Here is a 43,088-nt window from a genome sequence, read left to right as displayed (position 1 = left end):
AACTGTTCACTATTCACTGTTAACTGCCTATCACTCCTGCATCGCCACCAATCTCGCCTCTTCCAACGCGGCTGTACGGTGCCGGGTGGCTTCGCGGTATTCGGGGTCGGCCAGCATCGAGGCGAAGGCCTGCTTGGAGGGATAGCGAACCAGCAGGACGCTGTGCCAAGTTTCCCCTTCCGGCGCAATGACACCCGCCAGGGCGCGCCCTTTCCAGACCATCTCGCCGCCTACCCCCTTGACCTTGCCAAAGGCCACTTCGGAATACTTCTGGTAGGCCTCGCGGCCGCTGTAATCGGCTTCGCCATCTTTGTACTGCGCTTTGTCGCGAAAGCGCAGCAGGTTGAGCATAACGATAGGAGTGTCATCCGGTAGCGAGGCCAGGATGTCGGGCAGGGTCTTCGGATTGGGGTCGATAACGGGACGGTCAGCCATGAACGCTCCAGAGTCTCAGTTGTCGTTATTGTCCTATCAGATCACCATGGGCCAGATGCAAAGGCAAGAGAAGAGCCAATTACGACATCGAGCCAGACAAACGGGCCGCTCATGGCAGAGTAATCTGAATCTGTTCGGCCGCGCAGAGCTGCTCCAGCTCCCCCATCCAATCACGGGGAAAACGCAATGTCATGACCACGGATTGGCCATAGCTAACCTCTTCCACCTGCCCATCATGACATGCAGCCCAATGCCTGAGCCGCTGTTCCTGCGCAAAGCCCATCTCAAGCCGACACAGTACTTGCGGCACACTCTCTACCTTTTCGGCCTCCGCCAGCACCGACTCCGCCGCTGCCGCGTAGGCGCGTACCAGCCCCCCTGCCCCCAGTTTCACGCCACCAAAATAACGGGTCACCACGACCAGCACATCACTCATACCCTTGTGCTGAATGACGTTAAAAATGGGTTTGCCTGCCGTGCCAGAGGGCTCGCCATCATCGTTCATGGCTGCCTGGGCTGAGGCGGGGTTACCCAGCAGGTAGGCATAACAATGGTGAGAAGCATCCGGGTAGCGTTGACGTGCCTGTTCAACGATAGCCATGGCCTCATCACGGTCGCACACCGGTCTGAGCCAGGTGATAAAACGGCTTTTGTTGATGGTGATTTCCCGGTCTACAGGACCGGCAGGAACAGGATAACCGTGGATGACAATGGCTCCGGCTGGGGCATGACACTCGCTATGCTAAACTCCACAGCATGAACCCGAAACCCTCTTCTGCCAGTCTCAAACGCCGGCGCCAACTTACGGTGATCATGGCGCTGTTGTTCAGTGGCGTGCTGTTTCTGCCGTTAAGCCTGGCGCTTTACCAGGACGGCAGTGTCTTTTTTCTCTTGCTGGTTCTACTGCTGTGGCTGGCCTGTGGCCGATTTGTCTTTCACCTGCTTTCCCCCGGCAGCCCAAAACAAAACGGGCGACCCAAGGCCGCCCGTGATGATACTCACACCCAGGATCAGTGATCCAGGTAGAGGTAATGTCGCCAGCTCATCATCCGTAGCAGGATCCGGCGGATGATCGCTACATGGTGCAGATGTTCTGTGTACACCGCTGCCTGGGCACTGACCCCCATGGGCAGGGACTGTACTTCGTCATTCCCTTCCAGCTCGATAATCACCATGGCCTCGTTATCCATCTTCTGGAAAGCCGCGCCACCTACCAGCGCCTGACCGGCAGCCAGCTGAGCTTCGGCAATGGTCGGCATCACTTGCACCAGCTTACCGCTGAAAACCTGGCCCGGCAGTGATGTGAAAGCCATCTCAACCTCTGCGCCCGGCTCCAGCCGCAACAAGGATTGCTGACGGAATGCGGCAACGTAGAGCCGCTCTTCCTGGTTGATAAAATTGGCAACAGGCTTGAGGGGCAAGGGTACAGCCATCATGCCTGGGCGCACCGCCAGCTGGGTGACAAACCCGTCCATTGGCGCACGGATTACGGTGTTCTCCAGATCGAAGCGAGCCTCCTCAAGCTGCGCCTTCACTGCTGCCACGGCAGGGTCGTCCCCATCCACTGAACCATCGAGCTGGGTCTCGGCTTTAGCCAGTGCAGCCTGTGCGGCGTCAAGATCCGCCCGGCTGGCAGCAACTCGCTCTGTTTGGGTATCGATTTGCTGTCGGCTGAAAGCATCTGGCGCGCCCTGGTACCGGCGCAGGGTCCGCACCGCCTGGTCGCGCTTGGCAGTGGCTTGCATCACTTTGGCGCGGGCTTCCGCCACCGAGGCCACATTGCCTTCGGCCAATTGTCCGGTATCCGCCAGTTGCGCTTCGAGCTGTGCCACACGCGCCTCGAAACGGGTGCTATCCAGAATGACCAGAGGGTCCCCCTTCTTGACAGGGGTGTTAGGCTTCACCGGAACTTCCAGGACCCGCGCCCGCACCTCTGACACGATAGGAGTCACCACATAGATCTGGCGCACCTTATCGGTGTAGGGGTGGTTGTAGTTCATCGCCAGAATAATGGCACCAATCAGTACGATACCTCCCAGAATGGCGGTGGGCACCGTCCATTTGTTCAACGGAATCTTGAAGACCTTGAAGATAAAGACACAGATGGCGGCATAAGTCAGGAGAATCAGCGTTTCCATCAGGCATTCCCCTCCAGCTTGCGCTCCAGGGCATCAATTCGCTGTGCCTGGGCATCGAGAGTTTGCTGCATAGACAGTAATAATGCCTCATCGCTCTTCTGCTGTTCCTGTATTTGCTGGAACCCCCAACCCCGCTCGGGGCGATACAGGGTGGCCCAGATCCAGAGGAACGGCCATAAGACATGCAGGGTAAAGAGGCTTACCCAACCGGCAACATGAATTGCATCCTGATGGGGGTGGTCACGGTGTTTGGCGATATCGTATGGGATGTCGTGAATGACAATGACGCCGTAAAACAGCACCAGCGCCACAAACAGCAGTAGCCCAAGAGCAATATAATCAAGCATGGAGATTCCTTGGTGTAGTAAAGCAAAGCGTTCCCGCAATCTGCCCTCATGCTACCAGAAAACCTTCACAGGAAAGGGTGACACAATTAAAGATCTTCACCGCAACCGCGGTAAAGCTTCTGATTCAGCGTTACCGAGACCTGATACGCAAACTCCGCTCCGCTCATTCCATCCTCACAACCGCCCTTCTCTATCTCCACACGCAGGGCGGCTGACTCCGAGGTAGATTCGTACAATGTCACGGTATCTTCAGTAAGAGCACCAGCGTTAGGAACGGTGACGGTTCGTTGCCCATAATCCCCGACAAACACCAGTACCTCTTCGGGTACGATGACCAGATGCCAGCCCGGCTCATTGCCTTGGGCCCAGAAATCGGCCCCACGCTTGCGGGCCTGTTCCCGGTTCATGATCACTGCGCCGCTCTTGACCGAGCCGACTTTCTCCAGCATCAGGGTCATATCGGCCGGCACTCCGGCACTGAAATCCACGTCGTTGCGCTGGGTGGTTGTCCATAGCAACTCACCCCCTGCGCCACGAATTTCCGCCCGCACCGCGTACGTCATGGCCCGTTCTGGATCAACGGCATCCGCCTGGTAGCGTAACGCAAAAGGCACCGGCACCTGGCCAGGGGCATCAATATGCTGCTCGGCAATGATGTCGGCAGGCGCATCCATCCGCGATACATCAGCGAGGGAAACCGTCAAGGTCGCCCCTTCCGGCATGGCGATTTTTTCCCGGTACATGACCTTGCCAGAGAGAACCCGCTGTTCGCCTTTTACTGCAGGCGCCTCCCCTGTTGCGCGAGGGTCATTATCACACCCCGCCAGCAATCCCATGGTCAAAAGCAGCAGGGACATCCAGCCCAGAGTGATACCCGAATGAGATCCCATCATGACAGCACCTTCAAAAGTTCGAATGAAATATGGACCGAGGGAACCTCTGAATAATTCCTTGCATGCTCAGTTTTTCAGGCTGGTTCGCCCCCTCTATGGGTCAAAAGGTAAAGAGGGGCGCGATTTTGAAGGTGTATGTCCATCCATTGAAAAAGCGCAACAACGAGTGCGGGCCAGCCTGGAAGACCCTACGTACCCTGACGAGCATAAAGGCGCGGCCTGAAGCCCACATCTGCTGCGCCTTGCCTTTAGGAAAGGGAACCACCCTTACCGTCGAGGCAATACACAACAGCTGCACGCTTCAGGACACGCTGAGCATGCAAGGAGTTATTCAGCGGTTCCACCAGACCCGCCGCGACGGTTCCCTTGCCCGGCTGTGCTCATCAGGGTACCCCAATAACAAGAAAGGCAGCCAGATGGCTGCCTTCTCGGTCGATCAGGATGTCGCGCCGGGTTTACCCGAAGGCGGCCAGTCCGGTCTGAGCACGGCCAAGAATCAGGGCGTGCACGTCGTGGGTCCCTTCATAGGTATTCACCGCTTCCAGGTTCATGACATGGCGAATCACATGGTATTCATCGCTGATACCGTTACCGCCGTGCATATCACGGGCCTGGCGGGCAATGTCGATGGCCTTGCCACAGTTGTTCCGTTTCATCAGTGAAACCATCTCTGGCGCCCACTGCCCGGCATCCATCAAACGCCCCAGCTGCAATGCCCCCTGCAGACCCAGGGTGATTTCGGTCTGCATGTCTACCAGTTTTTTCTGGATCAACTGGGTATGGGCCAGCGGGCGTCCAAACTGTTTGCGGTCCAGGGTGTACTGGCGCGCCGCCTGCCAGCAAAATTCCGCCGCCCCCATGGCGCCCCAGCTGATGCCGTAACGGGCCTTGTTAAGGCAGCTGAACGGACCTTTCAGTCCTTCCACATCGAGATGATTTTCTTCCGGCACGAAACAGTCATCCAACATGATTTGGCCGGTAATCGACGCACGCAGGGAAAACTTGCCTTCAATTTTCGGCGTGGTGAAACCCTCGGCACCGCGCTCGACCACGAAACCGTGGATCTTGCCCTCCAGGTTGGCCCACACCACCGCCACATCGGCAATGGGCGAATTGGTGATCCAGGTCTTGGCGCCATTCAGCAGATAACCGCCATCGACCTTTTGGGCACGGGTACTCATGGAGCCGGGATCCGAGCCATGATCCGGTTCGGTCAGCCCAAAACAGCCAACCCATTCGCCGCTGGCCAGTTTTGGCAGGGTCTTGCGCTTGATGCTTTCACTGCCAAAAGCATGGATCGGAAACATCACCAGGGATGATTGCACGCTCATGGCAGAACGGTAACCGGAATCCACCCGCTCTACTTCCCGGGCCACCAGCCCATAGCTCACATGGTTGACGCCAGCTCCACCGTATTCCTCGGGAATGGTCGGGCCCAGAAAACCGAGCGCCCCCATTTCGTTCATGATCTCGCGATCAAACACCTCATGCCGGTTCGCCTCCAGCACCCGCGTCATCAACTTGCTCTGGCAATAATCATGGGCAGCATCACGAATCATGCGCTCGTCTTCGCTCAGCTGGCCTTCCAGCAATAGCGGATCTTTCCAATCAAATCGTTGCATTACTAATCCCGTTCGTTTCATTCCGCAGGGCGGAAGTTTCCGACCTGCGGGTTTCGTTATTCATTATTAACTATTAATTATTCATTGCCTCTCAATCACCATGGCGACCCCCTGGCCCAAGCCGATACACAGGCTGACCAGGGCATAACGGCCACCACACGCTTCCAGCTGACGCAGCGCTGTCAAGGCCAGTCTCGCACCAGAGGCGCCCAACGGGTGCCCCACCGCAATAGCCCCACCGTTGGGGTTAAGTCGCTCATCATCACCGGCAATGCCCAGCTGTTTGCAACAACCCAGCACCTGGGTCGCGAAGGCTTCGTTGATTTCGATCACATCCATCTGTTCCAGGGTGAGGCTAGCACGGGCCAGCACCTTGCGGCAGGCTTCCACCGGGCCCAACCCCATCAAGCGGGGTGACACGCCGGCCACCGCGCCGGCCAGGATACGGGCTCGAGGCGCAACCCCGGCGGCATCACCGGCTTCAAGGGAGCCCAGAATCAAGGCCGCCGCGCCGTCATTCACACCAGACGCATTACCGGCGGTGATGATACCGCCCTCCACAATCGACGGCAGGCCCGCCAGCTTGTCGAGCACCACGGCGGGGCGGGGATGCTCATCGGCAGTGACGTCCAGCGGCGGCTGCTTGCGCCCCTGAGGCACAGAAACCGCTGCCAGCTCCTTATCGAAAAAACCCCGCTGCCGTGCCGCTTCATAGCGTGCCTGGGAGCGAGCCGCAAAGGCGTCCGACTCTTGCCGGCTGATTCCCAGCGCATCAGCAATGTTCTGGGCGGTTTCGGGCATGCTGTCATCCCCGAATTCCGCTTCCACTCTCGGGTTCGGGAAACGGGCGCCAATGGTGCTGTCGAAAATACGCAGGTCGCGGCTGTAAGCCGCCTCGGCCTTGGCCATCACGAACGGGGCCCGGCTCATGGACTCGGTGCCACCGGCAATCAGCAACTGCCCTTCACCACAGCGAATGGCCCGGGCGGCATCCAGCACCGCCGCCAGACCACTGCCACACAGACGGTTGACGGTAATGCCCGCCACCGATTCCGGAAGCCCTGCCAGCAAACCGGCATGGCGAGCCACATTGCGGGCATCTTCACCGGCCTGATTGGTATTGCCGATGACGATGTCTTCATACGCGGTGAGCGCAAAAGGATTCCGGTTAGTGAGGGTACGAACCACGACCGCCAGCAGATCATCCGGCCGTACCGGTGCCAATGCACCGCCGTGACGACCAAAAGGGGTCCTCAAACCATCGTAGATATAGGCATCAATCATTGTTGTTCTCCGTACTGGCAGCACAGCATTGGCGGCACAGATTGTCCGCTATGCGGAATTCAATTCCAAAACTTGACGGGCAGCATAGGCCGTGACAGAGTCCGGTGCAAGTGATCCACAGCGATCTCCTACCCGATCGACACGACAACCGGACCCCACCATGATTCGTGATCCTGAAACCCTCAACCAGCTCGTTGATACCATCGCCCGCTTTGTTCGCGAGCGTCTGGTGCCCGCAGAACAGTCCGTGGCTGAAAACGATGCCATACCAGAGGCTATCGCTGAAGAAATGAAAGCCATGGGCCTGTTTGGCCTGTCGATTCCAGAAGAATACGGCGGCCTGGGTCTGACCATGGAAGAAGAAGTGCTGGTGGCCTTCGAGCTGGGCCGGACCTCCCCCGCGTTTCGCTCTCTGATGGGCACCAACAACGGTATCGGCGCCCAGGGGATTCTGATTGATGGCACCGAGGCACAAAAACAGCAATACGTCCCCAAGCTGGCCACCGGCGAAGTGATCGGTGCGTTCTGCCTGACCGAACCGGATGTGGGATCAGACTCCGGTGCGGTAAAAACCCGCGCCGACAAGGATGGGGATCACTACATCCTCAACGGCACCAAACGCTTTATCACCAATGGTCCTCATGCCGGGTTGTTCACCGTGATGGCACGCACCGACGCCAGCATTCAGGGCGCCGGCGGCGTGACAGCCTTTATTGTGGAAGGCGATACCCCCGGTATCAGCCGCGGCAAGGCCGATGTAAAGATGGGACAAAAAGGGGCCCATACCTGCGACATCATTTTCGACAACTGCCGGGTCCCGGCGGAGAACATCATCGGTGGCAAGGAAGGCGCAGGCTTCAAAACCGCCATGAAAGTGCTGGACCGCGGCCGCCTGCATATCTCTGCGGTCTGTGTCGGCGTTGCCATGCGGCTGATTGACGATGCCCTGAGCTTCGCCATGGAGCGTACCCAGTTTGGCAAACCCATTGTCGAGCATCAGCTGATTCAGGCCATGCTGGCCGATTCCCGTGCCGAAGCCTTCGCCGGCCGCGCCATGGTGCTGGAAGCCGCTCGCAGCAAGGACCGGGGCGAAAAAGTGAGTCTGGATGCCTCCTGCTGCAAACTGTTCTGTTCGGAGATGGTGGGGCGGGTTGCCGACCGAGCCGTCCAGATTCACGGCGGCGCAGGCTACATTGCCGAATATGCGGTGGAGCGGTTTTACCGGGACGTTCGCCTGTTCCGTATTTATGAAGGCACCACCCAGATCCAGCAGATTGTCATTGCCCGTGAGCTGGCCCGCCAGGCCACCCATGCCTGACAAGGCAGGATCCTCACCCGCTGTGACGCCATGAGAGCCCTTTCTTGCCCCTGCTGAACGCAACGCTTCCGCTTTGCATGCTGGGCACGCTGCTGTTTCTGGTGTTCGACCTGGAAACCGGAGCGTGGCTGGCACGGGTAGCGCTGCTCATCTACCTGCTGGTGCAATGGCCCCGTCAGGCTCGCATGGCCAAAGGCATCCTGCTGGTGACCTTGTTATTGGCGGGCATCGTAGTTTGGCGGCTGCCGGAGCCGGTGCCGGTATTGCTTCAGGCGCTGGACCGGCTCTGTTTCTTTGCCACTTTCGTCTCGTCGCTGGGCCTGCTGCGTGTGTCTGCCATGCGCTCGCGGCTGGTCCGCGAGGCAGGCAACACCCTGATCCGGCAAAAACCGGCGTTACGCTACCCCACCCTGTCGCTGGGCACCGCCCTGTTCGGCTTGATCATCAATATTGGGGTGCTCAATCTGTTTGGGGCCATGGTCCAGCGCAGCAACACCCTGAAGGCCGCCGGCGGGCACAGCGATATTCAACTCGCCCGCGAGCAGCGCATGATGCTGTCGATTCTGCGCGGCTTTGCGCTGGCACCGCTGGTCTCCCCGCTGGGCGTCACCATGGCGGTGATCCTCGCCAACATGCCAAGCCTGACCTGGGCAACATTGGCACCGGTGGCACTGCCGACGGCAGCCCTGTTCTTCCTGCTGGGCTGGTGGCTGGACTGGCGACTGCGGCCACAACACCTGGCCAGCAAGGTACCCGCAACCCGGGCGCCGTCCCTGCGCCCACTATGGCACTTCAGTCTGCTGGCGCTGGCCATCACCCTGAGCGTGTTTGCGGTGGCCGGGCTGGGCGAACTGCGGCTGCCTGTGGCCGTGCTGGTAGCGTGCCCCGCAGCCGCCATTATCTGGATGGCCTGTCAGCGCCGACGCCTGGGAGGCGGCACCGGGCTGCCCCGTGCCCTGACACTGCTGGGCCGCCACTCACGACTGATATTCGGGGCAAGCCGGGGCGAAATCGCGGTACTCGGTGGCTCTGCCTGTCTCGGCGTCCTGCTGACGCCATTGATTGACGTGGACGCCCTGCACGCGCTGCTGATCTCCACCCACCTGCACGGCGCCGCCATGGCCATTGCCGCCATGCTGCTGGTCGTGGCATTGGCACAATTGGGACTCAACCCCATCGTGTCGGTCACGTTACTGGCCACCCTGCTGGGGGATGGCAGCCTGGCCGACCCGCGTTTGCTGGCGGTGGGCATGATGTGCGCCTGGAGCCTGTCGATGATTTCTTCCCCTTTCACGGCCTCAATGCTGGTGCTCAGCCAGCTGATCCGGCGTTCGCCTTACCAGATTGCCTGGCGCTGGAACGGGGTGTTTTTTGTGCTGGTGGTGCCAATGTTGGCGATCTGGATGATGGTTCTGGGACAGGGGTTATGAGCACATTGGTTTCGCCCGCAGCAACCGCCACCCCATGGCCGAATCAGGCGGCAAAATGCCAGACCCCTTCCTTGTCCTGGCGCTGCACGCGGCCCTGCTCCATCAAACAATTGAGGTGGGCAATGCTTTCCCCCATGGCAAACATGAGTTGCTGCACATCCAGTTTGCGATCAAACATCACCGGGAGAATGTCATGGGCGCTACGGGCCTGAGAGCGACACTCTTCCCACACCACCTCCAGCTGCCGTTGGTGATGGGCCACCAGATCACTGATGCGCGACGTCATGCCGCGAAAAGGCAAGCCGTGGGCGGGCAACACCAGGGTGTCGTCTGGCAAGGCATCACGCAGCGCCGTCAGGCTGTCCACAAAGGCGGTGACCGGGTTCGCCTCCGGTGCGGACGGGCGCACCATCAGGTTACTGGAAATGGTCGGCAGCACCTGATCGCCACTGATCAACACGCGATCGCTGTCGCGGTACAGGCACAGATGCTCCGGGGAATGCCCTCGCCCAATGTGCACCTGCCAGCGCTCACCATGGATGGTCAGCGAGTCCCCCGCGCCGATCAGTTGCGGATTCTCCGGCATCGGCCGTACCACCCGGCGAAAGCCGTTGCCCTTGCCCGCCACCTGATCCAGCACCTCGCCCCCCAGCCCATGGCTGCCAAGAAACGCCTTGAAGCCGCTGATGGACTGCTCATCGGAAGACGCACAGATCATACTGGCCAGTGCCCACTCGCCGGCACTGGTCACCACGGGGGCCTGGCAACGCTGCTGCAACCAGCCCGCCATCCCCAGGTGATCAGGGTGATAGTGGGTCACCACAATGCGGGTCAGCGGTTTGCCGTCCAGCTGTTCGTTCAGCAAGGTATCCCAGATCTTCTGGCTGGAACGTACGCCAAGCCCGGTATCCACCACCGTCCAGCCGTCGCCATCTTCCAGCAACCAGAGGTTGATATGGTCCAGCGCGAACGGCAACGGAAACCGCAACCAATACACGCCCTCGGCGACCTTGAATCGCGTCCCTGCCGACGGCAGATCAGTGAACGGATACTGAAGAGACATAACCAACCTTGTGTTTTTCACAGAGACCTTTGCGCAGGAACGTCACAGGCGGCGCGCTTGCACAAAGGACGTCGTTTTTTTGAAAGGGAGCCCGCCCATGCGAGCCTGGATGATTGAAGACAAGCAACTGCAACTGGCGACCCTGCCGGATCCCAGCCCCGGGCCGGAAGAGGTCGTCGTGCAGGTTAAGGCCATCGGCGTCAACCGGGCCGATCTGCTGCAGGTGCAGGGTCGCTACCCCGCCCCGCCGGGCACCGACAGCCGTATCCCCGGTCTGGAATACGCCGGGGTCGTCATCGCCGTGGGGGAACGGGTGCAATCGCGGCGCGTGGGGGATCATGTCATGGGCCTGGTGCCCGGCTGCGCCTACGCGGAACAACTGGTGACCCACGAACGCGAAGCCCTGACACTGCCGGCCGGCATGGACTTTGCCCGCGCAGCCACGCTGCCCGAGGCTTTCCTCACCGCGTATCGCGCCCTGTTTCTTGAAGGCGGACTGCAACCTGGCCAGTGGTGCCTGATTCGCCCGGCCACCGCCGGTGTTGGACTCGCCGCAACCCAGCTCGCCGCCGCATTGGGCGCGCGCCCCATCGGCAGCAGCCGCGACCTGAGCAAGCTTGAGACCGCCAGCGACATGGGACTGGACGCACAGGTCAGCGACGACGACACCCTCAAGGCGCAACTGGATGCGGTCACCCATGGGGAGGGGGTGGCGGTGATTCTGGATATGGTCGGGCCGCAGTGGAATACCCTGCTGGGCAGCCTGCGTGTCGAGGGTACGCTGGTCAATATCGGTATTCTCGGCGGCATGAGCACCGAGCTGAATCTGGGCGCCCTGTTGATGAAGCGGCAAACCCTGAAAAGCATGACCATGCGCAGCCAGCCGCTGGAAAAACGGATCATGATGAGCCAGATCTTCAACGACCGACTGGCTCCGCTGTTTGCCAGCGGCAAACTGTTGCCTCTGCCACTCGAACGCTTTGCCTTCGACAACGCCATTGCCGCCCATGAACACATGGCCGGAAACGCCTTCAGTGGCAAACGCGTGATTGTGGTTGGCGAGTAACGGCATCGGGCCCAACGTGCAACAGTATTCAAAACACTATTTCACGTTGGGCAACACCGCCTCAATGACCAAAAGACTCAACCGCAACCTGAGACAAGGGGGCACACTCCGGGATTAGAACGTAAACCCGGCCCCAAGGCTGAAGGCGTACACATTCATGTCCGCGTTGAATTCGGCATCTCCCACCGCCGCGTACTGGTACTGGGGCAGGCCCGGTGCCCGGATGAAGGTGCGCTCCATGGTCGCGGAGACATCTTCAACACTGATGTACTTGAAATCTGCGGCCAACCACCAGTAGTCGCTGATACGCCAGTCCACGCCAAGTTGCCCCACCCAACCGAACTTGTCCTCAATGTCGAGCTCGGGCTCGCCGACTTCGGTAAGTGTCGCGTTAGTGACATGGCTGTCATAGGTGAACAGGTAGACCACACCTAAACCCGCATAGGGACGAAAGTCACGATCATTACGGAACCGCTTCACCAAGGTAACCATTGGGGGCGCCACTTTGGTCTCGGCTACTTTCTCACCCAGTGCGGGCACCCCGGTGGGAATGCCATTGGCTTCCGTGACCAGTGGCACATCAGCAAGGCGTCCCTTGGCTTTCAACTCCAGTGTGGGGGGAAGCGCTGCCATAGTTTCCACTGACCAGCCACCGCCCCATAATTTCCAGCGTAGTTTGTAGCCAATAGTCGCAGCCGGGATAGTCAGAGGATCACTGAAGGCCTCCCCTTCCTGCTCGCCCGGCTCAACGGCAACCTCTGCAATATCTGACAGGTTGCTCAGCGTGATGAAATTGGTCTTAACATCCGGGCTCATATAAAGCGCGCCCAATCGAAAATACAGCCGATCTTCACCAAAGATGTCCTGGGTGAATTTCACTCCTGGATAATCCGGGCCATACATTTCCTGGCTGGCACTGGCGTTGGCACTGAACAGGCCCAGCAACCCGGCCAGCACCACCCCTTTCTTGTTATAGCGACTCTTTGTCATGATTAACGCTCCCCCGCGTTTTCTTGGCCAGCAGTGGTCAAACGAGCATGGGTCGGGTTATTGACGACGCGAATGCGAAAGTCGTCCTTGTCGATCCCCAGTTCAAGTGATCCCACTCCTTCTTGGGGCAACACGCCACCAAGGATCAGATCAAGCAAATCTCCAACACCGGGTATCAATGCTCCAAGATCCACACTCAAATTCAGGGATGCAGCAATTGCAGAAGCATTGCTGGATTCCAGCGTAATTTGGCCATTGCGAAGGAACTTCACCGGACCGGTCAGGTAAGCTGACACGGGCAGACTTCTTACATTGGCATCCGCCACATTTGGCAGTGCTTCGCCACCAGGGAGCAACGCGGAGAATAGACGCACATCCGGCGCGTCCAGCCACGCATCAAGACGGGTAATGAATACAGGGTCGTCAGTTTCTACACCGGTTTCCGGGTCGATGGCATTGATTACGAAACCTCGCAACGGTTGCGGAGCCATATCGTCATAAGGCCGAAAACGTAACACCAATGCGCCAGTTTCCAGCGGAAGTGGAATCAGATCACCCAGGATCGGAATGGCCAAGGTGGCATTGGCGATCAGGGAGGTACCCATTACATGCTGGGCATTGATTTCAACCGGGATGGCGGTGTCACCCAGGGTTGTAATGCAATAGATATCACCGTCCGCATCTTCCTGTGTTGCACACCAGCGGCCCGGCTCTTCTTCCACCAGACCGATATAACTGAGGTCCAACGGTGCCTTTGGCAAGAACGCCATCGGCAAGGCCGCATGAGTAAAGATCTGGTCACCGTCATCAAGATTGGCCCCGCCAATCAGCCCTCCGGTGCTTTTGACATGACCCCGAGCATGATTGTTGACCGCTTCGAATTCATCGTCATCCCAAACCCCATTGCCATTCACATCGGTGTACTCACGTGTCAGCACTGTAGCGTAGGCGGCGCCGACATCCGGTGTTGCCGTAAAGTCGATCAGGATCGATGGTCCACCTTCACAGGGCTCGTTCTTGAACGGTCCGCAAGTCCCCATGCCATTGAGAGGGTCAGTATTGATGGCCAGATTATTGAACCGTTCATGACTGCGGAACACCGGCTTGCCGTCGTCCCCTCCGTTGATCACCAGACGGTAATCATTACCCGCCACGATCGAATTCGGCGCAGGCACAGCCCGAATGCGCAAGCTGTTACGCCGCGCTGACAAGTCAATGTTCTGCCAGTTGCCATTGACCTCTTGGGCAAGACACATTGCACCGCCATCGCAAGACTGGCCATCAGCGGCAATCTGCCCGAACGTCATGGTTGTCAGGTCCATGGGCATGTTGAAGCTGACTTCAATAGGACGGCTGAGATCATAGAAAAACGGGTAGTACAACGAATCGTCTTCAAGACCACCGACGCAACGGCCGGCCATCTTCAAGGTGTTGCCCTGAGCATCCTGCTGTTCGACCCCGCGATCCTCGAGTGCACAGCCGATGCCTGGGTACAGCCCCAGCACTACCGGAGGCAATACCGGAGCGTCGTCATTGGCAGCATAGCTCGCGGTATCAAATACAATCTGACCAGTGCCGTCGGTAGCATCACCAGGGACAAACTGAAGATGGGATGGCTCATAGATATCCATGTCCTTCAGCTCGTCACCCAGATCCAGTTGATATCGCACGCCGGCGTCCAGTTCACTGAACGGGGTAATCACCAGGTTGGAGCCACTGCTACGTACCTGTATAGGCACGGGCTCGCTGCTGTCCTGGCGGAACAATTGCACCTGTTCCATGCCTTGCGCACTGACCGGTTCATTGAAAACAACAATAATGTTGTTGCTGGGTTCAACCTGTGTCTGGTTATGTTCCGGGAACGACCCGGTGGCTTGCAGCGGATCACGATTGATCTGGTCGAATTCGAAATCCACGTCGGCCCGCACACCCAACGCAAAATCCGCGCTCACCTTGGCGGCCCCGCTCAGCACATCCAGCTCCAGCGTCCGGAACACCTCGAAGGTCAGCGCACCGTCTTTAACATCGACTACACCCACGGCCTGGATATGCATCAGGTTCTGGTTCACAGAAGCATTGCCGCGTGGCTCCACCGCATGCATGGCAAGATCAAAATTCATGTGCACATACATTGGCGCAAAATCATCGTCGGGCTGAAAACCTTCCGGACGATAAGGATTGGTCGTCAGAAAACCGGTAACATCTGTGACGAAGGTGCCAATGATGTCGCCCGTAAACATGGGCGTGCGTACCTCACCTCCCAGCATGATCGGATCAATACCGGTAATGCGGAGCTGTTGCCCTGCCCGGGCAACCACCGGTACGGCCTCCACGTGCTCGTCCGGGCGGCCCATCCAGCCTTCCAACACCAGCGGACGGGCATCCACCTGGGTTATCCCCAACGCCTCAGTGACCAGATTGAATTGATTCAATGGCAAACCATGAAGCCGGGACATTTCCGGGTAGCCAGGATCGCCCAGCGCGGGCTGGGCTTTCATCAACTGTTTGATTGGGGGATTCAGATCCGCTACATCATCCTTTGACTGTCTGGCAGTCAACTCGAAGGTCACAGGGGCAATCACATCCTCGTCAAAATCTTCGAGTCCTTCCAGAGTCAACGTGTAAGTCTCACCGCCAATCAAATCGTCCTTTGGATCCAGAGTGATGTAGTGACGCTCGTTAAGAATCGCCACATCCACCAATTCCCCTGAGGCCTTGTTTTCAAGTTTGACGGTGTCACCGTAACGGACGCTGGTTTCAACCAGCGGCTCGGTAAAGGTAATCCGTACGGGCGAAAAATCCATGAATGGAAAACGGGCGGAAGCTGTCGCCTCCGGCAGGTAAGTGCCCGGTTTTTCCTGATTGATGGACAGCACCGCAGGGGCCTGATTCGGCACTGGATGGTATTGACGGGTACGGAAGGTCACCAGGGGGCCCTCCTGCTTCAGGTTCACCACACCCGGCGCAATCTCGGGAGACACCCAAAGACTGTATTCTTTCCCCGCTTGCAAATTTTCCATGGAAAAGGTCAACGTGCGATCCCGGTTCGACACCGTCGCACTGCTCAGATCGACCAGATTGCCTTCATCATCCGCAAGACAAAGTGCCCCACTGAAGCTATCACCATCGGCCTGGCACCCTGATTTAGCCGCGGCTTCATCAATCCGGTTAGAGAAAGTCAGCAGCAGCTTGCTACCCAGCGGCAGATCCACCATGCCATCTGATGGATAGGCGTAGATCAGTGCATTGCCTGGCTCAGGAGGAACAAAGACATCCGGGTCTTCTTCACAGGCTTGCAGCAGCGGCAGCAGCAGCAGGCAGGAGATCGCGGGGAATTTTATTGTACGCATCATGTCACCCTGTTCTTGTTTTCGGACTACATAGTCACGGAGAGCGTGTCATGCGTTCGATGGTGCGCTGGTATCCAGGCGTTAGCGTTTGTAATTCAAAAGTTCACATAAATCAGCGTTTTATCTACACTTGGCGTATACACGGACAGATCGAGTGTTTCTGTCTCATTTCCAGACGCTATCTTTTAAGGGGTTTCCCTCCACCCACTTGAGCATGTGTGAATATGCGTTTATCAATTTATTGCTTAACAAAAGAGTGACAAAAAAAACCGCAGCATGACGTTTCTTTTCATGCCGCGGCCTGATTGAAGAGTATTCAATAAGCGTTAAGCCGGTTTCTCCCTGATGTCCACCGCTTGTTCGTCCACAATCGGTTGGGCGCCGGCGTACCAGACACTGTCTGTGCTGCCATGGAAAACCCGTTTTGCCGTACGCCTGGCCATCTCCAGCAACAACAGCCCGGCCAGCAATGCACTCCCGTCTACTGCCAGGGGGCCCGGGGCGGTTTGCACCCAGGCCGGCACGGCGGGAATCAGCCAGGCCAACAAGGCAGTCATTGGCACGGTGAGCCAGGCCAGGCCGGCGAAGGCAATCAATTCCACCGCCCCCCGGCCTGGCCCACGCCAGAATGCCCAACCGACCGACGCCAGAAACACCAGGTAATAGGCCCACAGGTAAAGGGAGTCCGCAGCCATGGTGCCATGCAGCCATTTGCCGGCACTCATCGACAGGGCGATCCCGGCCACGGAGCCCCAGCACACGCCAACGGTCGCACTGGCCATCAACCGGGTGTTGCGCTTTTGCTCTAGCGGCCCCCCGTTGCGGCGCTGTTTGCGACGCCGGGTTTCCACCCACAGCAGATTACCCGAATAGAAAATGAACGCCCCCGCCAGGCCCATGAAGACATAAACCCAACGCATGAAGTCGCCACCATAACTGCCAAAATGGAGCGCGAAGATACTGATGACAATCTCGGTCCAGGGATCTTCCTGGCCCGGCAAGTACTCCGTGCCTTCCAGTTCGGCAGTATAGGGATCCATGGCGGCAAAACCCCGATCGGCACCCCGCACCATATGCTCCAGATTCTCACCGGCAATGCGCACTTCCGCTCGCTCGCCAAGCGGCCCCATGTACATCATTTCGCGGGGGACAAAATCCGGGGCCTGGGTTTTCAGGTTGGCCAACAGCGCCTCTGGCGGTAACAGATTTTCTGCCACCGTGTCGACGCCACGGTCATGGTGCTCGTGCATTTCGAACAGCGGCCGTTCCTTGTAAACGGTGACGGAAAGCGCGTCGTACAGAAAGTCATGGAAAGCGAAGACAATCACCGTCAACGCAATCATCAAATGAAACGGCAAGCTGGTCAGACCCACCACATTGTGGGCATCCAGCCAGAACCGTTTGAGGTTTTTGCCACGACGGACAATCAGAAAATCCTTTACCAGGGTCGGTAACAGCACGACCAAGCCAGACACGATGGCCAGCGCATACAAGATGGACACCGCACCCATCACATAAACACCAAAAAGATGGTGCCCATTCCCGGGGATGCCTGCGGTCTGATGCAGCATATCAATCAGATTCGCCATGGGAGACGTTTCAAAGGGCGCGGTAACCAACTCACCCCGCTCATTCAGCGTCGCGCCCCATGGCTCCTGGGGATCAAATCGGGAGCGCTCGGGATTGGCATCCCAGACCAGCGGTGCCCCTACGTTCTCTCCCGGCTGAAGATGCAAGGTAAACCCTTTGGCCGCCGCCGGATGAGCCGCCAATGTTTGCTGCATCAGAGGCAACCACTGATCCTCAGCCACCCACTGGATGTCATTCCCGGGCGGGGTCGCCCAGCGATCCAGGGGGCCCTTGAACATGGTCATGGCGCCCGCAAAGAACGCGATGAACAGTGCCATGCCGGCAATCAAGCCCGTCCAGGTATGGAGGGTCTTGTAGGTCTTGATAATATTGGCTCGCAATTTAGCTGGCTCCAAGTATCTGCGGTGTCACAAACAAGGCAACATGGGCCGCCGCGGTGACGGCACCCAGCACCAGCCACGCTCGCAACCCGGTACGGAACAAATAGACCAGACTCCATACGGTCATCCAGTACAGCGGAATCACCCACATGTTGAACTGCACCTTGTTGGGGGCGTCCAACCCACCCGGCCCCCACCAGGCAAACAGACCGCTGATGGCCACAGCCAGCCCGAGGCCGAGCAGTGCACCGGCCAACGTCTTACTGATCCAGTCCGGCTGGATGGTCGCCGCTTTCGACTTTGCCATTATTTACCCTCCGCGTTTTTCAACAGGGACAACAACGGCAACACGCCCAACACCAGCATCAACATCACCAGCGCAGCAAAGAACCCTGCCTTGTCATCCATGACCCACATCCACGCCCCGACACTGGCCGCCAGAGCGATCAGCGCCAGCGGCCGAAGACCGGCGGGCAACGGTTGTTTCAACCACTGCTGATTGCTCAGGGTCAGATAAAACAAAAGGCCCGCGCCAACCGTGGCGAGGCCTGTAAAAAGGTATGTCATAACCTGTCCATTCTTTCGTGCCGGCCCGCCAAGGCGGGCCGGTTAACGGCGATCAATCACCAGCGATAGCTAACGCCAGCGGTGACATGACGAGCCGTGCCGTAGGAGCAGCCGTACTCGCTGCAGGAGCTAAGAAACTCTTCATCTGCCAGGTTGCGTCCGGTCAGAGAGAACATCACACCCTGCAAACCTATGTAGCGCATGTCGTAGCGAAGGGAAGCATCATAGAGTGTGTAGCTATCTACCTCGTAGGTGTTGGCCGCATCACCGTAGAGACTGTCCGTAAAGCGCGCACCGGCACCCAGGCCCAAACCACGCAAGACCCCTTCTTGCCATTTATAATCCAGCCACAGGGCTGCGCTGTTTTCGGGCACAAATTCTTTCACGTTGCCTTTCAGTTCGGGGTCCGTTTCCTTGCTGATTTCGGCATCCAGGTAGGTGTAGCTTACCGTGACACTCAGGCCATCTTCCTGCCAGGCCTTACCTTCCAGCTCTACGCCTCGAGTACGGGTTTCGCCGGTCTGACGCTGACAGGAGTTATCTGCGGTACAGGCGGCGCCGGCAGGTGGAGCAGGATCGGACACCACCAGATTGGTTTGGGTGAGATCGAACACGGACAGGGTCACCAAACTGTTGCGGCGCGGCGGCTGGTATTTGATGCCCAGCTCGAACTGCTCGCCCTCGGAAGGATCAAAAGCACTCTCACTGGAATCGAATCCGGTCAGCGGCTCGAAGGAGGTTGCATAGCTGGCATAAGGCGCCGCCCCGTTATCAAACAGGTAAGTGGCTCCGGCACGCCAGGTGAAAGCATGATCATCAGAACTGTCTTCAGAAGCGATCACTGTGCCCGGTGCCGCCCGGTTCATGCTGCCCTGATTGGCTTCATAGTCAAAAAAGTCCTGGCGTGCGCCCAGAGTGAAACGCCAGTTATCCAGGGAAATCATGTCCTGCAGATAGACCCCGATTTGTTCATCACTCACATCGGTGAGAATTTGCGGTATCAGAGCATCCTCAAAACCAGCCGTGCCGCTGTACACTGGATCAAACACATCAATCGGCGCTACCGGGGTTCCCGGGTCTGGCGACATGGGCCATACCAGATAGCGATCATGGTTCCAGTCGGTGCTCAAGTAATCGAGCCCCATCAGCATGCTATGGCGCATGGCGCCTGTGTTGAACACCACCTTGAACTGGTTATCCACGGCGATACTGTCCAGTTCCCCTTCGCCACGAACAGCCCTTCGTAGCATGGTGCGATTATCCGCCTGAAGGCCGTCATTAGGGTTGGCACGAGGGTTGGAAACAACCGTATCGAACAGGGATTCCACATGGCTGTACTTGGCGTTCTGGCGGAATGACCAGGCATCATTGATGTAATGGGTCAGGTCATAACCGATGGCCCACTGTTCACGATCATAGGTATTCCAGTCCGGCTCACCGAGGAAAGTACTGCGGTCAATGTAGCCGTACGGTGTGGGCTCAAGCATGCCCTTGATCGGCGAGAACTGGAACGTTGAGCCACCGTCGTCCTTCTGGTAGTAGGTGAGGAATGTGATCTCGGTGTCATCGCTGAGAAGCACCGTGGCACTGGGCGCAAGGTACGTGCGGCTAAGCTCGGTCTTGTCGACCTGGGAATCCCCTTCGTTGTAGCTACCGACGAGACGGCCAATGACCTTGCCGTTCTTGTCCAGATTACCACCCACATCGAAGGAGGCTTCGTACTGGTCGAAACTGCCCGCTTCTACAACGACTTCATTGGTTTGTTCAAACGTCGGGCGCTTGGCCACCATGTTTACCAGGCCACCTGGGGCTACCTGGCCATACAGCACGGCAGCCGGGCCCTTCACGACTTCAACGCGCTCCAGCCCCCAGGCGTCAACCTGGGGGGTCGTCCACTGGCCGCCACGCGGCATCCGCAGCCCGTCCAGGTAAAGGTTGTTACTCCAGCTGGACGCATCAAAACCCCGAATACGAATGTCGTCTACACGGCTATCGATCCCCTGGGTTTCGGTTTGCACTCCCGAGGTATAACGCACCGCATCCATGACGGTTTCAGAACCCCGATCATCCATCTCTTGACGGGTAACCACAGAGACGGACTGAGGAATCTCCACAATACGTGCATCCGTCTTGGTGCCGGAAGCACTGTGTGTCGCCATATAACCGTTGCTTGCCGCCCCCCAGGCGGACTCTTCCACAGTGGTCTGGGCAGACACTTCCACCGCTTCCAGGGTGTTGGCATCGGCCACCTCGCCAGCCTTGGCCCCCACCAGCACGCTGCCTGCTTCCGTGAAGGAGTAAGGCACCCCGGTGCCGGCCAGCAGGCTGTCCAGCGCTTCCACCAGCGGCAAGGTGCCGTTAACGGCGTTCACGGTGACGCCCGCATCCAGCCCCGGCGCTTCGACAAAACGAATGCCGGTCTGTCGGGAAAACTGTGCCAGAGCGCGTCCCAGTGCCTGGGCAGGCAGCGCAATGCGCACCCGCTGTTGTTGATGCGCACCGCTGGTGTCACCGGCCTGTGCCAACACGACAGGAGACAGCAGTGTGCTCCCCACGCAAACCACCCCTGCCAACAACCCGACACGTGCCGGGCGAGCCGATAAGATCATTATCTTCCCCTATCAATAATGAGAATGGTTCGCGATACTACTCTTGTTGCGAATGATATTCAATTACAAACCTGACAAATATCCGATCATGGTGACTTGATAGGGGCAGGCTAAGGAGAGAAATGTGCGGATCAGGGAGGAGTAGAAAACACGCCGCGGGCGACGGGCGCCAACGGCTTTCAGGAACGTGTCAAGACGCTACGCCTGACGCATGCGCAACGCCACCAGAATCGTCTGCAGATGGGGCACCGGCACCTGATGCTGCCGGGCTATCGCCACTACGTTCCCCAGAATGGCATCCAGTTCAATGGCACGCCCCTGCAGATAATCCAGTGCCATGGAATTCTTGTACGCGCCCATCTTGCGCGTACCCTCCAGGTTCTTGTCGATAATGCCGTCTGGCATGGGGTAACCATCGGCTTCTGCCACGGCGATGACTTCTTCCATCAGCGTGCGAATCAGTGATTCGCCACCAGGAGCATCCAGCATGCTGAGCGTGTCTGCACCGTTAGCCAGCACACTCAGGGGATTAAACGGGGTGTTCCAGACACACTTGCGCCAACGCTCCCCCACCACCGCATCGGTCTCATCCACCTTGATACCCCCCTGTTGGAAGAACTCACTGAGGCGGGCGCAATGTTCATCAAATCCACGCGGGAAATTGCCCATCACCAACTGGCCGTAGGCTTGATGATTCACCTCCCCCGGCCCGGTACGGCTCACGGCAATAAAGGCCAGACAACTGACCAGAGGATTGGTCGGGAAAGCGTCGGCCAGCTCACGTTCAATATCCAGCCCGTTTTCGATCAACACCAACCCGGTATGCTCGCCCATCCAGGGCCGTACCAGGGCTGCCCGATCCACGCCCGGCAACACCTTGACGCACAGCAAGATGTAATCAGCGGTCTGCACCGGAGTATCGTTCGGGCCATAGACCTGATCCGGCCGCCAGGACAAATCGCCAAGGGAGCTGGTAAAGCGAAAACCGGTGGCGTTGACGGCCTCATAATCGGACCGCAACACCACAGCCACTTCGCAACCGGCCCGTTTCAGAATCGCACCGTAAAAACTGCCAATGGCACCGGCGCCAATCACCAGTACCCGTGGAAACCTGTTCATCCTCTCTCTCCCTTACCTGTCAGCCCCCGATGCATGTACCACAACGGCATCAACGACAGCAGGAAAATCATTAATAACAACCCGAAGGCACGATCGAATCCGTACTCCCAGTGCTGCGCCAGAGCCGCCGACGGGAAACGATTCGCATGCTGGTGACTGAACCACTGAATGGTCAGGGCGCAAAGATTCACCCCCACTGCACCACCGATCTGGCGGGCAAAATTGAACACCCCCGAGCCCTGGGGAATCAGCCCCGGGGGAAGCAACCCCAACGCCCCGGTAGACGACGGCGGCATCATCAGCCCCAGGCCCACACGTCCCAGCAAAGTCCACCACACCAGCCACACCGCAGAAGTGGCCAGACTGGCCCCGGCCATCAAGGCCATGTTGAGCACAAACAACACCAGCCCGGCCACGATGAGTCGGGCTTCAGGCAGTCGGTCAGTCAGGTGTCCGGCCACGGGAAAGGTAAAGGCCATGGCGAGTCCGGCGGGCATCAGCATCAGCCCCGCACTGGCGGCACTCTCCCCCAGCACCTGCTGGAAATACAATGGCGTCACATAGGTGGAGGCAAACACACCCGCACCGATCACCATGGACATGATGAAACTGCCGGTGAAGCCGCGATAACGAAACACCCGCAAGTCCATCAGCGGGTGCCGAGCCCGGCGCTGCCATGCGACAAAACACACCAACAGCAGTGGGCCGACGAACAGACCGGCCAAAAGCACGGGATCCTCCAGCCCTCGCCGGTGGCTATTGGCCAGCGCCCAGAGCAACACCGTGATCCCCACGCTCAACTGCAGCAGACCTATCCAGTCCAGGGTCACCGACCTGGCCTTGGCGTCACGTCCGGGCAAAAATCGCCAAGCCATGACCATCCCCACAACGCAAGCGGGCAAGACCACCAGAAACACCGCCCGCCACGACAGCGTATCCACCAACACCCCACCAATGGCCGGAGCCACTGCCGGCCCCAACACCACGCCCAGGCCATAGATCCCCATTGCCTGACCACGACGGTTCAGGGGGAAAACCTGAAAAATGGTGATCATGGCAAGCGGCTGGATCAACCCGGCCAATAACCCTTGCCCGACCCTGGCCGCCACCAGGGTGACAAAATGCTCACTGACCGCACCGATCACCGACACCACAATGAACGCCGCCATGGCCAGCAGGTAGGCCCCGCGGGCACCAAAGCGGTGAGTACACCAGGCATTGGTGAGCATGCCCACGGTCATGGCCGCCAGAAAGCCGGTGGCCAGCCAGTGCACCTGATCCTGAGCCAGCTGGAACTCCACCATGATGGTAGGAATGGCCACATTGATAATGGTGGATGCCAGCACCACCGACATGGTGCCCAGCATCACGGTGACGGTGGCCAGCCACCGGTAGCGGGCGCCGTAACGGTCGAACAGCTGTTCGACCTGGGCTTCAACGTGGGTCATTAACGGGTGGGATCTTCACTGATGCGTACCAGCAGCTTGCCGCGATTGCGGCCTTCCAGCAGCCCCTGAAATGCCTCGACGGCATTCTCCAGTCCGTCCACCACATCTTCCTGATACTGAATCTTGCCCGCCTGCATCCAGCTGCTCATGTCCTTGACGAAGTCTTTCATCAGGTGGGCATAGTCAAACTGGATAAAGCCCTTGATCAGCACTCGTTTGACCAACAGTTTGGTCAGGAAGGCCGACAGCTGATCCGGGCCCTGTGGCGCCTCGGTGTCGTTGTAGTGGGCGATACGGCCGCACAGGGGAATGCGCGCAAAATCATTCACCAGCTTCATGACCGCATCAAAGACCTTGCCACCCACGTTTTCAAAATAGATATCGATACCGTTGGGGCACGCCTCAGCCAGCCGGGTTTCAAAGTCGTCGTCCTTGTAGTTGACGCACGCATCAAAACCGTAGGCCTCGACCACATGGCGACACTTGTCTTCTGCTCCGGCGACACCCACAACGCGGCAGCCCTTTAACTTGGCGATCTGCCCGACCACCTGACCCACCGCGCCACTGGCAGCAGAGACCACCACCGTCTCGCCCTCTTTCGGCTGACCGATTTCCAGTAGCCCCGCGTAGGCAGTAAACCCTGGCATGCCCAATACCCCCAGCGCCGTGCTGATCGGTGCCTGGCTCGGGTCCAGTTTGCGCAGGGTGGTTTTATCCTGCACTGCGTAGTCCTGCCAGCCACCGAAGCCGAGCACGAAATCCCCTTCAGCGAAGCCGTCAAGTTTTGACGACACTACCTGCCCCACGGTACCGCCTTGCATGGCAGTGCCCAAAGGCACCCCGGCAGCATAGGATTTCGCCTTGCTCATGCGGCCACGCATGTAAGGGTCCAGTGACAGATAGATATTTTTCATCAGCAGCTGCCCGTCCTGAAGTTCAGGCAACGCCGACTCCTGCAAGGGCAGATCCTCAGCGGTGGGCATTCCCACCGGGTGATTGGCAAGAATAATCTGGCGATTACTTGTCATAATGCTCTCCCGTGTTTCGTTTTCACCTCAGCAGCCACACGGCACAGAGAAATGCTCTCCGTTAATCCCGTGCCCTGTTGGGTAATGTGTTTTTATCCTCGCCCGGGCTTGGTATCGCCTTGCAAGCAAGGCGCCTACAGCCCGTATCCTGTTTCAGGAACAGCATTTGAGCCGCCCCCCCGGTCCATACAGAGCCGGAAGAAGGATAGCGTCAAAAAAGGCGGCCGAGGCCGCCTTGTTTGTCTGCAGGGTTACGCAGCGTCTTCATCCACATACAGAAGACTTTCCAGCATCTGCATGTGGTATCCCAGATCGCCCAACTGATGATCAATCATCACGATACGCTTGGCGTAATGAGATACGGCCGTTTCTTCCATCATGCCCATCCCACCGTGAAGCTGAATGGCTTCTTCTGCCACCTTGCGACCGGATTTGCCAATAATGGCCTTGGCCGCGGCCAAACGCTTGGCGCGCACCTGCGGTGCAGCATCCAGCGAGCAGGCTGCCAGAATGGTCATGGAGCGGGCCTTTTCCAGTTCCATGCGCATTTCCACCATGCGGTGCTGCAAGGCCTGGAACTTGCCGATGGCCACGCCAAATTGCTGACGCTCCTTGATGTACGCCAAGGTCTGGTCGCATGCCACTTCCATGGCGCCGGCCGCTTCTGCACACAGCGCCACAATGCCCAGGGCGAGTGAGGCTTCCAGTGCGTCCGCTGCGCCCCCTTCTTCACCCAGCAGCTCGCCGCTGGCATTGTCAAAATGGATCTCTGCGGCACGCAGACCATCGATGGTTTCATAACCGCGACGGGATACGCCGCTGGCATCCGCGTCCACCACAAACGCCGACAAACCCTCACGGCCGCGAGTCTCGCCACCAGTGCGGGCAATCACCACCAGTTTATCCGCGCTGTCGCCGTGCAATACCACCGCCTTGCGACCGGAAATCACATAGCTGTCGCCCTGTTTTTCCGCCTGGGTGGCCACATGGGTGTGGTCGTAGCGGCCCTCCGGCTCGTAGGCAGCCAGGGCCAGACGCAGCTCGCCACCCACGATGGCGCTGATCAGGGATTCTTTCTGGGCATCGTTGCCCAGCGCATCGATCAGTGTGCCGCTGAGTACAACGGTAGCCAGGTAGGGCTCCAGTACCAGGCCACGGCCAAAGCCTTCGGCAACGACCATCAGCTCAGGGCCACCACCATTAAAGCCACCGAAGTCTTCGGCGAACGGTACACCCAGCAGGCCCAGTTCGGCGAACTGCTGCCACATCTGCGTTGAATAACCCAGCTCGCTGGTGCGGGCCTTTTCGCGTGCATCGAAGGGATAACCATCGCGAACCAGACGGCCCACGGTTTCTTCGAGCATGCGCTGTTCGTCGTTCAGTTTAAAATCCATGCTCATTCACCTCTTACAAACCGAGAATCATCTTGGCGATGATGTTCTTCTGAATTTCATTGGAACCGCCGAAGATCGACAGCTTGCGCATGTTGAAGTACTTGGCAGACACGGTATTGGCGAAGTCCGGACCGACACTCTCGCCGTCGTAATCGGCTTCAAAGCTTTCCGGCAGGAAGGGCTGCGCGTACGGACCCGCCGCGCGGCGGAACAGATCGGTGATCTCCTGACGCAGCTCGGTGCCCATGATCTTGAGGAAGGAACTTTCCGCCCCCGGTACGCCACCGGCTTGCGCCGCCGCGACGGTGCGCAGGTTGGTCATTTCCAGCGCCATCAATTCCATTTCCACATCGGCAAGACGATTGCGGAACAGCGGATCCTCGATCAGCGGTTTGCCATTTTGCTGCACCTGGCGCGCCACGGTTTTCAGATGTTTGAGGGCGGCCTTTGACTGGCCCACACCGGCAATACCGGTACGCTCAAAGGTCAGCAGGTACTTGGCACAGGTCCAGCCCTTGTTTTCTTCGCCAACCAGGTTTTCCACCGGGACTTTCACATCGTCGAAGAACACTTCGTTCACTTCGTGTTCGCCATCCAGGGTGATCAGCGGACGCACGGTGATTCCGGGTGTTTCCATGTCGATCAGCAGGAAGGAAATACCTTCCTGTTTCTTGGCGTTCGGGTCGGTGCGCACCAGACAGAAGATCCAGTCGGCGTGCTGACCCAACGTGGTCCAGGTTTTCTGGCCATTCACAATGTAGTGATCGCCCTCGCGTACGGCCTTGGTTTTCAGGCCTGCCAGATCAGACCCGGCACCCGGCTCGGAATAACCCTGACACCACCATACGTCACTGTTAAGGATCTTCGGCAGGTAGGTTTGCTTCTGTTCCTCGGTGCCGAATTTGATAATGACCGGCGCCACCATGTTCACCCCGAACGGCAGCACAGTCGGAGCTCCGTACTCGGCACACTCTTCCTCGAAGATATGCTTCTGGATCGGCGACCAACCGGTGCCACCGTGCTCTACCGGCCAGTGCATGGCCATCCAGCCCTGCTCGTTAAGAATTTTTTGCCAGCGGACGGTATCGTCCTTACCCAGGTGCTGACCGTTCTTCACCTTGCTGGCGATGTCTTTGGGCAGCTTGTTATCCAGGAAAGAACGCACTTCATCTCGAAACGCCAGTTCTTCCGGGGTGTAGTTGATATCCATCTTCAAACCTCTTCAAAGGTTGTTCTTTGCTACGCAACCGCCGTTAGCTCTTTAAGGAAAAGCACCGACGGCGGGTTGCCACATTTTTAGCGGTTAAAACCCTTCCCCTGCTCGGCCAATTCAGCCAGCCGCGCGGAGGGTTTCCAGACTGGATCGCCAGTCTGCTGATAAATCTCGCTGATCTTGTCGTGGATCTTTTTCACGCCCACCTGGTCGGCCCAGAACATCACGCCGCCGCGATACACCGGGAACCCGTAGCCGTAAATCCAGATCACATCCACGTCCAGCGGACGCGCCGCGATACCTTCTTCCAGAATCTTGGCGCCTTCGTTGACCATCACGTACATACAACGCTCAAGGATTTCCTGATCACTGATGGCACGAGGGGTAATGCCGTTATCACTCCGGTATTGTTCAATAATGCCGTCGACATCCGGTGAAGGGACAGGGGTGCGGTCGCCCTCTTTATAGTCAAAAACGCCAGCCTGGGTTTTCTGGCCAAGACGACCGGCTTCCACCAGCTCGTCGGTCCAGTTACGGGCGGGCGCATTGGCGGGATCCTCTTTGCGCAATTCTTCACGGATACGGTATCCCACATCCATGCCTGCCAGGTCTGACATGGCAAACGGCCCCATGGGGAAGCCAAGGTCAAACAGTACCTTGTCCACCTGTTGCGGGCTGGCACCTTCGTTCACCAGTTTGATCGCTTCTGCCTGACGCTTGTGCAGCATGCGGTTACCCACAAAACCGTGACAGACGCCAACCAAAACACCGACCTTGCCAATACGACGACTCAGGTCCATCACGGTGGCAATCACATCATCGGCGGTCTTTTCACCGCGCACGTTCTCCAGCAACTTCATGACGTTAGCCGGGCTGAAGAAATGCATGCCCATCACGTCCTGGGGGCGCTGGGTAAAACTGGCGATACGGTCCACGTCCAGGGTCGAGGTGTTGGTGGCGAGAATGGCGCCGGGTTTACACACCCGATCCAGCTCGGAGAACACGGCCTTTTTCACGCCCATATTCTCGAACACGGCTTCGATCACCAGGTCCACATCCCCCAGTTCGTCATAGCTCAATGTGGGCTGGATCAGCGCCATTCGCTGTTCCACCTGTTCGGCCGTAATACGGCCTTTTTTAGCGGTGTTTTCGTAGTTTCTACGAATCACGGCCAAGCCCTTTTCCAGCGCCTCCTGCTTCACCTCAAGCATCTTCACCGGGATACCGGCGTTGGCGAAGTTCATGGCGATGCCGCCACCCATGGTGCCCGCACCAATCACCGCCACCGTGTTGATGTCACGACGCGGAGTATCCTTGTCGAGCCCCGGCACCTTGCCCACTTCACGCTCGGCGAAGAAAACATGACGCTGGGCAGCGGATTCCGGTGACAGCAACAGCTCGACAAACAACTCCCGTTCGCGCTGCAACCCTTCCTCGAAGGGCAGCTCAGCGGCAGCCTGTACCGCCTTGATGCAATGGAAAGGCGCCTTGAATCCCCGTTGGCGACGGGCGATGGATTGCTCAAAGCGGGCAAAAACGTCAGCCCCGCTGTCGCCAGGAATGGGCAGATCACAGAGACGACGCAGCGGCGCCTTTTCGTCAATGACGTTGCGGGCAAAAGCCAGGGCGCCCTCCAGCAGATCGCCACTGACGACCTCATCGACGAGCCCAAGCGCCTTGGCCGCCGCCGCTTTCACCGGGTTGCCACCGACAATCATGTCCAGAGCGGCTTCAATGCCCACCAGCCGTGGCAACCGCTGGGTGCCCCCCGCACCGGGGAGCAAACCCAGTTTCACTTCCGGCAATCCCAGACGGGCACTGTCCAGCGCCACCCGGTAATCACAACCCAGTGCGACTTCCAGCCCGCCACCCAGCGCGGTGCCATGAATGGCAGCAATCACGGGCTTGCTGCTGGCTTCATATTCATTGATCACATCGGGCAAGGCCGGCGGTTGCGGCGGTTTACCGAATTCGCGGATATCCGCGCCGGCAGGAAAGGTCTTGCCCTCACCGGTCACGATCACTGCCTTAATCTGGTCATCGGCCAGGGCCTCCTGCAAGCAACGCTGCAGGCCCTCACGGACACCCTGCCCCAGTGCATTGACGGGGGGGTAATGGATTCGGATAACGCCAATGTCATTGTCACGACAGAGGCTAACCGGGCTACTCATAACGACTCTCCTCGTTGACTGCGACGTGTCACCACGCCAAAGGCAGTGTGTCTCCGGTACGGGAACGGAGCTGCCGGTGCAGGCCCTACACTATAGCCCATTACCGACAACTTTCAATTATTTTGGAATTGCATTTCATTATTTAAAAAGGGCCGAAAAACAGGGCGCCTGGCGCCCCGCTTCCGGCCGGAGAGAATCAGTCCGCCAGCACTTCCGAAATACGCTGCAGCACGACTTTGCCATCCTTCACGGTGGCAATGTTGGGGTCGGCCTGCATGCCGCCATTAGCATCAATCTCGGTCACACCGTAGGGGTTGTTTTCCGGCGCCAGGTTTTTCAGCGCCTGCCCCATGGCCGCACGAATCGCCGTGGCATCGTCTACCGTGCCGGCTTCCTGCATGGCCTGAACAACGGAATAGAGGGCAAAGTAGTTATAGGCCACTTCCGTGGTCGGATCCTTGCCATCGTTTTGCTGGTGATACTTGGCGACAAACGCCTTGGCACCGGGCTCTTCGTACAGCGTCAGCGGCACTACGCCCACGGAACCTTCCAACATCTTGTAACCACCGATGATCTTGGCCATTTCACCCATCTTGGCCTGATCCATAATCACGAAACCGCCTTTGAAACCAAGCTCACGGGCCTGCTTGGCCACCAATGCGGTTGGCTCGGAAGCGCCGCCGATGAACATCACGTCAGGCTTCTCTGCCAGCACCTTGCTCACACCGGTGTAGAAGTCCGCAGACTTGTTGTAGTCCATGGGGTTATCCGCAACCACGGTACCGCCCATGGCTTCCCAGGTGGGGACAAACGCTTTGGTCCAGTATTTGGCGTAGTCATGGGTGGCGTTGGCGATGGCCACTTTCTTGCCGTTCTGGGCCATGGCAATTTTGGTGAAGGGCTTCATATAGCCAGTAAACGTCGGCGGAATACGCACGGTCAGCTCATTGCCCTTCTCGGTAACCGTGGGCACCGAGGTGTAGGACATCACCACAAAGCCATCGCGTTCATTAAAGGCTTGCAGCGCAAAAGTACCACCGGAGTGCGGCGTGAAAATGACCGGCGCATTGTACTGCTGCACCAGGCGCTTGCCGTTCACCGCGGCCTGGCTGGGGGCGTACTTGTCATCCAGAGACACCACATTGATTTCGTAGGTCTCACCATCGACCTGGAAGCCGCCACTACTGTTGATTTCTTCGGCCGCCATTTGCAGACCTTCCAGCGTGTTCTGGCCGTACAGGGCCGCACCGCCACTCAATGGCCCGGTGAAACCGATATTCAGGGTTTCTGCAGCCTGGGCGCCTGTCGCCGCCAGGGCGATGGCGCTGGCACAGGCCAGCCGGCAGAAGCGTTTAAGGGTTCCTTTGCTCATGAATCTCTCCCGATTATTGTTTTCACTGTTGTAGCGTCTGTAACGTGTCGTTGTGTTGTAGCGTCGTAGCGCACACGCTGTGGGTCAGGCTCCGATGTAAGCCTTGCGAATTTCTTCATTACCCAGCATCGCGTCCTTATCACCCTCCATGACCAGGCGACCGTTTTCGATCACGTAGGCACGGTGGGCAATCTTCAGTGCGGCGAAGGCATTCTGCTCCGCCAGCAGTACCGTGGTGCCCTGCTCGTTGATGCCCTTGATGGTCTCGAACATCTGCTTTACCACCAACGGCGCCAGGCCCAGTGAGGGCTCATCGAGCAACAGCAATTTGGGGCGCCCCATCATGGCTCGCCCAATAGCCACCATTTGTTGCTGGCCACCACTAAGGGAACCCGCGGCTTCGTCCTTCTTCTCATCAAGAATCGGGAACAGGGCAAGGATCTGGTCCAGCGTTTTCTTCATGCCCGCCTTGTCACGACGATGCACATAGGCGCCGAGCATCAGATTCTTCAGTACTGACATTTCCGGGAACAGTTTGCGGCCTTCCGGACACTGCACCACCCCGCTCTGCACCAGCGCAGAGGGTTTCAGGCCTGTCACATCCTTGCCATTCAGGGCAATGGATCCGGCAGTGGGTTTCAGCAAGCCACTGATGGTGTTGAACAGGGTCGATTTGCCGGCACCGTTGGCACCCAGCAAAACCACCAGTTCGCCCTGCTCCACTGACATGGAGACATTTTCCAGGGCCTTGAAGCTGCCGTAACGGGCTTCGACTTGATTAAGCTGCAGCATCTTCATCACTCCCCAGATAGGCTTCGATGACCACCGGATTGTTGCGGACTTCTTCCGGGGTGCCTTCGGCAATTTTTTCACCGTGATCAAGCACCATGATCTTGTCAGCGAGGCTCATGATCATGTCCATCTTGTGTTCGATCAGGCAGACGGTAACCCCGTGGTCCACCATCTTGCGGATCAGGCCCGCCAGGTTTTCGGTTTCTTCCGGGTTGATCCCGCCCGCAGGTTCATCGAGCAACACCAGTTCCGGGTCGGTCGCCAGCGCCAGCGCAAACGCCACCCGCTTCTTTTCTTCCTGGCTGATGTCTGCCGTGATGCGATGGCCAATGTGAGACAGACCGACGAAATCCAGCACTTCCTGAGCGCGGGCACGGCACTTGGCCTCTTCATCACGAAGTCGTCGGGAATTGATGATCACATCCCAAAGGCGCGACTGGGTTCGCAGGCGATGACCGACGATCAGGTTGTCGAGTACCGTGGACTCTTCAAACAACATGGTGGTCTGAAACGTCCGGGCAATGCCAAGCCGGGCAATGCGATCACAAGCCATGCCGGTGATGTTCATGCCCTGGTATTCGATAGTGCCCTCGGTGGGAGGCATAGCGCCGGCCACCAGATTAAAGAACGTACTCTTGCCTGCCCCGTTGGGACCGATGATGGCGTTGATCTTGTTGGCATCGAATTCAATGCTGACGTTGTTCACTGCCGCCAGCCCGCCAAAGCGCTTGGTCAGGTTATTGATCTTAAGCATGGTTACCTGCCTCCCTGTTGGTGGCTACCGGGCTGGTCGGGGATTTTTTTTTAGCGTTTTCCTGTGACTTGCCTGCATCCTGTGCCGCCGCCATCCGGCGGGCACGCCAGCCAAGGAACGACCCCACCACACCACGCGGGAAGAAGATCACCAGCACCACCAGCAGCGGGCCAAACACGATCATCCGGTACTCTTCCAGGAACTGCAGGGACTGGGTCAGCCAGGTGATAACCATGGTGCCCACCAGCGGCCCCATCAGCGTGCCAATGCCCCCCACCAGCAGGTAGGTGATCATGTCGAAGGTATGCACCACGTCAGCTTCCGCCGGGCCGATAAACCGGACCAGACCGGCATACAGCGCCCCCGCCACACTGGCATAGGTGGTGGACAACACAAACGCCAGTACCTTGTTGCGCATCAGGTTGATACCCAGCGACGCGGCCAGATCATCACTGATACGAATAGCCCGGAAGCTGCGCCCCAACAGGGAGTTGGTAATACGTGCGGCCAGCCAGACCGATAGCACCATGAAGGTCAGCGCCAGGTAGTAGAACGGTGTGGTCTCGGTGAAATCCACCAGTCCGAACCCGTTAGGCGCCGGAATGTTGATAATGCCCAGAGCACCATGGGTGAGCTCTTCCCATTTATCGATGAGCAGATAAATGATGAACCCTACACACAGGGTGAAGATCGCAAAGTAATGCTCTTTCAGGCGCAAGGACACGATCCCGGCCAGAAAGCCAAACCCCGCACCGGCCACGCCGGCAGCCACGAAGGCCCACCAGAATCCCCAGCCGTGGTCCACGGTGAGAATCGCCAGAACGTACGCACCAATGGCAAAGAAACCGCCATGAGCCAGGTTTAACTGACCGCACAGGCCGGTAATGATGTTCATGCCATACACCGCGATAGCCCATACAAACGCCAGTGCCATCACATAAACCTGGTACTCATTACCCGCCACAAACGGGAACAGTACCGCCGCCACAATCAACACCATCTTCATTGCCGGCGTCATGAAAAAATCGGAAATCTTCTGCAGGGCATTCATTAGCGCACCCCCTTGGTAAACAGGCCAGTGGGCTTCACCGACAGAATCAGCACCAACAGAGCGAAGGCGATGATGTCCTTGTAATCAGTGGAGATATAGAAGCCGCCAAACGCTTCGGCAAAACCGATGATCAGGCCGCCGACAATGGCCCCCGGAATCGAGCCCATGCCGCCGAGAATAATGATCACGAAGGCCTTCATGATCAGCAGGTGCCCCATGGCCGGGTACACCAGATTGATCGGCGCAAACAGCGTGGCGCCCACTGCCGCCAGCACCCCGGAAATGGCAAAGGTCATCATCGCTACCCGGTTGGCATCGATGCCGACCAGGAACGCCCCTTCCCGATTCTGGGCCATGGCCACAATGGTAGAGCCGGTCATGGTTTTCTTGAGGAACAGGTGCAGCACTGCCATCAGGGCGAAGGCGCCGATGATGATCAGTACCCGCTGGGCCGGGATGGTCATGCCGGCCACATCGAGAATATCGGTGTACGGCGTCGGCATACGGCGGAACTCCGCGCCGAATTTCATCTGCACCATGGCTTCCAGGAACAACATGATGCCAATGGCCGCAATCTTGTCGTGGATTGGCGGCGCTTCGCGAAGCGGATTGAATACCAACCGTTCACACAGTACCGCCAGCACCGCCACGGAAATGGCAGAGGCGATCATGGCGATCCAGTAGTTGGCACCAAAATCCACCATGGTGATGTAAGAGACATAGGCGCCGACCATATACAGCGCCCCATGAGCAAAGTTCGGTACGTGCAGAATGCCGTAGACCAGGGTCAGCCCCAGGGCGACCAGCCCGTAGATGCTGCCCAGGGTCAGGCCATTGAGCACTTGTTGCAGAAACAGATCCAAGGCAATGCCTCCTCTGTACTGGGATGCGGCCACGCTATTGGCGTGGTCCTGCATCCCGTTTCTCTGTTGTTATCCAGCCTCTGCGGTGTAGCGCGACCGCGGTATTGTTAGTGTGAGACTGTCCAGATCCGTCGGCTATCCGACAAACCGCTACGTCCTGTCAGGACGCCTGTTGTTGATGCCCTGCCCACTCCTGCTCCTGCAGGGCTCGCCACATCACCTTGCCGGTGGGCGAACGGGGCAGCTCATCGCGGAACTCCACCACCTGGGGCACCTTGTAGGCCGCCATTTCTTCCTTGCACCAGTCGATGACGGCCTGCTCGGTGAGCGTGCCTTTCATGTCGTCGCGCAACACCACACACGCTTTTACCGATTCTCCACGGCGCTCGTGTGGCGTGGATATGACACAGCTCTCCTGAATCGCCGGATGTCGGTACATCAGGCTCTCCACTTCTGCCGGCCAGACCTTGAAGCCAGAGGCGTTGATCATGCGTTTCACCCGATCGACGATGAAGAAATACCCTTCTTCGTCGTAGTAACCGAGATCGCCGGTGCGAAAGAAACGCTTGCCATCCAGTTCCAGGAACACCTTTTGGGTTTCCTGGGGACGCTTCCAGTAACCCTGGAAGACCTGCGGACCGTGAGTCACGATCTCGCCCACTTCGCCCGGGCCCAGCTCCTTGCCGCTCTCCACATCGATGATGCGCGAGTCGATATCGAAAACCGGGATACCCAGACACTGGGACTTGGGACGATCCGTCGGGTTGATGTGGGTGCCGGCAATGGTCTCGGACAGACCATAGCCCTCCATGTAACGCAGGCCCGTCAGGTGAAAGAGCTTGTCGGCCACCGCTGCCGGCATGGCCGCCCCGCCACCACCGATATTCTCCAGTGACGACAGGTCATAACTTTCCACCTCGGGGTCGGACAGCAGATCGATGGCCATGGTGACGATGTTCACCCAGCGACTCACCCTGTAGCGCTCGATCAGTTTTGCCGCGACCTGACGATCCCAGCGCGTCATCAGCACAATCAGCGAGCCGCCATAGATCGGAGAGTTCATGGAACCCTGCATACCGGTCACATGGAAGTACGGCAGTGTCGCCAGGGTGACCGATTCCGTCGTGCCGTGGCTCCACACCGCACCCTGCACGCAGGTCGCCATCACAGAAGCATGGGTATGCATGCATCCCTTCGGCGCGCCGGTGGTTCCGGAGCTATAGGGGAACACCGCCAGATCGTCCGGGCCCACCAGTAACTCACTGGGCTGCTTGTCGGCATCCATCACGGTTTTCCAGCTGATATGCGCTGCATTATCCAGCGTCACCGCCGGGGCCTGCACCTCTGGAGGCAATGGCAGATCGGTGTCACGGGTGATGTAGTCATTGTAGGCCGCCACGATCACATGCTTGAGATTGACCTTACCTACCACCGGTGCGATGGCCGGCAACAGTTCCTGTCCACAGATCGCGACAGCGGCTTCAGTGTCTTCCAGGTAATGCTCCAGCTCCGCCGCCCGATTCATCGGGTTCACCGGCACCACAATGGCGTTGGCACGGAGAATCGCGTAGTAGCCGATAATGAATTGAGGGGCGTTCTGCATGAACAGCAACACCCGGTCACCCTTCTCCACGCCCAGCGCCTGCAGATACCCGGCCAGGGCATCCACCTGCTGCTTGAGCTGCGCAAAGGTGATGGGGCTGTCGTAATAGTTAATCGCGTCCCGCTGCGGGTAACGCAGGGCAGACACCTCCAGATTGGTATAGAGGCTGGTCTGCGGCAGGCTGAGGTGGCGCGGCATATTCTCCGGCCAGACCGCATGATGCCGATCAAACATGTTGTGCTCTCCCGGTCGGCTCCCGTCAAACCCTGAGGTTTGGGGGCCTTTTATTGTTGATGCTGTAGCGCAAACCGCCGGCAAACAGCGGCGGAAAAATCTGACTCGGCAGTCAATCTGACACGGCTTTAGAGGGAGGTCAATACTATTTTGGAATGTGATTTCATTTTTTGAAACGAAATCAGAGAAGGCAGTTAACGGCGGAAAAACAGGCTATTTACCCAACATACCACTGAGTATGCCGGGTGCCCATACCGATTATCGGATCCTGATTTCACTCAGAATAAAACGTTAGAAATTGTTTCCTTGAGGCGTGATCAACGCAAACGCCCCACCCTTCAGACCGAAGGCGTCTCGCTGGAGGCATGCAGATAGGGCGCGCTAGCCAGGGAAAACAAGCAGGTTTGGACAAAGCCCTCCGCATCATGACCGAGATCCATGCTTTCCGGGTCCAGCAGCCAGAACATGATGACGCCGGTGAGCTGGCTGTGTAGCCAGTTGACGGCCCGGGCGATATGCAGGGTGGCCGGCAGTTGCTGCCGGGCCACCGCATTGCTCAACACCCGGCCCATGCGCGTGGAAGACTCACGGCACTTGTCCCGCTGCTTGCCCAGCAACTGCAGGTTCTCGCCGCTGAATTCGCACTTGTGAAACATGATCTCGAAAATACGGCGCTGGTGCTGGTCTTCCACCACTTGCCGGAGCAAGGTACACATAAAGTCACCGAGGCGGCCCAGCGGGTCCGGCTCCGCGGGATCCTCTGCCTTTTCTGACAGGGTGTCGAAAAGCAGGCGGTTTCGTTCGACCATGGCCATGAACACGTCATGCTTGTTTTCAAAATGCCAATAGATTGCCCCTCGAGTCACCCCGGCTTCCTTGGCAATATCATTGAGCGTGGCCGACAACACACCCTTGCGGTGAAATACCCGCTCGGCAGCATCCAGAATCTCTGCCCGGGTTTCCATTGCTTCGCTTTTGGTGCGTCTGACCATGGTGAGATCCGCAGTGACAAATCAAAAAAATCGAACAAACCGCGTTGCTGCATATATACATACACGCGAGAATGTATATATAATGAACGCGATTCACTCTTTTTTCAAGCCCGTCGATCTGCATTCCGTGCAGCGGTACTGGGGTGTTTGCAAGGACAGAAAACTATGCGCAGCGGTATCCTTTATTCCATCGTGACAGGACTTCTGGCGTTCCAGCTGGCAGCCTGCGGCGACAGCGGTCCAGCCCAACAACAGCAACAACAAGCCCCGGAAGTGGGCTTTGTGACCGTCAAAGCCAAGACCGTCACCCTTAATCGCGAACTCCCGGGCCGCACCACCGCGCACCAGATCGCTGAAGTACGCCCACAGGTGAGCGGCGTCATTGAAAAGCGGCTGTTCGAGGAAGGCCAGGAAGTGAAAGCGGGTCAACCGCTCTACCAGATTGATGACCGCACCTATGAAGCCACGGTGGCCACCGCTCGCGCCGAGCTCTCGCGGGCTCAGGCCACGCTGAAATCCAACGAGCTGCGCGCCAAGCGATTCAAGAAACTGCTGGACTACAAAGCCGTAAGCCAACAGGAATACGACGAAGCCCAAGCCCAGCTGGACGAAAACAAGGCTGCGGTGGCCGCGGCCCGAGCCAACCTGCAAAGCGCCCAGATCAACCTGGATTACGCCATCATCAAGGCGCCTATTAGTGGTCGCATCGGCCGCTCCAGTGTGACCGCAGGCGCCCTGGTCACCGCCAACCAGGCCCAGGCTCTGGCGACCATTCGTCAACTCGATCCGATCTATGTAGACCTGACCCAGTCCAGTAATGACTTGCGCCAGCTTCGTCAGGCCATGGCCGCCGGCGAACTGCAGCAAGTGAGTGAAGATGAAGCGCGTATCACCCTGATTCTGGAAGACGGATCGGCCTACAACAAACCCGGCGCCTTGCAGTTTTCCGAGTATGCCGTGGATGAAAGCACCGGTTCTGTCACCCTGCGTGCCCTGTTCCCCAACCCGGACGGCGAGCTGCTACCCGGCATGTTTGTGCGTGGCCGCCTGCCGGAAGGCCAGCGCGAAAATGCCATTCTGGTACCGCAAAAAGGCATCACCCGCGACCCCACCGGGCAAGCCTTTGCCATGGTCATCGACAGCAACAACACCGTGCAGAAAGTGAAAGTGGAAACGGAGCGTGCGGTGAAAAGTCAGTGGCTGATTTCCCGCGGTCTCAACGATGGCGACCGTCTGGCGATTGATGGACTGCAGATGATCCAGCCCGGCATGCCGGTGAATCCGGTCAATACCGAGCAGGCGGATGCCCAGCAAGATGCCGCACCCCAGGCCCCCGCCAACGGCGGGGATCAAAACGCAGCACAGTAATAACGCAGCCTAACCACAAGCGGGATTTTCATGGCCAGATTCTTTATCGACCGACCGATTTTCGCCTGGGTGATCGCCATCATCATGATGATGGCCGGTGCGCTGGCGATTTACACCCTGCCCATTGAGCAGTACCCCACCGTCGCACCACCCGAGGTCTCCATCTCGGGTAACTACCCCGGTGCATCGGCAAAAACCGTGGAAGACTCGGTCACCCAGGTGATCGAGCAGCAAATGAACGGCATCGACAACCTGATGTATATGAGTTCCAGCAGTGACTCATTCGGGAATGCCCAGATCAGCCTGACATTCGCCCCCGGTACCGACCCGGACATCGCCCAGGTTCAGGTACAGAACAAGCTGCAACTGGCCACCCCATTGCTGCCGCAGGAAGTGCAGCAGCAAGGGATGCAGGTAACCAAGTCCTCCGACTCGTTCCTGATGGTAGTGGGTTTCACCTCCGAGGACGGCAGTCTGACCCGTGCCGACCTGGCCGACTATGTGGCTTCCAACGTTCAGGACCCGATCAGCCGGGTTGCCGGCGTCGGCCAGATCCAGCTGTTCGGTTCACCCTATGCCATGCGTATCTGGCTGGACCCGAACAAGCTGAACAAGTACGACCTGACCCCTCAGGATGTGACCCAGACCATCCAGGTGCAAAACAACCAGGTGGCCAGTGGTCAGCTGGGGGGGGCGCCTGCCGTGGAAGGACAACAGCTCAACGCCACCATCATCGCCCAGACTCGCCTGGAAGATACCGAAGAGTTCCGCAACATTCTGCTCAAGGTGAACCCGGATGGCTCCCAGGTGTTCCTTGAAGATGTGGCACGCGTGGAACTGGCGGCACAAAGCTATGACATCGCCGGGCGATACAATGGCCAACCTGCCGCCGGCCTGGCGATTAACCTGGCCACCGGTGCCAACGCGCTGGATACCGCCGAAGCGCTGCGCGCCCGTCTGGCAGAGCTGGAGCCGTTCTTCCCCGACAAGATGCAGATGGTGTTCCCCTACGACACCACTCCCTTCGTGAGCATCTCCATCGAGGAAGTGGTCCACACCCTGTTCGAAGCCATCATCCTGGTTTTCCTGGTGATGTACCTGTTCCTGCAGAACTTCCGTGCCACTCTGATTCCCACTCTGGCCGTGCCGGTGGTATTGCTGGGCACCTTCGCGGTATTGGCCGCCTTCGGTTTCTCCATCAATACCCTGACCATGTTCGGCATGGTGCTGGCCATTGGTTTGCTGGTGGACGATGCCATCGTGGTGGTGGAAAACGTGGAACGGGTGATGCACGAGGACGGCTTGCCGCCCAAGGAAGCCACCCGCAAATCCATGGGCCAGATCACCGGCGCGCTGGTGGGGATTGCCCTGGTGCTATCGGCGGTCTTTATTCCCATGGCCTTCTTCCCCGGTTCCACCGGTGCCATCTATCGCCAGTTCTCCATCACCATCGTGTCTGCCATGGTGCTGTCGGTACTGGTAGCCATGATCCTGACCCCGGCCCTGTGTGCCACCATGCTCAAGGCCAAGGACGGGGAGCACCAGACCAACAAGGGTTTCTTCGGCTGGTTTAACCGCAGCTTTGACAAGAGCAGCCGCTCCTATCAGGGCAGCGTGGAGAAGATCCTCGGTCGTCGTGGTCGCTACCTGTTTATCTACGTGGTCATCGTCGGGGTATTGGGCTTCAGCTTCATGCGCATGCCGTCCAGCTTCCTGCCGGAAGAAGACCAGGGGATCCTGTTCACGCTGGTGACCTTGCCCGCAGGCTCCACCCAGGAGCAGACCGTAGACGTGCTCAAGAAAATGGAGAACTACTACCTCACCGAAGAATCCGATGCAGTGGATGGTCTGTTCACTGTGGCGGGCTTCAGCTTCACCGGCCGCGGCCAGAACGCCGGCATGGCGTTCGTTAACCTGAAAGACTGGTCCGAGCGGGATCTGTCGGTAGACGGCGCCAATGATGTGGTCGGGCGCGCCATGGGCTACTTCTCCACCATTCGTGAAGCCATGATGTTCGCCCTCAGTCCGCCGTCAATTCCGGCGCTGGGCAATGCCAGTGGCTTCGACTTCCAGCTGCTCGATCAATCCGGCCAGGGCCACGAAGCCCTGATCAATGCCCGCAACATGATGCTCGGTATGGCGAGCCAGGACCCGCGTCTGACCGCCGTACGGCCCAATGGTCTGGAAGACAGCCCGCAGTACCAGATCGATATCGACCAACAGAAAGCCAAGGCCCTGGGCCTGTCGATCAGTGACATCAACAACACCCTGCAAATTGCCTGGGGCTCAAGCTACGTCAACAACTTCGTCGACCGTGGCCGGGTAAAACGGGTGTACGTACAGGCTGATGCGCCGTACCGGATGCTGCCGGAAAACATCAACGACTGGTTCGTGCGCAATGCCCAGGGAGAAATGGTGCCGTTCTCGGCCTTTGCCACCGGGCACTGGACCTACGGCTCGCCCAAGCTGGAACGCTACAACGGGGTGTCTTCGGTGAACATCCAGGGGAACGCGGCCCCCGGCTACAGTACCGGTGACGCCATGGACGCCATGGAAGAACTGGCCGCCAAGCTGCCTGCTGGCTTTGGGTTTGAATGGACCGGCCTGTCCTATCAGGAACGCCAGTCCGGCGATCAGGCGCCAGCACTTTACGCCCTGTCGCTGCTGGTGGTGTTCCTGTGTCTCGCCGCCCTCTATGAAAGCTGGTCGATCCCGTTTGCGGTGATGCTGGTGGTTCCGCTGGGGGTACTGGGTGCGGTTCTGGCCGCCACCTTCCGCGGACTGGACAACGATGTGTTCTTCCAGGTGGGCCTGCTGACCACTATCGGGCTATCGGCGAAAAACGCGATCCTGATTGCAGAATTTGCCCTGGAACTGGAACAGAAAGGCGAACACCTGCTCAAGGCAACACTGGAAGCCGTCCGCATGCGGCTGCGCCCGATCCTGATGACCTCACTGGCCTTCATGCTCGGCGTCACCCCGCTGATGATCAGCACCGGTGCTGGCGCGGGCGCCCGTAACGCCATCGGCACCGGCGTGTTCGGTGGCATGCTCACCGCCACCGTGTTGGCGATCTTCTTTATCCCGCTGTTCTATGTGGCGGTACGCAAGCTGTCCGGCGTGCCGCTCAACGGCAAGAGCAAAACGTCGGAGACCTAAATGCAACGTTCCCCGCTGACGCTCGCCCTTTTGGGCGGGCTGATGCTGGGTGGCTGCACCCTCGCCCCCAGCTATGACGCCCCGGATTCCCCGGTCGCCGCCCAGTTGGGCGACAGTCAGCCGGCCAGCGAACTCACCCTGCCCGGCTGGGAAAACCTGTATCGGTCGGAAGAGTTGCAACAGCTGATACGTACCGCTCTGGAAAACAACCGGGACCTGCGGCTGGCGACACTGGACGTGGCCGCCCTGCGTGCCCAATACCAGATCCAGCGTGCCGACCTGTTCCCGTCAGTCACGGCAGAGGGCACTGGTACCCGCCAGCGCCTCCCCGGCGACCTGTCCAGCACCGGTCAGTCCACCCTTAGCAGCCAATACGGTGCGCAAGTGGGGGTAACCGCCTGGGAACTGGATCTCTTCGGCCGTGTGCGCAGCCTCAAGGACGCCGCCCTGGAAAACTATCTGGCCAGCGAAGAAACCCAGCGCAGCAGCCACCTGGCGCTGGTCGCCCAGGTCGCGCAAAGCTATCTGACCCTGATGGCAGACCAGCAGAATCTGGCGATCAGTCGCGAGACCGTGGCCGCCCAGCAATCCTCACTGGATCTGATCCAGCGCCGTTATGAAGGCGGGCTCGGCACCGAGCTGGATGTCCGTCAGGCGCAGATCGCCCTGCAGGGCGCCCTCGCCAATCAGGCCAGCTTCGAGCGGCAGGTCAGCCAGGACTACAACGCCCTTGCCGTGCTGGTAGGCGGCCCTCTGCCCGAGCTGCAACCGGTGTCGCTCAGCGACGACGCGCTGGATCTGGTGGCACCGGTGCCCTCGGGTCTGTCATCGGACCTGCTGACCCAGCGACCGGATATTCGTCAGGCAGAACGTCAACTGCGCGCCGCCGATGCCAACATTGGTGCGGCACGTGCCGCGTTCTTCCCGAGCATCACCCTGACCGGCGCCTACGGCTCCATGAGCAGCGAGCTGTCCGGGCTGTTCGAGAGCGGCTCCAAAGCCTGGTCATTCAGCCCCGCCATTTCCCTGCCGATCTTCACCGGTGGCAGCAACAAGGCCAACCTGGATCTTGCCTGGGTGCGCCGTGACCAGGCGGTGGCGAGCTATGAAAAAGCGGTGCAGGTGGCATTTCAGGAAGTAGCGGATGCATTGGAAGCCCGAGACAGTCTGAGCCGTCAGGCACAGGCACAGCAGGCGCTGGTGGAAGCCACTCGCCAAACCCTGACACTGGCACAACAGCGTTATGAACAAGGTGCCGACGATTATCTGGCGGTTCTGGATGCCCAGCGCACCCTGCTGTCCGCCCGCCAGCAACGGGTCAGCCTGCAGCGCCAGCAACTGAGCAATGAAACCGATCTGTATCGGGCACTGGGCGGTGGCTGGGAAGCACAACAGGCCACCCATCTGGTGGCAGGCCGCTAGGGAGCCTCTGAATAACTCCTTGC

Annotated in this window: 35 protein-coding genes; 8 read left to right on the top strand and 27 right to left on the bottom strand. The window is 58.6% G+C overall.

Annotated elements, in window-relative coordinates:
- Positions 1 to 30: 30 nt before the first annotated feature.
- Entirely contained in the window at positions 31 to 435 is a 405-nt protein-coding gene (locus tag A15D_RS13635; RefSeq protein ID WP_102792375.1) for a DUF1330 domain-containing protein, read from the bottom strand.
- Between the two features lie 109 nt (positions 436 to 544).
- Positions 545 to 1,099, bottom strand: coding sequence for a YigZ family protein (locus A15D_RS13630; RefSeq protein WP_081703704.1), 555 nt, complete (start codon positions 1,097 to 1,099; stop codon positions 545 to 547).
- Between the two features lie 92 nt (positions 1,100 to 1,191).
- On the opposite strand from A15D_RS13630, the gene A15D_RS13625 reads away from it, so the two are divergent.
- On the top strand, positions 1,192 to 1,452 hold the full coding sequence (locus A15D_RS13625; RefSeq protein WP_022986768.1) for a hypothetical protein: 261 nt from the start codon (positions 1,192 to 1,194) through the stop codon (positions 1,450 to 1,452).
- Here A15D_RS13625 and A15D_RS13620 read toward each other — a convergent pair.
- The 3 genes from A15D_RS13620 to A15D_RS13610 form a co-directional block, all read right to left on the bottom strand.
- Complete coding sequence (locus A15D_RS13620) at positions 1,446 to 2,573, bottom strand: HlyD family secretion protein (RefSeq protein ID WP_022986769.1); 1,128 nt, start codon at positions 2,571 to 2,573, stop codon at positions 1,446 to 1,448. The genes A15D_RS13625 and A15D_RS13620 overlap by 7 nt on opposite strands.
- On the bottom strand, positions 2,573 to 2,920 hold the full coding sequence (locus A15D_RS17530) for a DUF3302 domain-containing protein (protein ID WP_022986770.1): 348 nt from the start codon (positions 2,918 to 2,920) through the stop codon (positions 2,573 to 2,575). Before A15D_RS17530 ends, A15D_RS13620 begins: the two co-directional genes overlap by 1 nt.
- Before the next feature lie 86 nt (positions 2,921 to 3,006).
- The gene (locus tag A15D_RS13610; RefSeq protein ID WP_102792374.1) at positions 3,007 to 3,813 is read right to left on the bottom strand and encodes a YbaY family lipoprotein; all 807 of its coding nucleotides are present in this window, start codon (positions 3,811 to 3,813) and stop codon (positions 3,007 to 3,009) included.
- Between A15D_RS13610 and A15D_RS17265 the strand changes: the two genes are divergently transcribed.
- Positions 3,812 to 4,036, top strand: a complete 225-nt coding sequence (locus tag A15D_RS17265) for a hypothetical protein (protein WP_158245814.1) — start codon at positions 3,812 to 3,814, stop codon at positions 4,034 to 4,036. The genes A15D_RS13610 and A15D_RS17265 overlap by 2 nt on opposite strands.
- Before the next feature lie 232 nt (positions 4,037 to 4,268).
- On the opposite strand, the gene A15D_RS13605 is transcribed toward A15D_RS17265, so the two are convergent.
- Both A15D_RS13605 and A15D_RS13600 read right to left on the bottom strand, forming a co-directional pair.
- Positions 4,269 to 5,435: an acyl-CoA dehydrogenase gene (locus A15D_RS13605; protein ID WP_102792373.1), complete on the bottom strand. Its 1,167-nt coding sequence runs from the start codon at positions 5,433 to 5,435 to the stop codon at positions 4,269 to 4,271.
- 81 nt (positions 5,436 to 5,516) lie between these two features.
- Positions 5,517 to 6,719 carry a 3-oxoadipyl-CoA thiolase gene (locus A15D_RS13600; RefSeq protein WP_102792372.1) on the bottom strand — a complete coding sequence of 401 codons (1,203 nt, stop codon included), beginning with the start codon at positions 6,717 to 6,719 and terminating at the stop codon, positions 5,517 to 5,519.
- Between the two features lie 160 nt (positions 6,720 to 6,879).
- Between A15D_RS13600 and A15D_RS13595 the strand changes: the two genes are divergently transcribed.
- Positions 6,880 to 8,037 (top strand): acyl-CoA dehydrogenase family protein, encoded by a 1,158-nt coding sequence (locus A15D_RS13595; protein ID WP_102792371.1) that lies wholly within the window; start codon positions 6,880 to 6,882, stop codon positions 8,035 to 8,037.
- Between the two features lie 44 nt (positions 8,038 to 8,081).
- Positions 8,082 to 9,467 carry a hypothetical protein gene (locus tag A15D_RS13590; protein WP_022985113.1) on the top strand — a complete coding sequence of 462 codons (1,386 nt, stop codon included), beginning with the start codon at positions 8,082 to 8,084 and terminating at the stop codon, positions 9,465 to 9,467.
- A 43-nt stretch (positions 9,468 to 9,510) separates the two neighbouring features.
- Here A15D_RS13590 and A15D_RS13585 read toward each other — a convergent pair whose 3' ends face one another.
- A complete protein-coding gene (locus A15D_RS13585) occupies positions 9,511 to 10,530 on the bottom strand; it encodes an MBL fold metallo-hydrolase (RefSeq protein ID WP_102792370.1) in 1,020 nt (339 codons plus the stop codon).
- 97 nt (positions 10,531 to 10,627) lie between these two features.
- Here A15D_RS13585 and A15D_RS13580 point away from each other — a divergent pair, with 97 nt between their 5' ends.
- The gene (locus A15D_RS13580; protein WP_102792369.1) at positions 10,628 to 11,596 is read left to right on the top strand and encodes a zinc-binding dehydrogenase; all 969 of its coding nucleotides are present in this window, start codon (positions 10,628 to 10,630) and stop codon (positions 11,594 to 11,596) included.
- A gap of 114 nt (positions 11,597 to 11,710) precedes the next feature.
- On the opposite strand, the gene A15D_RS13575 is transcribed toward A15D_RS13580, so the two are convergent.
- The 19 genes from A15D_RS13575 to A15D_RS13485 form a co-directional block, all read right to left on the bottom strand.
- A complete protein-coding gene (locus A15D_RS13575) occupies positions 11,711 to 12,586 on the bottom strand; it encodes an OmpW family protein (protein ID WP_022985116.1) in 876 nt (291 codons plus the stop codon).
- A gap of 2 nt (positions 12,587 to 12,588) precedes the next feature.
- Complete coding sequence (locus tag A15D_RS13570; protein WP_102792368.1) at positions 12,589 to 15,939, bottom strand: Ig-like domain-containing protein; 3,351 nt, start codon at positions 15,937 to 15,939, stop codon at positions 12,589 to 12,591.
- Between the two features lie 323 nt (positions 15,940 to 16,262).
- Positions 16,263 to 17,906, bottom strand: a complete 1,644-nt coding sequence (locus tag A15D_RS13565; protein WP_102792367.1) for a PepSY domain-containing protein — start codon at positions 17,904 to 17,906, stop codon at positions 16,263 to 16,265.
- A gap of 1 nt (position 17,907) precedes the next feature.
- A complete protein-coding gene (locus A15D_RS13560; protein ID WP_022985121.1) occupies positions 17,908 to 18,213 on the bottom strand; it encodes a hypothetical protein in 306 nt (101 codons plus the stop codon).
- On the bottom strand, positions 18,213 to 18,473 hold the full coding sequence (locus A15D_RS13555) for a hypothetical protein (RefSeq protein WP_022985122.1): 261 nt from the start codon (positions 18,471 to 18,473) through the stop codon (positions 18,213 to 18,215). Before A15D_RS13555 ends, A15D_RS13560 begins: the two co-directional genes overlap by 1 nt.
- A 56-nt stretch (positions 18,474 to 18,529) precedes the next feature.
- Positions 18,530 to 21,082: a TonB-dependent siderophore receptor gene (locus tag A15D_RS13550; protein ID WP_102792366.1), complete on the bottom strand. Its 2,553-nt coding sequence runs from the start codon at positions 21,080 to 21,082 to the stop codon at positions 18,530 to 18,532.
- A 198-nt stretch (positions 21,083 to 21,280) separates the two neighbouring features.
- Entirely contained in the window at positions 21,281 to 22,201 is a 921-nt protein-coding gene (locus A15D_RS13545) for a ketopantoate reductase family protein (protein WP_102792365.1), read from the bottom strand.
- On the bottom strand, positions 22,198 to 23,649 hold the full coding sequence (locus tag A15D_RS13540; RefSeq protein ID WP_102792364.1) for a DHA2 family efflux MFS transporter permease subunit: 1,452 nt from the start codon (positions 23,647 to 23,649) through the stop codon (positions 22,198 to 22,200). Before A15D_RS13540 ends, A15D_RS13545 begins: the two co-directional genes overlap by 4 nt.
- Positions 23,649 to 24,677, bottom strand: a complete 1,029-nt coding sequence (locus tag A15D_RS13535; RefSeq protein ID WP_022985126.1) for an NADP-dependent oxidoreductase — start codon at positions 24,675 to 24,677, stop codon at positions 23,649 to 23,651. The genes A15D_RS13540 and A15D_RS13535 overlap by 1 nt, the downstream gene beginning before the upstream one ends.
- A 251-nt stretch (positions 24,678 to 24,928) precedes the next feature.
- Complete coding sequence (locus A15D_RS13530) at positions 24,929 to 26,071, bottom strand: acyl-CoA dehydrogenase family protein (protein ID WP_102792362.1); 1,143 nt, start codon at positions 26,069 to 26,071, stop codon at positions 24,929 to 24,931.
- A gap of 13 nt (positions 26,072 to 26,084) precedes the next feature.
- The gene (locus A15D_RS13525; RefSeq protein ID WP_022985128.1) at positions 26,085 to 27,281 is read right to left on the bottom strand and encodes an acyl-CoA dehydrogenase family protein; all 1,197 of its coding nucleotides are present in this window, start codon (positions 27,279 to 27,281) and stop codon (positions 26,085 to 26,087) included.
- Positions 27,282 to 27,367: 86 nt separating this feature from the next.
- Positions 27,368 to 29,455, bottom strand: a complete 2,088-nt coding sequence (locus tag A15D_RS13520) for a 3-hydroxyacyl-CoA dehydrogenase NAD-binding domain-containing protein (protein WP_102792361.1) — start codon at positions 29,453 to 29,455, stop codon at positions 27,368 to 27,370.
- Positions 29,456 to 29,651: 196 nt separating this feature from the next.
- Entirely contained in the window at positions 29,652 to 30,827 is a 1,176-nt protein-coding gene (locus A15D_RS13515; protein WP_102792360.1) for an ABC transporter substrate-binding protein, read from the bottom strand.
- Between the two features lie 84 nt (positions 30,828 to 30,911).
- Positions 30,912 to 31,619 (bottom strand): ABC transporter ATP-binding protein, encoded by a 708-nt coding sequence (locus tag A15D_RS13510; RefSeq protein WP_022985131.1) that lies wholly within the window; start codon positions 31,617 to 31,619, stop codon positions 30,912 to 30,914.
- Positions 31,606 to 32,373, bottom strand: a complete 768-nt coding sequence (locus A15D_RS13505) for an ABC transporter ATP-binding protein (RefSeq protein WP_102792359.1) — start codon at positions 32,371 to 32,373, stop codon at positions 31,606 to 31,608. The genes A15D_RS13510 and A15D_RS13505 overlap by 14 nt, the downstream gene beginning before the upstream one ends.
- Complete coding sequence (locus A15D_RS13500) at positions 32,366 to 33,424, bottom strand: branched-chain amino acid ABC transporter permease (protein WP_102792358.1); 1,059 nt, start codon at positions 33,422 to 33,424, stop codon at positions 32,366 to 32,368. Before A15D_RS13500 ends, A15D_RS13505 begins: the two co-directional genes overlap by 8 nt.
- Positions 33,424 to 34,287, bottom strand: a complete 864-nt coding sequence (locus A15D_RS13495; RefSeq protein ID WP_031226343.1) for a branched-chain amino acid ABC transporter permease — start codon at positions 34,285 to 34,287, stop codon at positions 33,424 to 33,426. Before A15D_RS13495 ends, A15D_RS13500 begins: the two co-directional genes overlap by 1 nt.
- A 160-nt stretch (positions 34,288 to 34,447) precedes the next feature.
- Positions 34,448 to 36,124 carry a long-chain fatty acid--CoA ligase gene (locus A15D_RS13490; protein WP_022985135.1) on the bottom strand — a complete coding sequence of 559 codons (1,677 nt, stop codon included), beginning with the start codon at positions 36,122 to 36,124 and terminating at the stop codon, positions 34,448 to 34,450.
- 338 nt (positions 36,125 to 36,462) lie between these two features.
- Complete coding sequence (locus A15D_RS13485; protein WP_102792357.1) at positions 36,463 to 37,116, bottom strand: TetR family transcriptional regulator; 654 nt, start codon at positions 37,114 to 37,116, stop codon at positions 36,463 to 36,465.
- Positions 37,117 to 37,281: 165 nt separating this feature from the next.
- On the opposite strand from A15D_RS13485, the gene A15D_RS13480 reads away from it, so the two are divergent.
- The 3 genes from A15D_RS13480 to A15D_RS13470 are packed head-to-tail and all read left to right on the top strand — an operon-like array spanning position 37,282 to position 43,065.
- Complete coding sequence (locus tag A15D_RS13480; protein ID WP_102792356.1) at positions 37,282 to 38,484, top strand: efflux RND transporter periplasmic adaptor subunit; 1,203 nt, start codon at positions 37,282 to 37,284, stop codon at positions 38,482 to 38,484.
- 30 nt (positions 38,485 to 38,514) lie between these two features.
- Positions 38,515 to 41,643, top strand: a complete 3,129-nt coding sequence (locus tag A15D_RS13475) for an efflux RND transporter permease subunit (RefSeq protein ID WP_102792355.1) — start codon at positions 38,515 to 38,517, stop codon at positions 41,641 to 41,643.
- Positions 41,644 to 43,065, top strand: a complete 1,422-nt coding sequence (locus tag A15D_RS13470; RefSeq protein ID WP_102792354.1) for an efflux transporter outer membrane subunit — start codon at positions 41,644 to 41,646, stop codon at positions 43,063 to 43,065.
- The last annotated feature ends 23 nt before the right edge of the window (positions 43,066 to 43,088 follow it).

This window comes from Alcanivorax sp. MD8A (assembly GCF_002888555.1).
GTDB lineage: Bacteria > Pseudomonadota > Gammaproteobacteria > Pseudomonadales > Alcanivoracaceae > Alcanivorax.
Note: the sequence above shows the minus strand (reverse complement) of the source record. Positions and strands in the feature narration are given on the sequence as shown.

Excerpts from the sequence above, each read along its gene's own strand:
- A15D_RS13635 (WP_102792375.1), bottom strand. The coding sequence starts at position 435 with ATGGCTGACCGTCCCGTTATCGACCCCAATCCGAAGACCCTGCCCGAC.
- A15D_RS13625 (WP_022986768.1), top strand. The coding sequence starts at position 1,192 with ATGAACCCGAAACCCTCTTCTGCCAGTCTCAAACGCCGGCGCCAACTT.
- A15D_RS13620 (WP_022986769.1), bottom strand. The coding sequence starts at position 2,573 with ATGGAAACGCTGATTCTCCTGACTTATGCCGCCATCTGTGTCTTTATC.
- A15D_RS17530 (WP_022986770.1), bottom strand. The coding sequence starts at position 2,920 with ATGCTTGATTATATTGCTCTTGGGCTACTGCTGTTTGTGGCGCTGGTG.
- A15D_RS17265 (WP_158245814.1), top strand. The coding sequence starts at position 3,812 with ATGACAGCACCTTCAAAAGTTCGAATGAAATATGGACCGAGGGAACCT.
- A15D_RS13610 (WP_102792374.1), bottom strand. The coding sequence starts at position 3,813 with ATGATGGGATCTCATTCGGGTATCACTCTGGGCTGGATGTCCCTGCTG.
- A15D_RS13605 (WP_102792373.1), bottom strand. The coding sequence starts at position 5,435 with ATGCAACGATTTGATTGGAAAGATCCGCTATTGCTGGAAGGCCAGCTG.
- A15D_RS13600 (WP_102792372.1), bottom strand. The coding sequence starts at position 6,719 with ATGATTGATGCCTATATCTACGATGGTTTGAGGACCCCTTTTGGTCGT.
- A15D_RS13595 (WP_102792371.1), top strand. The coding sequence starts at position 6,880 with ATGATTCGTGATCCTGAAACCCTCAACCAGCTCGTTGATACCATCGCC.
- A15D_RS13585 (WP_102792370.1), bottom strand. The coding sequence starts at position 10,530 with ATGTCTCTTCAGTATCCGTTCACTGATCTGCCGTCGGCAGGGACGCGA.
- A15D_RS13580 (WP_102792369.1), top strand. The coding sequence starts at position 10,628 with ATGCGAGCCTGGATGATTGAAGACAAGCAACTGCAACTGGCGACCCTG.
- A15D_RS13575 (WP_022985116.1), bottom strand. The coding sequence starts at position 12,586 with ATGACAAAGAGTCGCTATAACAAGAAAGGGGTGGTGCTGGCCGGGTTG.
- A15D_RS13570 (WP_102792368.1), bottom strand. The coding sequence starts at position 15,939 with ATGATGCGTACAATAAAATTCCCCGCGATCTCCTGCCTGCTGCTGCTG.
- A15D_RS13560 (WP_022985121.1), bottom strand. The coding sequence starts at position 18,213 with ATGGCAAAGTCGAAAGCGGCGACCATCCAGCCGGACTGGATCAGTAAG.
- A15D_RS13555 (WP_022985122.1), bottom strand. The coding sequence starts at position 18,473 with ATGACATACCTTTTTACAGGCCTCGCCACGGTTGGCGCGGGCCTTTTG.
- A15D_RS13550 (WP_102792366.1), bottom strand. The coding sequence starts at position 21,082 with ATGATCTTATCGGCTCGCCCGGCACGTGTCGGGTTGTTGGCAGGGGTG.
- A15D_RS13545 (WP_102792365.1), bottom strand. The coding sequence starts at position 22,201 with ATGAACAGGTTTCCACGGGTACTGGTGATTGGCGCCGGTGCCATTGGC.
- A15D_RS13540 (WP_102792364.1), bottom strand. The coding sequence starts at position 23,649 with ATGACCCACGTTGAAGCCCAGGTCGAACAGCTGTTCGACCGTTACGGC.
- A15D_RS13535 (WP_022985126.1), bottom strand. The coding sequence starts at position 24,677 with ATGACAAGTAATCGCCAGATTATTCTTGCCAATCACCCGGTGGGAATG.
- A15D_RS13530 (WP_102792362.1), bottom strand. The coding sequence starts at position 26,071 with ATGGATTTTAAACTGAACGACGAACAGCGCATGCTCGAAGAAACCGTG.
- A15D_RS13525 (WP_022985128.1), bottom strand. The coding sequence starts at position 27,281 with ATGGATATCAACTACACCCCGGAAGAACTGGCGTTTCGAGATGAAGTG.
- A15D_RS13520 (WP_102792361.1), bottom strand. The coding sequence starts at position 29,455 with ATGAGTAGCCCGGTTAGCCTCTGTCGTGACAATGACATTGGCGTTATC.
- A15D_RS13515 (WP_102792360.1), bottom strand. The coding sequence starts at position 30,827 with ATGAGCAAAGGAACCCTTAAACGCTTCTGCCGGCTGGCCTGTGCCAGC.
- A15D_RS13510 (WP_022985131.1), bottom strand. The coding sequence starts at position 31,619 with ATGCTGCAGCTTAATCAAGTCGAAGCCCGTTACGGCAGCTTCAAGGCC.
- A15D_RS13505 (WP_102792359.1), bottom strand. The coding sequence starts at position 32,373 with ATGCTTAAGATCAATAACCTGACCAAGCGCTTTGGCGGGCTGGCGGCA.
- A15D_RS13500 (WP_102792358.1), bottom strand. The coding sequence starts at position 33,424 with ATGAATGCCCTGCAGAAGATTTCCGATTTTTTCATGACGCCGGCAATG.
- A15D_RS13490 (WP_022985135.1), bottom strand. The coding sequence starts at position 36,124 with ATGTTTGATCGGCATCATGCGGTCTGGCCGGAGAATATGCCGCGCCAC.
- A15D_RS13485 (WP_102792357.1), bottom strand. The coding sequence starts at position 37,116 with ATGGTCAGACGCACCAAAAGCGAAGCAATGGAAACCCGGGCAGAGATT.
- A15D_RS13480 (WP_102792356.1), top strand. The coding sequence starts at position 37,282 with ATGCGCAGCGGTATCCTTTATTCCATCGTGACAGGACTTCTGGCGTTC.
- A15D_RS13475 (WP_102792355.1), top strand. The coding sequence starts at position 38,515 with ATGGCCAGATTCTTTATCGACCGACCGATTTTCGCCTGGGTGATCGCC.
- A15D_RS13470 (WP_102792354.1), top strand. The coding sequence starts at position 41,644 with ATGCAACGTTCCCCGCTGACGCTCGCCCTTTTGGGCGGGCTGATGCTG.